At 42.3% G+C, this 57,038-nt stretch carries 59 protein-coding genes and 1 pseudogene (2 of these 60 cut by a window edge); 48 read left to right on the top strand and 12 right to left on the bottom strand.

The window, feature by feature from the left end; translation table 11 throughout:
• Window positions 1–569, bottom strand: partial view of a DUF1349 domain-containing protein gene (locus A5868_RS09865; protein ID WP_010780447.1) — the 5' portion only. The gene continues 34 nt to the left of window position 1, outside the view; the window shows 569 of its 603 coding nt (coding positions 1–569); it begins with the start codon at window positions 567–569; its stop codon lies off the left edge, out of view.
• A 180-nt stretch (window positions 570–749) separates the two neighbouring features.
• On the opposite strand from A5868_RS09865, the gene A5868_RS09860 reads away from it, so the two are divergent.
• The 14 genes from A5868_RS09860 to A5868_RS09795 all read left to right on the top strand — a co-directional run bounded on the left by A5868_RS09860 (window position 750) and on the right by A5868_RS09795 (window position 13,935).
• Entirely contained in the window at window positions 750–1,451 is a 702-nt protein-coding gene (locus tag A5868_RS09860) for a GntR family transcriptional regulator (protein ID WP_086303603.1), read from the top strand.
• A gap of 214 nt (window positions 1,452–1,665) precedes the next feature.
• Window positions 1,666–3,015 (top strand): PTS sugar transporter subunit IIC, encoded by a 1,350-nt coding sequence (locus A5868_RS09855; RefSeq protein ID WP_010780449.1) that lies wholly within the window; start codon window positions 1,666–1,668, stop codon window positions 3,013–3,015.
• Between the two features lie 65 nt (window positions 3,016–3,080).
• Window positions 3,081–3,344, top strand: coding sequence for a hypothetical protein (locus A5868_RS09850; RefSeq protein ID WP_086303604.1), 264 nt, complete (start codon window positions 3,081–3,083; stop codon window positions 3,342–3,344).
• The gene (locus A5868_RS09845) at window positions 3,341–4,429 is read left to right on the top strand and encodes a DUF871 domain-containing protein (protein WP_086303605.1); all 1,089 of its coding nucleotides are present in this window, start codon (window positions 3,341–3,343) and stop codon (window positions 4,427–4,429) included. Before A5868_RS09850 ends, A5868_RS09845 begins: the two co-directional genes overlap by 4 nt.
• A 9-nt stretch (window positions 4,430–4,438) precedes the next feature.
• The gene (locus A5868_RS09840; RefSeq protein ID WP_086303606.1) at window positions 4,439–5,545 is read left to right on the top strand and encodes an amidohydrolase/deacetylase family metallohydrolase; all 1,107 of its coding nucleotides are present in this window, start codon (window positions 4,439–4,441) and stop codon (window positions 5,543–5,545) included.
• Entirely contained in the window at window positions 5,535–6,629 is a 1,095-nt protein-coding gene (locus tag A5868_RS09835; protein WP_086303607.1) for a DgaE family pyridoxal phosphate-dependent ammonia lyase, read from the top strand. Before A5868_RS09840 ends, A5868_RS09835 begins: the two co-directional genes overlap by 11 nt.
• Window positions 6,630–6,643: 14 nt before the next feature.
• On the top strand, window positions 6,644–7,384 hold the full coding sequence (gene dagF, locus A5868_RS09830) for a 2-dehydro-3-deoxy-phosphogluconate aldolase (protein WP_086303608.1): 741 nt from the start codon (window positions 6,644–6,646) through the stop codon (window positions 7,382–7,384).
• Window positions 7,385–7,400: 16 nt separating this feature from the next.
• Complete coding sequence (locus A5868_RS09825) at window positions 7,401–8,396, top strand: sugar kinase (RefSeq protein WP_086303609.1); 996 nt, start codon at window positions 7,401–7,403, stop codon at window positions 8,394–8,396.
• A 221-nt stretch (window positions 8,397–8,617) separates the two neighbouring features.
• The gene (locus A5868_RS09820; RefSeq protein WP_010780456.1) at window positions 8,618–8,932 is read left to right on the top strand and encodes a PTS cellobiose transporter subunit IIB; all 315 of its coding nucleotides are present in this window, start codon (window positions 8,618–8,620) and stop codon (window positions 8,930–8,932) included.
• Between the two features lie 15 nt (window positions 8,933–8,947).
• Window positions 8,948–10,924: a BglG family transcription antiterminator gene (locus A5868_RS09815; RefSeq protein ID WP_086303610.1), complete on the top strand. Its 1,977-nt coding sequence runs from the start codon at window positions 8,948–8,950 to the stop codon at window positions 10,922–10,924.
• Window positions 10,925–10,939: 15 nt separating this feature from the next.
• On the top strand, window positions 10,940–11,269 hold the full coding sequence (locus tag A5868_RS09810; protein WP_010780458.1) for a PTS cellobiose transporter subunit IIA: 330 nt from the start codon (window positions 10,940–10,942) through the stop codon (window positions 11,267–11,269).
• Between the two features lie 13 nt (window positions 11,270–11,282).
• The gene (locus A5868_RS09805) at window positions 11,283–11,780 is read left to right on the top strand and encodes a hypothetical protein (RefSeq protein ID WP_086303611.1); all 498 of its coding nucleotides are present in this window, start codon (window positions 11,283–11,285) and stop codon (window positions 11,778–11,780) included.
• 17 nt (window positions 11,781–11,797) lie between these two features.
• On the top strand, window positions 11,798–13,147 hold the full coding sequence (gene celB, locus A5868_RS09800) for a PTS cellobiose transporter subunit IIC (RefSeq protein WP_010780460.1): 1,350 nt from the start codon (window positions 11,798–11,800) through the stop codon (window positions 13,145–13,147).
• A gap of 242 nt (window positions 13,148–13,389) precedes the next feature.
• Complete coding sequence (locus A5868_RS09795; RefSeq protein WP_086303612.1) at window positions 13,390–13,935, top strand: ECF transporter S component; 546 nt, start codon at window positions 13,390–13,392, stop codon at window positions 13,933–13,935.
• A 49-nt stretch (window positions 13,936–13,984) separates the two neighbouring features.
• Here A5868_RS09795 and A5868_RS09790 read toward each other — a convergent pair whose 3' ends face one another.
• The 3 genes from A5868_RS09790 to A5868_RS09780 all read right to left on the bottom strand — a co-directional run bounded on the left by A5868_RS09790 (window position 13,985) and on the right by A5868_RS09780 (window position 18,226).
• Window positions 13,985–15,733, bottom strand: a complete 1,749-nt coding sequence (locus tag A5868_RS09790) for an NADH-dependent [FeFe] hydrogenase, group A6 (RefSeq protein WP_086303613.1) — start codon at window positions 15,731–15,733, stop codon at window positions 13,985–13,987.
• A gap of 12 nt (window positions 15,734–15,745) precedes the next feature.
• Window positions 15,746–17,623 carry an NADH-quinone oxidoreductase subunit NuoF gene (locus A5868_RS09785; protein WP_303393778.1) on the bottom strand — a complete coding sequence of 626 codons (1,878 nt, stop codon included), beginning with the start codon at window positions 17,621–17,623 and terminating at the stop codon, window positions 15,746–15,748.
• Window positions 17,624–17,725: 102 nt separating this feature from the next.
• A complete protein-coding gene (locus tag A5868_RS09780; RefSeq protein WP_086303614.1) occupies window positions 17,726–18,226 on the bottom strand; it encodes an NADH-quinone oxidoreductase subunit NuoE family protein in 501 nt (166 codons plus the stop codon).
• 507 nt (window positions 18,227–18,733) lie between these two features.
• On the opposite strand from A5868_RS09780, the gene A5868_RS09775 reads away from it, so the two are divergent.
• The 3 genes from A5868_RS09775 to A5868_RS09765 all read left to right on the top strand — a co-directional run bounded on the left by A5868_RS09775 (window position 18,734) and on the right by A5868_RS09765 (window position 21,185).
• Window positions 18,734–19,681: a LacI family DNA-binding transcriptional regulator gene (locus tag A5868_RS09775; RefSeq protein ID WP_086303615.1), complete on the top strand. Its 948-nt coding sequence runs from the start codon at window positions 18,734–18,736 to the stop codon at window positions 19,679–19,681.
• Window positions 19,682–19,714: 33 nt separating this feature from the next.
• Window positions 19,715–20,095: a VOC family protein gene (locus A5868_RS09770; RefSeq protein ID WP_010780466.1), complete on the top strand. Its 381-nt coding sequence runs from the start codon at window positions 19,715–19,717 to the stop codon at window positions 20,093–20,095.
• A gap of 274 nt (window positions 20,096–20,369) precedes the next feature.
• Window positions 20,370–21,185 carry a MerR family transcriptional regulator gene (locus tag A5868_RS09765; protein WP_086303616.1) on the top strand — a complete coding sequence of 272 codons (816 nt, stop codon included), beginning with the start codon at window positions 20,370–20,372 and terminating at the stop codon, window positions 21,183–21,185.
• 95 nt (window positions 21,186–21,280) lie between these two features.
• On the opposite strand, the gene A5868_RS09760 is transcribed toward A5868_RS09765, so the two are convergent.
• Complete coding sequence (locus tag A5868_RS09760) at window positions 21,281–22,759, bottom strand: helix-turn-helix domain-containing protein (protein WP_086303617.1); 1,479 nt, start codon at window positions 22,757–22,759, stop codon at window positions 21,281–21,283.
• 196 nt (window positions 22,760–22,955) lie between these two features.
• Between A5868_RS09760 and A5868_RS09755 the strand changes: the two are divergent.
• The 3 genes and pseudogenes from A5868_RS09755 to A5868_RS09745 form a co-directional block, all read left to right on the top strand.
• Window positions 22,956–23,111: pseudogene (locus A5868_RS09755) on the top strand (TraX family protein); the annotation flags it as partial.
• A 16-nt stretch (window positions 23,112–23,127) separates the two neighbouring features.
• Entirely contained in the window at window positions 23,128–23,604 is a 477-nt protein-coding gene (locus A5868_RS09750) for a GNAT family N-acetyltransferase (protein WP_086303618.1), read from the top strand.
• Between the two features lie 66 nt (window positions 23,605–23,670).
• The gene (locus A5868_RS09745; protein ID WP_086303619.1) at window positions 23,671–24,276 is read left to right on the top strand and encodes a PepSY domain-containing protein; all 606 of its coding nucleotides are present in this window, start codon (window positions 23,671–23,673) and stop codon (window positions 24,274–24,276) included.
• 229 nt (window positions 24,277–24,505) lie between these two features.
• On the opposite strand, the gene A5868_RS09740 is transcribed toward A5868_RS09745, so the two are convergent.
• Complete coding sequence (locus A5868_RS09740; protein WP_086303620.1) at window positions 24,506–24,946, bottom strand: Lrp/AsnC family transcriptional regulator; 441 nt, start codon at window positions 24,944–24,946, stop codon at window positions 24,506–24,508.
• Between the two features lie 260 nt (window positions 24,947–25,206).
• On the opposite strand from A5868_RS09740, the gene A5868_RS09735 reads away from it, so the two are divergent.
• From A5868_RS09735 to A5868_RS09715, 5 genes are read left to right on the top strand one after another with little or no spacing between them, the layout of a single operon-like run.
• Window positions 25,207–27,525, top strand: a complete 2,319-nt coding sequence (locus A5868_RS09735; RefSeq protein ID WP_086303621.1) for an ABC transporter permease — start codon at window positions 25,207–25,209, stop codon at window positions 27,523–27,525.
• Window positions 27,526–27,543: 18 nt separating this feature from the next.
• Window positions 27,544–28,359, top strand: coding sequence for an ABC transporter ATP-binding protein (locus tag A5868_RS09730; protein WP_254908290.1), 816 nt, complete (start codon window positions 27,544–27,546; stop codon window positions 28,357–28,359).
• 17 nt (window positions 28,360–28,376) lie between these two features.
• A complete protein-coding gene (locus A5868_RS09725; RefSeq protein ID WP_086303623.1) occupies window positions 28,377–29,066 on the top strand; it encodes a response regulator transcription factor in 690 nt (229 codons plus the stop codon).
• Complete coding sequence (locus A5868_RS09720) at window positions 29,053–29,961, top strand: sensor histidine kinase (protein WP_086303624.1); 909 nt, start codon at window positions 29,053–29,055, stop codon at window positions 29,959–29,961. Before A5868_RS09725 ends, A5868_RS09720 begins: the two co-directional genes overlap by 14 nt.
• A gap of 46 nt (window positions 29,962–30,007) precedes the next feature.
• On the top strand, window positions 30,008–30,553 hold the full coding sequence (locus tag A5868_RS09715) for a DUF1697 domain-containing protein (protein WP_086303625.1): 546 nt from the start codon (window positions 30,008–30,010) through the stop codon (window positions 30,551–30,553).
• A gap of 123 nt (window positions 30,554–30,676) precedes the next feature.
• Here A5868_RS09715 and A5868_RS09710 read toward each other — a convergent pair whose 3' ends face one another.
• Window positions 30,677–31,651, bottom strand: a complete 975-nt coding sequence (locus A5868_RS09710) for a serine hydrolase domain-containing protein (RefSeq protein ID WP_086303626.1) — start codon at window positions 31,649–31,651, stop codon at window positions 30,677–30,679.
• A 256-nt stretch (window positions 31,652–31,907) separates the two neighbouring features.
• On the opposite strand from A5868_RS09710, the gene A5868_RS09705 reads away from it, so the two are divergent.
• From A5868_RS09705 to alsE, 9 genes are all read left to right on the top strand, one after another.
• Window positions 31,908–34,427: a sigma-54-dependent transcriptional regulator gene (locus A5868_RS09705; RefSeq protein ID WP_086303627.1), complete on the top strand. Its 2,520-nt coding sequence runs from the start codon at window positions 31,908–31,910 to the stop codon at window positions 34,425–34,427.
• Between the two features lie 159 nt (window positions 34,428–34,586).
• Complete coding sequence (locus A5868_RS09700) at window positions 34,587–35,003, top strand: PTS sugar transporter subunit IIA (protein ID WP_010780480.1); 417 nt, start codon at window positions 34,587–34,589, stop codon at window positions 35,001–35,003.
• A gap of 1 nt (window position 35,004) precedes the next feature.
• Window positions 35,005–35,481 (top strand): PTS system mannose/fructose/N-acetylgalactosamine-transporter subunit IIB, encoded by a 477-nt coding sequence (locus A5868_RS09695; protein WP_086303628.1) that lies wholly within the window; start codon window positions 35,005–35,007, stop codon window positions 35,479–35,481.
• A gap of 40 nt (window positions 35,482–35,521) precedes the next feature.
• Window positions 35,522–36,280 (top strand): PTS mannose/fructose/sorbose/N-acetylgalactosamine transporter subunit IIC, encoded by a 759-nt coding sequence (locus A5868_RS19470; protein WP_010780482.1) that lies wholly within the window; start codon window positions 35,522–35,524, stop codon window positions 36,278–36,280.
• Window positions 36,281–37,108, top strand: a complete 828-nt coding sequence (locus tag A5868_RS19465) for a PTS system mannose/fructose/sorbose family transporter subunit IID (RefSeq protein WP_010780483.1) — start codon at window positions 36,281–36,283, stop codon at window positions 37,106–37,108.
• Between the two features lie 18 nt (window positions 37,109–37,126).
• Window positions 37,127–38,179, top strand: a complete 1,053-nt coding sequence (locus tag A5868_RS09680) for a galactitol-1-phosphate 5-dehydrogenase (protein WP_086303629.1) — start codon at window positions 37,127–37,129, stop codon at window positions 38,177–38,179.
• Complete coding sequence (hxlB, locus tag A5868_RS09675; RefSeq protein WP_086303630.1) at window positions 38,163–38,717, top strand: 6-phospho-3-hexuloisomerase; 555 nt, start codon at window positions 38,163–38,165, stop codon at window positions 38,715–38,717. Before A5868_RS09680 ends, hxlB (A5868_RS09675) begins: the two co-directional genes overlap by 17 nt.
• 14 nt (window positions 38,718–38,731) lie before the next feature.
• Window positions 38,732–39,475: an SDR family NAD(P)-dependent oxidoreductase gene (locus A5868_RS09670; protein WP_010780486.1), complete on the top strand. Its 744-nt coding sequence runs from the start codon at window positions 38,732–38,734 to the stop codon at window positions 39,473–39,475.
• A 28-nt stretch (window positions 39,476–39,503) separates the two neighbouring features.
• Entirely contained in the window at window positions 39,504–40,181 is a 678-nt protein-coding gene (gene alsE, locus A5868_RS09665) for a D-allulose 6-phosphate 3-epimerase (protein WP_086303631.1), read from the top strand.
• Window positions 40,182–40,581: 400 nt separating this feature from the next.
• Here the strand turns inward: alsE and A5868_RS09660 are convergent, their stop codons facing one another.
• The 3 genes from A5868_RS09660 to A5868_RS09650 all read right to left on the bottom strand — a co-directional run bounded on the left by A5868_RS09660 (window position 40,582) and on the right by A5868_RS09650 (window position 42,744).
• Window positions 40,582–41,502 (bottom strand): LacI family DNA-binding transcriptional regulator, encoded by a 921-nt coding sequence (locus tag A5868_RS09660; RefSeq protein WP_010780488.1) that lies wholly within the window; start codon window positions 41,500–41,502, stop codon window positions 40,582–40,584.
• Between the two features lie 25 nt (window positions 41,503–41,527).
• Window positions 41,528–41,800 carry a hypothetical protein gene (locus A5868_RS09655; protein WP_010780489.1) on the bottom strand — a complete coding sequence of 91 codons (273 nt, stop codon included), beginning with the start codon at window positions 41,798–41,800 and terminating at the stop codon, window positions 41,528–41,530.
• Between the two features lie 80 nt (window positions 41,801–41,880).
• Window positions 41,881–42,744 carry an SPL family radical SAM protein gene (locus A5868_RS09650; protein ID WP_086303632.1) on the bottom strand — a complete coding sequence of 288 codons (864 nt, stop codon included), beginning with the start codon at window positions 42,742–42,744 and terminating at the stop codon, window positions 41,881–41,883.
• Between the two features lie 115 nt (window positions 42,745–42,859).
• Between A5868_RS09650 and A5868_RS09645 the strand changes: the two genes are divergently transcribed.
• From A5868_RS09645 to budA, 4 genes are all read left to right on the top strand, one after another.
• On the top strand, window positions 42,860–43,681 hold the full coding sequence (locus A5868_RS09645; RefSeq protein ID WP_139843590.1) for a MerR family transcriptional regulator: 822 nt from the start codon (window positions 42,860–42,862) through the stop codon (window positions 43,679–43,681).
• 55 nt (window positions 43,682–43,736) lie between these two features.
• A complete protein-coding gene (tsaA, locus tag A5868_RS09640; RefSeq protein ID WP_086303633.1) occupies window positions 43,737–44,201 on the top strand; it encodes a tRNA (N6-threonylcarbamoyladenosine(37)-N6)-methyltransferase TrmO in 465 nt (154 codons plus the stop codon).
• 141 nt (window positions 44,202–44,342) lie between these two features.
• Window positions 44,343–45,995 (top strand): acetolactate synthase AlsS, encoded by a 1,653-nt coding sequence (gene alsS, locus A5868_RS09635; RefSeq protein WP_010780493.1) that lies wholly within the window; start codon window positions 44,343–44,345, stop codon window positions 45,993–45,995.
• A gap of 50 nt (window positions 45,996–46,045) precedes the next feature.
• On the top strand, window positions 46,046–46,759 hold the full coding sequence (gene budA, locus A5868_RS09630) for an acetolactate decarboxylase (RefSeq protein WP_086303634.1): 714 nt from the start codon (window positions 46,046–46,048) through the stop codon (window positions 46,757–46,759).
• A 61-nt stretch (window positions 46,760–46,820) separates the two neighbouring features.
• On the opposite strand, the gene A5868_RS09625 is transcribed toward budA, so the two are convergent.
• The gene (locus A5868_RS09625) at window positions 46,821–48,251 is read right to left on the bottom strand and encodes a peptidoglycan DD-metalloendopeptidase family protein (protein ID WP_086303635.1); all 1,431 of its coding nucleotides are present in this window, start codon (window positions 48,249–48,251) and stop codon (window positions 46,821–46,823) included.
• Between the two features lie 306 nt (window positions 48,252–48,557).
• Here A5868_RS09625 and A5868_RS09620 point away from each other — a divergent pair, with 306 nt between their 5' ends.
• The 3 genes from A5868_RS09620 to A5868_RS09615 all read left to right on the top strand — a co-directional run bounded on the left by A5868_RS09620 (window position 48,558) and on the right by A5868_RS09615 (window position 50,672).
• Window positions 48,558–49,034, top strand: coding sequence for a GAF domain-containing protein (locus A5868_RS09620; RefSeq protein ID WP_086303636.1), 477 nt, complete (start codon window positions 48,558–48,560; stop codon window positions 49,032–49,034).
• Between the two features lie 118 nt (window positions 49,035–49,152).
• Window positions 49,153–49,329 (top strand): hypothetical protein, encoded by a 177-nt coding sequence (locus tag A5868_RS19015; RefSeq protein ID WP_176374156.1) that lies wholly within the window; start codon window positions 49,153–49,155, stop codon window positions 49,327–49,329.
• Window positions 49,326–50,672, top strand: coding sequence for a citrate/2-methylcitrate synthase (locus tag A5868_RS09615; RefSeq protein WP_086303639.1), 1,347 nt, complete (start codon window positions 49,326–49,328; stop codon window positions 50,670–50,672). The genes A5868_RS19015 and A5868_RS09615 overlap by 4 nt, the downstream gene beginning before the upstream one ends.
• A 36-nt stretch (window positions 50,673–50,708) precedes the next feature.
• Here A5868_RS09615 and A5868_RS09610 read toward each other — a convergent pair whose 3' ends face one another.
• On the bottom strand, window positions 50,709–51,497 hold the full coding sequence (locus A5868_RS09610) for a Cof-type HAD-IIB family hydrolase (protein WP_086303640.1): 789 nt from the start codon (window positions 51,495–51,497) through the stop codon (window positions 50,709–50,711).
• Between the two features lie 255 nt (window positions 51,498–51,752).
• Between A5868_RS09610 and A5868_RS09605 the strand changes: the two genes are divergently transcribed.
• From A5868_RS09605 to hxlB (A5868_RS09575), 7 genes are all read left to right on the top strand, one after another.
• Window positions 51,753–52,742, top strand: a complete 990-nt coding sequence (locus A5868_RS09605) for a LacI family DNA-binding transcriptional regulator (protein ID WP_086303641.1) — start codon at window positions 51,753–51,755, stop codon at window positions 52,740–52,742.
• Window positions 52,743–52,922: 180 nt separating this feature from the next.
• Window positions 52,923–53,660: a sugar phosphate isomerase/epimerase family protein gene (locus tag A5868_RS09600; RefSeq protein ID WP_086303642.1), complete on the top strand. Its 738-nt coding sequence runs from the start codon at window positions 52,923–52,925 to the stop codon at window positions 53,658–53,660.
• Window positions 53,660–53,905, top strand: coding sequence for a hypothetical protein (locus tag A5868_RS09595; protein WP_010780504.1), 246 nt, complete (start codon window positions 53,660–53,662; stop codon window positions 53,903–53,905). The genes A5868_RS09600 and A5868_RS09595 overlap by 1 nt, the downstream gene beginning before the upstream one ends.
• Window positions 53,906–53,918: 13 nt before the next feature.
• Window positions 53,919–55,190 (top strand): gluconate:proton symporter, encoded by a 1,272-nt coding sequence (locus A5868_RS09590; RefSeq protein WP_086303643.1) that lies wholly within the window; start codon window positions 53,919–53,921, stop codon window positions 55,188–55,190.
• Window positions 55,191–55,226: 36 nt separating this feature from the next.
• The gene (locus A5868_RS09585) at window positions 55,227–56,189 is read left to right on the top strand and encodes a sugar kinase (RefSeq protein WP_010780506.1); all 963 of its coding nucleotides are present in this window, start codon (window positions 55,227–55,229) and stop codon (window positions 56,187–56,189) included.
• A complete protein-coding gene (locus A5868_RS09580; protein ID WP_086303644.1) occupies window positions 56,186–56,812 on the top strand; it encodes an orotidine 5'-phosphate decarboxylase / HUMPS family protein in 627 nt (208 codons plus the stop codon). The genes A5868_RS09585 and A5868_RS09580 overlap by 4 nt, the downstream gene beginning before the upstream one ends.
• Window positions 56,809–57,038 carry the start of a 6-phospho-3-hexuloisomerase gene (hxlB, locus tag A5868_RS09575; RefSeq protein WP_010780508.1) on the top strand. It continues 313 nt past the right edge of the window, so only the first 230 of its 543 coding nucleotides appear in the window; the start codon lies at window positions 56,809–56,811; its stop codon lies beyond the right edge, outside the window. The genes A5868_RS09580 and hxlB (A5868_RS09575) overlap by 4 nt, the downstream gene beginning before the upstream one ends.

Raw genomic sequence — 57,038 nt, 5'->3', positions numbered from 1 at the left:
CATTGACAGTCTGTTAGCTGCATTTTTGTAAAAACCGCTTTAAATGAAGAGTCTTCGGGGGAGCAAGCATAGATGCCAAAGCGCACTTTACCATTTCCATTGATCAGATGGCAGATACGCATCTGCTGAAAGTTTTCCCCATCCACAGAGCATTCAATGCGATAATCATCTTCTCGTCGGCTCAATCGGTACCACATGGAATGGATAGAGGCCTCTATTTCTGTTGTCGCCCAATCGGAATACCCGTTATTCGTCACGACGCTTCCTAAATGCTGATAGGAGTCGTTCTCATATTCGATAGAGCCCTTTAACCAATTTTCGCTGTCTAAATACAGAACGATCCCACATTGATCAAAGCGATGATGACTTTCTGAAAACTCTGTTTTTACAATAAAACTGAAGTATTTTTCTTCGGTTTCCATTTGGAAAACAGGGGCATTGTCGTTTTGAAAATGATAATAGGTATTTTGCCAAAGGTCTGTGTGAGGCTTTGTGACGACCTCAATCCCCTCTGTTAACAAGGTGAAGCTTTCTGGGAAACGCGTCCAGTTAAAATTTTTTAAATCCATCAAATCGAAGCCCTCCTGACAGTTGTCTTATTAAAAGGGTAGCAAAAATCGACACGATTCGCTAAGAAAAAGTTTATGCAAAGTAAGAGAAATCAACCACATCGAGACAAAACTTTGCAAACAATCCGCTAAATGCTATTCTAAGTAAATGGAGAACGGTTATTGGGAAGGGTGGAATGTATGAAGAAAACACGTGTACTCTATTTAGAAGTTGCGGAGAAAATAAAAGAGGATATTTTTTCTGGAAGGTATCCAGTTGGAACGATGCTGCCGACCGAAACGGAGCTGGAGCAGCTTTTTAATGTAAGTAAGATCACCGTGAGAAAAGCGATTGAGCTACTGGCAGCAGATGAATATGTAGAGAAGAAAAGCGGAAAAGGGACGACTGTTTTGAGTGAGCGCCCTTATAATAAATTATCGAAAGCGATCAGCTTTACTCAGATTTTGGAAAATTCGAACTTAGCAGTCAAAAAGGTGATTTTGGATGTAAAGAAAGTAGCGTTGACGGATAAGGACAACGCGTTTAAGTATTTCGGCTCAGAGGCGATTTGCTTTCAACGGATGTATTCGCTAGATGGGAAACCGTACATTTATTTTACGCATTATTTGCCTACGGGATTGAAAAGGGTTACTAAAGAAGCGCTCGAGCAGGAATCACTGTATAGAATCCTCTATCAAAATGAGTTGGATATTGAACGGTTTATGGATGATTTTGTGGCGATTGCCTTGACGCCAGAAGAGCAGACGCTTCTTCAAACAGAGGAACAGCTTGCGTTGAAAAGAATTCGAAAATCCTACGATTACAATGGAAAAGTGATTGAGTATTCAGAGGGGCTTTATAATACCTCTGATCATGCATACCAAATTGAATACGAGACATAAAACTGTGATGATTGTTCATCACAGTTTTTTTAATCGGATTAAAATCGCGAATATTCTTGTTAAAATGAAGGGTTAAGCGCGGTTGTTTTAGTTATATTCATTCAATATTTATAGAAATAAAATAAAAAATAAACTGGAAAAGCGTTTACAGCAAAAACTGGATATGGTACTATTCGTTTGTAAACATTATAACGTTATAAACGGAGGTTAAAAAATGGACAGATTAGTAAATTCGATTGAACAGAAATTGATGCCCTTTGCGAACAAGATTGGAACGCAGCGACACATGATGGCGATCAGGAAAGGAATCGTCGCAACGATGCCGTTGACGATCGTCGGATCATTCTTCACGATCTTTTTAAACTTTCCAATTCCTTCAGTTGCTGCAATGATTGAACCGTATTTAGCAATTTTAGATATTCCTTTTCGTTATACAGTAGGTATTTTGGCACTTTATGCAACATTTGGGATCGCATCTCAATTGGCGAAGAGCTATAAGGTCGATTCTCTGACAGCGGGCATCTTGTCTGTGATGGCTTTTCTCGTAACAGCGGCTCCGCCGATTCGAGTATTTGACAATGTGGAGGGTGTCATTGATGCAGGACGGTACTTGAACATTGCCAATCTTGGCGCGGCTTCATTGTTTGGGGCAATTGTGACAGCACTCATTTCTGTTGAAATCTATCGTATTTTTATCGAAAAGAACATCACGATCAAAATGCCGGATGGGGTTCCGCCAGAGGTAACGAACTCATTTATGGCATTGATTCCTGGGGGCGCGATCTTAGTTCTATTTTGGGTGATTCGACACATGATCGGATTTGATATCAATGGGTTCTTGAGTAATTTATTAATGCCGTTTAAAGATGTGTTAGCTGGGAATAGTTTGTTTGGTGGTTTGTTGACTGTATTCTTGATTTGTTTCTTCTGGGTGTTAGGGATTCATGGACCAGCGATCATGGGACCGGTTATTCGTCCATTCTGGGAATTATCGATTGCTGAAAATATGGAAGCTTTTGCGGATGGTGCAAGTGCAACTGCAATGCCAAATATCTTTACGGAACAATTCTTACAATGGTTTATCTGGATTGGTGGCGCGGGGACGACCTTGGCATTAGTCGTATTCTTTATGTTCTCAAAATCGAAATACTTAAAGAGTTTAGGACGTCTATCTTTCTTGCCAGGCTTATTCAATATTAATGAACCGATGATTTTTGGGGCGCCGATCGTCATGAACCCGTTATTGGGAATTCCATTTATCGTAGCACCGTTAGTGACAACAACCCTTTCTTATTTCTTAACCATTTCAGGGGTGATTCCAATGATGGTTGCTCGTTATGGCTTCACCATTCCAGCACCGATCGCCGCTTGGATGAGTACGGATTGGAGTATTGCCGCAGCAATTCTGGTTATTGTAAACTTCCTGATCTCCATGGCTATCTATTATCCGTTCTTCAAAGTGTTTGAAAAGCAGCAATTGGCACGTGAAGCGGCAGAATTGGAAGCTGAAGAGAAAGCGAAAAAAGAAAAAGCTGCAAACTTACAAGGTGCAACTTCGAATTAGAAAAGAATTATTCTATCGTAGAAAGGAGAGAGGATGGTCAAAGGACTATCCTCTTCGGTGATACTATGAACTTTATTTATTTGATCCTTCTTTTTCTAGCGAGTCATATTTATCTGGAAAAGGGAAAACTACCAGCAAAACTTGAACAGATGAAACTTCGCTACATTTTACTTGGTTCATTGGCAACTATCCTGTTTGCTGTAGTGCTAGGTGTAGCGCTGAATATTGCGTCTTTCTTAGTAATGACAGTCACTGTTTGTACAGCGTCATTGATTGCGTACAAATACCGGTCAAAAATCGATGAGATGGAAAGAGGAAAAAGTGTATGAAACGTGTATTAGGAATTTCGGTTTATCCGGATCATAGTGATATCAACCAGGATAAAGCGTACATTGAATTGGCCCATAAGTATGGCTTTGGTCGTATTTTTATGAGTATGCTGGAAGTCACTGAAGGCAAAGAGGTCGTAAAAAAGAAATTTAAAGAACTAATTTTCTTTGCGAAGGACTTAGGCTATGAAACGATCTTAGATGTTGCACCGAATATTTTTGAAGAACTAGGAATCTCTTATGATGACATGAGTTTCTTCCATGAATTAGGAGCAGACGGGATTCGTCTAGACTTGGGATTTGATGGAAACAAAGAGGCGATGCTCACGTACAATCCCTTTGGTGTAGCCATCGAATTGAATATGAGTAATGATGTGGCCTACTTAGATAACATTCTGACCTATGAAGCCAATACGCCTTATTTGTATGGGTGCCATAATTTTTACCCTCAAGAAGGAACCGCACTGCCTTTTGATTTCTTTGTAAAATGCAGTGAGCGTTTCAAAGCTAAGGGTATACGAACGGCAGCTTTTGTGACTTCACAAGTAGGAACGATCGGCCCATGGGACATCAATGATGGGTTGCCGACTCTAGAGATGCACCGCCATTTACCAGTGGAAGCTGCGACAAAACACTTATTTGCGACAAAATTGATTGATGATGTGATCATCGGAAATGCCTATGCCTCAGAAGAAGAGTTGAAGGCAATGGGCGACGTCGATCGTTACCAAACAGAATTTTCTGTCGAATTTGTTGCAGGAATCAATGATGTAGAAAAGCAGATCGTATTAAATGAACAACATTACCGTCGTGGGGATATTACGGATCAAATGGTTCGCTCAACATTCGTTCGTAAAAAATACGGTCAAGAAGCAAATGCTCCCCATGACAATGAGATTGAATTTCAACCGGGAGACATCGTGATCGGAAACGATGACTTTGGCAAATACAAGAATGAGCTGCAAGTGGTGCTAAGCGCCCATAAAGATTCACGCAAAAATAAAGTCGGACAGATTGTTGCAGATGAGCAACTCTTATTACCGTTTATTCATCCTTGGTCAAAATTCAAATTTACAGAAAAGTAGGAACGCGAAATGTTGGATTTAGTTGTACGGAATGGCAAAACGATTGACGGAAAGAAAATGGAAATTGGTATTTCTGATGGCAAAATAGTCACAGTAACAGAAAAAATTGATCAAGAGACCCGCAAAGAAATTGTTTTGACAGACGATCAATATATTTCTGCCGGATGGATCGATGATCATGTTCATTGCTACGAAAAAATGACACTGTATTATGATTATCCAGACGAAGTTGGCGTCAAACGAGGTGTAACGACAGTGATCGACGCTGGAACGACAGGTGCTGAAAACATTGGTGACTTTTACGAGTTAGCAAAAAAATCTAAAACCAATGTTTATGCATTGCTGAATATCTCGAAATGGGGGATCGTTGAGCAGGATGAATTAGCCGACTTAACGAAAGTCCAACGGGATGCAGTAAGGACAGCGATAGAAAAATTCCCCGAATTTATCGTTGGGTTAAAAGCTCGCATGAGTAAAACGGTGATTGGTTCAAGCGGCATCGAGCCTCTTCGGTTAGCAAAGCAATTTCAACATGAATACGGCGAGTTGCCGCTGATGGTACATGTCGGTTCCGCACCACCTGAATTGTCCGAAATTCTGGATCTGATGGAAAAAGGTGATGTGCTGACCCACTGCTTTAATGGAAAAGAAAATGGTATTTTTGATCGAGAGAAACAGCAAATCAAGGATTTTGTATGGGATGCATATACGAAAGGCATTGTTTTTGATATAGGTCATGGGACAGACAGCTTTAATTTTGACGTGGCGAAACAAGCGTTGCGTGAAGGAATGAAGAGCACGTCTATTAGTTCAGATATTTATGTGCGAAATAGGGAGAATGGGCCGGTTTACGATTTAGCAACGACGATGGAAAAACTTTTCGTGGTAGGGTATTCTTGGGAAGAGATCCTTACGCAAGTGACAGAAAGACCTGCTGAAAATTTCCATTTAACTACTAAAGGGAAATTAGTTGTGGGCTATGATGCAGATATGACGATCTTTACGATCAAACATTCAGAAAAAGAACTGATCGATTCCAATGGAAACACGCGTAAGGCGAGTCAGGAGATTCTTCCTATGGAAACGATCATTGGAGGTCAGGTCTATGACAATTAATTTCGACAAACTTGGATTAAAAGAAGTCATCAATGCTTCTGGGCGCATGACGATTTTAGGCGTTTCAAAGGTATCTGAGTCCGTAATGGCTGCTCAACGGTTTGGCGGCGAGCATTTTTTTGAAATGGCGGATCTAAGCGAAAAAACCGGCGCGTATATCGCAAACCTTTTGGATGTGGAGGATGCACAGATCGTTTCTTCTGCTTCAGCGGGAATTGCTCAGAGTATTGCGGCAGTGATCGGTCAAGGAACGGTCTATCATGCCTACCATCCTTACACGAAAAAAATCACGAAGCGGGAAGTCATCTTGCCTAAAGGACACAATGTGGATTACGGGACGCCTGTTGAAGTCATGGTAGAACAAGGCGGCGGAAAAGTTGTCGAAGCTGGTTATGCCAACATGTGTTCAGCCGAGCATCTGGAAATGATGATCAGCGAAAACACCGCGGCTATTCTCTATATAAAAAGCCATCACACGGTTCAAAAAAGTATGATGAGTGTGGAAGAGGCGGCGGAAGTTGCGAAGAGAAATCACGTGCCATTGATCGTGGATGCGGCTGCTGAGGAAGATTTATTCTTCTATTATAAAGCAGGTGCTGACCTAGTTATTTATTCTGGGGCAAAAGCGATCGAAGGACCGAGTGCCGGCTTAGTGATCGGAAAAAAAGCACCGATTGAATGGGTTCGCCTTCAGGGGAAGGGAATCGGCAGAGCGATGAAGATCGGCAAGGACAATATCCTTGGTTTTACGCAGGCGATCGAAGACTATTTAACAAACGGCAGCGAATCGGGTAAATCAATGCAGGCACGATTAGAACCATTTACGAAAGCAATCAATCAAATCAATCATCTAACCGCCACGGTCGTTCAAGATAGTGCCGGACGAGATATTTATCGAGCAAGTGTTCACGTATCGGGAGAGCATTCAGCGAAGGATGTAATCGCAGCGTTGAAAAAGGAATCACCAGCGGTCTACACGAGAGAATATCAAGCCAACAATGGCATCATTGAATTTGATATTCGCTCGGTGAACGAAGAAGAAATGAATAAAATTGTGGCGCGTTTGCACGATATCATGGAATAAGAGGGGATCAGGAAATGTCAGTAGAACCAAATTATTTAGAGGATCGAATTTGTTTAAATGTTTTGGCGAATTCTGTTGAGAATGCCAAAGCTTGCTATGAAGCGGCGGAAGGACACGTGGTTTTAGGCGTACTGTCGAAAAATTACGAGAGTGATGAAGCAGCCATCAAAGATATGAAAAAATATCAGGAGGCAACGAACAATGCCCTGTCTGTTGGTCTAGGTGCTGGGGACCCGAATCAGAGTCAAATGGTCTCGCGTATTTCTGGAGAGCTTCAGCCGCAACACGTGAATCAGGTATTTACTGGCGTGGGGACCTCAAGAGCGCTGTTGGGTCAAGAAGAAACGATCATCAATGGATTGGTTTCGCCAACAGGAAAAGTCGGCTATGTCAATATCGCGACAGGACCTCTAAGTTCAAAAGGGCCAGAAGGCGTCGTGCCGATCGAAACAGCGATCACGTTGCTTCAAGATATGGGTGGTAGTTCAATCAAATACTTCCCAATGAAAGGATTGGCCCATAAAGAAGAATTTAAAGCAGTTGCGGAGGCGTGCGCCAAACATGATTTCTATTTGGAGCCTACTGGCGGTATAGACTTAGAAAATTTTGAAGAAATCCTTCAAATCGCTGTTGATGCAGGTGTTAAGAAAATTATTCCGCATGTCTACAGTTCGATCATTGATTCTGAAACAGGAGACACACGTCCTGAAGACGTAAAACGATTGCTTGAAATGTGTAAAAAAACATTGGCTTAAAGAAGGAGCAGAAACGATGAAATTTGCGGCTTTTGGTGAAGTGATGCTGCGATTGTCACCACCGGAGTATTTATTGTTAGATCAGACGAATGAATTGCGGATGGATTATACTGGGACGGGTGTCAATATTATGGCTAATTTGGCGCAATTTGGCTACGATTCTTCGTTAGTGACCGTGCTTCCTGAGAACCGTCTGGGACAGGTCGCTAAATCAGCGTTGGCAAAGTATGGAATCAAAACAGAGCTGTTGTCATTCGCCCATCATCATATCGGCAGCTACTTTGCTGAAAATGGGTATGGACAGCGGCCCACACACGTTACGTATCAAAATCGTCACCATAGTTCCTTTGGTGTCAGTGATCACACAGCCTATAACTTTGAGAAGGTGGCGGCTGAAAATGATCTGATCCATATTTGTGGAATTTCTTTGAGCTTGACCGATGCTACTCGGGATGCCGCACATACATTAGCACAAGAGGCTGCTAAGGCAGGAAAAAAAGTCTGCTTTGACTTTAATTTCCGTCCCAGTCTGAACACAGAACCGAATAAATTGGCTTTTATGAAAGAACAGTACGAGAAAATCTTGCCTTATTGCGCTATTGTTTTTGGCAGTACGAGAGATTTGCTGGACCTGTTACAAGTCCCAAAAACGGGATCAGAGGATGAGATGATTTGGCAATTTATGGAAAAATACGCGATTGACTGGTTTGCCGGGACACGAAGAACGACTGCGGACAGTCGCAAACAAATGCAAGGATTTTTATATACTCGTAAAGAGCGTGCAGTCAGTGCTGTGAGAGACCTGGTTGCTTTGGATCGGATTGGCGCTGGCGATGCTTATGCAGCAGGAATCTTAACGGGATATGCTGAAAACTGGTCCTTAGTCGAGACAGTTGAGTTTGCAACAATGAATGCGGTGTTGGCGCATACGATCCATGGTGATGTGCCGTTGACAACAAAAGAACAGGTTTTCACAGTATTAAAAAATCCTGAAATCGATTTGATCCGATAAACACGAAGTGAATCGTCGGGAAAAGAATGAGTGGCATTTTTGCCAGTCATTCTTTTTTTTTCCTATTAGAAGGATAAAGAAGAAATTTTAGGCTTTTCTAAGGATATTACAGTTTTTTTCCGTAATGATGCGGAAGTTTTAATGTTGAACCGTAACCGTTTACATTCTATTCTTGGAGTGTACTAAGAACGAGAGATAACAAAAATAGGAGCGTGTGTAAGATGAAAAAAGCATTGATTATTTGTGCAGCAGGAATGTCTTCTTCAATGATGGCAACCAAAACAACGGATTACTTTAAACAGAATGGAAAGGACATTTTTGTGGATGCCGTTTCAGCAACAGAAGGCGACAATATGATAAAAACGAGTGATTTTGATTTATTCCTGATCAGTCCTCAAACAACCATGTTTTTGGATAAATTTGTTAAGCTAGGAGATACCGTCGGTAAGCCTGTAGTAAGCATCCCATTTCAAGCGTATGTCCCGATTCCTACTGGGATACAGAAAATGGCTGAGGTTATCGAGGAAAATATTTAGCTGGGAGAGAGTAAGATGAAACAGAAGGAAAAAGCTTTGTTGAATCGTTTGATCGATCATAAGAATGAATTTGTGACCAGCAAAGACTTAGCTTCTGAATTGTCGCTATCCGATCGTACGGTTAGAAATTATTTGCAAGATTTAAAAGTGCTGGTGGAAAAAAATGGAGGAGAAATTCTAGCAAAGCAGGGGCAAGGCTATCAATTGAGAATTGTTCATAAAATGGTTTTCGATTTATTTTTGAGTCACGAGAACTTAGTAGATCCCTTTTATAGAAATGCGAGTGAATTTTCCGAAGTGGAGGATCGGCAAAAATATATTTTGAATAAGCTATTACTTGAGGATCGAGTAATTGTTATAGATGATCTAGCGGAAGAACTTTTTATTAGTCGGTCGAGTTTAGCGAAAGATATCCAAGAAATAAAAGAGAAATTACAGGAATATTCTCTCGTGATCGTGTCAAAACACGGCAAAGGTTTCTGGGTAGAAGGTGAAGAAAGAAACAAACGACACTTTATCATGGATACACTTTTTGGCAAAACGTATGCCAACTCAATGAAGGAATATTTAGGAAACAGTCATTTTTTTAATGAAATCACGTTTGAAGAATTGACGATCATTATTTTAGATGAGACGCGAGAGGCCAAGCTAAAAGTTTCTGATGTGGTGATCCAAAATTTGGTCTTGCATCTTTCTTTAGGAATCAAACGTATGCGTGAAGGCTTTGAGATCAAAGATTTAGGACTGCAGCAAGATTTATTAGGACGAATAGAGTACCAAGTGGCGGAAAAAATCGTTGAACGAATTGAAACGGTCACCAATGTGGTGTTTCCGATCGAAGAGGTGTCTTATCTAACGATCCATCTGATGGCGAAATCCAACCACGAGGCAACAACAGAGAACCAAGAGCTTTCTTATGAATTAGACAACGTCATCCAAAGCATTTCTCAAGTGATCGGCTATCCGCTAATGGAAGACTATCAGTTAAAAAGCGGGTTGCTGGGGCATTTAGGTCCTTTGCTGATTCGATTAAATCGCGGAATCACCTTAGACAATCCTTTAACGACAGAAATCAAAGAAGGCAATCCAGAAGCATTTGAATTAACGAAGCATTATTTTGCTGAAATGCCGATGCTGAAAAAGTTTGTTATTAGTGAGGACGAATGGGCCTATCTTGCGCTCCATTTGCTGGCAGCTTTAGAAAAGGTCAAAGATACACATAAAGTGCGGGCGTTGATCATCTGTGCAACAGGGTATGGCAGCGCACAATTGTTGAAGAACCGAGTCTCGAACGAGTTTGGCAAACATATAACGGTCGTCAATGTGAAAGGCTACTATGAAATCAACGAAGCGACGTTGAAGGGCATTGATTTGATCATCTCTTCTGTGGATCTATCAACCATGGTCTTTAAAGTTCCTGTGTTGCATGTCAGTGTCTTTCTAAATGATGAAGATGTCCATAAAATACGTAAATTATTGGATCGTCTGATTTCACGCCCTACAAGGATCGAAGAAACCCATCGCTTGCCGCTTAATGAGCGGAAACGCTATTTTGAAACGCAATTATCAGAACAATTTTTCAAAAGATACGAAACAGCACCCACGAAGGAAAGTGTCGTGGATGATTTATTAAATGTGTTAAGTGTGAATGAAGAAGCAAACTATCCAATAAAAATGAAGCAGCAGATTTCGCAACGGGAGATGATGGGACAGATCGTGTTTAGTGACACCGTGGTCGTTCCCCATCCAGCGATTCCAGTAGGAGTGTCGACGAAGATTGCTGTTGCCTTGATTCCTGACGGGATGACGTGGGATGAGAAGGAAACGGTGAATTTTGTTTTTCTGATCTCGCCTTCATATATTGAAAATGAGGGGATCACGGTTGTGACAAAAGCAATTGTTCAGTTGGTCGATCGGCTGGATATCCAGCAGGCAATTTTAGCTGAACCAACATTTGAAAATTTTAGTAATGAACTTATAAAGATTATTTGATAAGGAGGGAGCCATGTGGCTGAACAAATGAATAGTGAAGAATTACAGGTAGCCGCTTTTGAAATTATTCTTCACAGCGGAAATGCACGAACGGTCATTCATGACGCATTCGCTTCGATGCGCAAAAAAGAAGATGAGAAAGCGAAGGAACAATTGGAGGAAGCCAACGAGCAGCTTTTGAAGGCGCATAAAGCTCAGACACAGCTTCTGAAAGAGTATGCCGGCGGGAAAAAAATTGAAATGGAAATAATCATGGTCCATGCACAAGATCACCTGATGACGACAATGACGTTGTTGGAAGTCGCCAATGAGATGCGCTATTTGTATCAGCAGCGCACGGAATGAACGGAGGGACACTATGAATGAGGATAAGAAAAAATTGCACATGGAAAAGCAGCAATTTAGTTTAAAAAATATGTACTTTAACCGTTATTTGATCGTGCGGTATTTGACAGCACTGTTCTTTTTTATCAATCTTTACTGGCTGATCTGTCTGTCATTGTCAAAAAGTATCTGGCTCTGGCTCCCGTTAGCGTTGATCGTCGGAGTGATCCCAGTAGCTGCGGAACAGTTTCAATTGTATCGCAAGCATCAAAATAATGTGCCGAATACAGACCGCTACTTCCTCATTCAAGGAATACTCAACCTCGTTTTGATGTTTGTAACCGTAACGCCGTTGTTTTCTGGATTCTTTCCTTTTATGAATGATGATGGGCAAGGACGTATGTTTATTTCTGTATTAATGGCTAGCGGATTACTCCTGTGTGTGTTCGTTCGGAGACGCTTAAAAAGAATTCGTACCAATCGTGACAAGCATTATGATCGCATTCAGCAATACGAAAAAGCAGTACAATAAAGAGAGGAGCACAATGAATGTTTAATTTCTTGCAGAAGTATTTAATGGGACCGATGGGTAAAATTGCCCAGTTAAAAATTGTCCGTGCCGTTATGGCGGCTGGGATGGCATCGATTCCCTTCACGATCGTAGGGTCCATGTTTTTAGTTTTAAATGTTTTGCCCGTATCTTTTCCATTTTTAGAGGGATTTTTTAACGCGACATTTTTTAAAATAAGTGATCTCTATATGATCGCCAACACAATGACTATGGGAATTCTTTCCGTTTATTTTGCAATCGTTTTCGCGTATGAGTTAACCTCTATTGAAAGAGATGAACAAAACATCAATGTCAATCCATTGATGGGCGCGTTATTATCAGTATTTGCCTTCTTTATGTGTATACCAGAATTAATTCTCGACGGCGGGAAAATTAGCTTAGTTTCTTCAATGACGGATACAGAAACAATCGTCAGCGGGATTCGTATGGGAGCCTTTGTGGATAGACTGGGGACTTCCGGTATCTTTACGGGAATCATCATGTCGATCATCGCTGTTGAATTGTACTGTATGTGTGTAAAGAGAAATTGGATCATTAAAATGCCGGACGTAGTGCCGCCAGGTGTGTCACGTTCCTTTACAGCATTGATCCCAACATTCGTCATTGCGTTTGTCGTAATGATCATCAATGGCGGTTTAGTTGCTCTTGGAACAGATATCTTCAAAATGATCGCGATCCCATTCAGCTTCGTAACCAATTTGACAAATACATGGCTTGGAATCATGGTCATTTATTTCTTGATCCATGCACTTTGGATCGTTGGGATTCACGGGGCAAACATCATTACGTCTTTCTTAACACCGATCGTGCTGGCAAATATGGCAGCAAATGCAAACGGTGCCAACTTCCCGCTCGCTGGTGAATTTAACAATTCGTATGTTACTGTTGGGGGATCTGGGGCAACACTAGGGTTGATTATCTTTATCGCCTTTATGGCTAAATCGGACCAATTGAAAGTTTTAGGAAAAGCATCGTTGGTTCCAGGGATTTTCAACATCAATGAACCAATCATTTTCGGGATGCCGATCGTCTACAATCCTTATCTCGCGATCCCATTCTTTTTAGCACCTATGGCCTCAGCGTCACTTGCGTATTTCGCAATCAAATTAGAGATCGTTCGACCAATGCTGGCTCAAATGCCATGGCCGTCACCAGTAGGACTCGGTGCCTTTGTTGGTAGCGGGGGCGACTGGAAAGCAGCGGTATTGGCAGTGCTATGTGCGGTATTGGCCTTTGCGATCTGGTTCCCATTCATCAAGTTTTATGACAACAAATTACTTGAAGAAGAAAAAGTAAAAGCAGCAGAACTTGCCGCAAATCAAGCATAATCACTTGTTGCAGAAGCAGCGTGTAAAGATCCTTGGTGAACCAGGGGTCTTTTTTTATTTCAATTTTTAGTACAGAATTTTTAAAACTGGTGCGCGTCTGCCCCATACTTCTGATACAATAATTATAGACAGACGAAAGCGCTATTTTTAGTGAGAGTTAAATTAGGAGATTGACTATAAAAAGGAAGGAAGTGAAAGGATAACTATTTGTGAAATAAACTACAAATAGAATTTCCGAAAGTATGAATCGTAAAGCATTATGGGTTTCGCAAACGGGGGTATTATTAGCATTATTGATCGTTGTCCAGGCGGTGACATCGGGATTAGGCAACACGTTGGTAACAGGTTCTCTCGTAAATTTGATTTTGATTGTTTCTGTCACAACAGGAGGCTTGGCGAGCGGCTTGACCATCGCTTTATTGTCACCGATCTTCGCGTTTATCTTTGGCATCGGTCCAGCATTTCCACAAATCGTTTTCTGTATCGCTATTGGGAATGCGGTCTTAGTGACGATCTGGCATGTCCTCGCAGGCTTCAATACGAAGCAGACAATCACGAATTTTGTCCTGGCGACGGTTGTCGGCGCGGTCGCAAAGTTTGGTGTATTGTATCTGACGATCGTGCAATTTGTCGTTCCTGTTTTGCTTAAAATGCCGGCTCCTAAAGCCGCAATGGTATCTGGGGCATTTTCAGTGCCGCAATTGATCACAGCGTTGATTGGCGGCGGGTTGTCCATTTTAGTCGTTCCAGTCCTTTCGAAGGCGTTGCATCGTCAAAGAGTTCGGTAGAAGAAAAGAAGCCTTGATCGATAACTTATCGATCAAAGCTTCTTTTTTTTTATGCATTCACGTCCATGCGGTCGCGATAGCTAGTGTGGAGAATGTGGTGTGCTTTTAAGCTGCCCGGCTTTTCTAAAAACTCCTGATAGATTTTTTGGACGATCGGGCTTTCGTTTGATTTGCGTAAGCCTTTGTCTTTGTCTTCTGAGTATAACGCAGCGGCACGTTTTGTTTTTAAATCAACAAAGTTGCGTACAGAGGCTGGCTGGACAGGTTGACCACCGCCATTGATACAGCCGCCAGGACAACCCATGATCTCGACAAAGTGATAGAATTTTTCGCCAGATTCGATTCGTTCTAACAATTTCTTCGCGTTCCCAATGCCAGAGGCGACTGCAACATTGATGGTTGCGCCGCTCATTTCATAAGTCGCTTCTTTGATCCCCTTCATGCCGCGCACTTCTGTGAATTCTACTTGTTCCAAGGAATGACCGGCCAATGTTTCAGCGGCTGTTCTTAATGCCGCCTCCATCACTCCGCCTGTGGCGCCGAAGATATAGCCTGCACCGGTCGCTTCACCTAATGGATTGTCAAAAGCTTCGTCTTCTAATTCTACGAAACGGACACCGGCTTTATCGATCATACGTGCCAGTTCACGGGTCGTTAATGCGACATCACAATCCGAGTAACCAGCGGCATCTTCGTCCTCCCGTGTGACTTCAAATTTCTTCGCGGTACAAGGCATGATTCCTACCACAAAGATATCCTTTGGATCAATGCCTTCTTTTTCGGCGTACCAAGTTTTCGCCAACGCGCCAAACATCTGCTGCGGCGATTTACAGGTCGACAGGTTCGGGATCAATTCTGGATGATACGATTCACAGTATTTGACCCAACCTGGTGAACAAGAGGTAAACATTGGGAAGGGGCCATTGTTTCCGACACGTTCTAGGAACTCATTGGCTTCCTCCATGATCGTAAAGTCCGCTGCGACGTTGGTATCAAAGACGCGATCAAACCCGATTCGCCGCAAGGCTGCCACCATTTTGCCTTCGACATTCGTACCGATCGGCATGTTGAAGGCTTCGCCTAATGTGACTCGAATCGAAGGAGCAGTCTGTACGATCACGTGTTTAGTAGGATCTTCTAACGCATCCCAAACTTCTTGGGTCTGATCTTTTTCGTGGATCGCACCTGTTGGACAAACGACGATGCACTGACCACAGGAAATACAAGGAACGTCCCCTAGATTTTGCTCGTAGGCACTTCCAATGTGGGTGCTGAAGCCGCGATCATTTGGCCCGATCACACCGACAGCCTGCCATTTTGAGCATGCGGCGACGCAGCGGCGGCAAAGAATACATTTATTGTTGTTTCGGACCATATGCACGGCACTGTCATCAAATTCGTATTCGCAGTTTTCACCGTTGAAGTAATCTTCATCCGCGACGTTGAATTCTTTACATAGCTTTTGCAGCTCACAATTGCCGCTGCGGATACAGGAAAGGCATTTCCGTTCGTGGGTCGATAAAATCAATTCCAAGGTAACTCTGCGAGAATCAAAGACTTTCTTGGAATTGGTCGTGATTTCCATCCCTTCAGTGACTGGGTACACACAAGCCGTTACAAGACTGCGGGCACCTTTCACTTCAACGACGCACATACGACAGGCGCCGATTTCGTTGATTTCTTTTAGAAAGCAGAGGGTAGGGATCTCAATATTGTTGATTCGTGCTGCTTCGAGAATGGTCGATCCTTCTGGAGCAGTACAGATTTTTCCGTTAATAGTAATCATAACTTCTTTCACTTGCTCCACCTCCTATATGACTGTGATTGCATCATAGCGACAAGTATCAATACACAAGCCGCATTTCGTACAGATCGACTGATCAATTTCATGCACTTGTTTCACTTCGCCGCTGATGGCACTGACTGGGCATCCTTTGGCACAGGCACGGCAGCCGGTACATTTATCCGGTACGATCCGGTACTGAATCAAGTTTTTACAGACACCAGAAGGACAGCGTCGTTCTTCGACATGTGCTAAGTATTCCTCTTTGAAATAGCGGAAGGTGGAGAGTACAGGATTCGGAGCTGTTTGCCCAAGCCCGCAGAGTGAGTTTTCTTGAATATGGTGGCAAAGCTCTTCCATTCGATCTAAATCATCCAGCGTTGCTTTTCCCATCGTGATTTTATCAAGGATCTCCAATAGCCGTTTTGTTCCGACGCGACAAGGCACGCATTTTCCGCAGCTTTCTTCTACTGTAAATTCTAAGAAGAACTTTGCGATGTCCACCATGCAGTTGTCTTCGTCCATCACGATCAAGCCGCCAGAACCCATCATTGAACCGATCTTTTTCAGATTTTCATAATCGATCGGCACATCATAATGCTCTTGTGGAATACAGCCGCCAGAAGGGCCGCCTGTCTGAGCAGCTTTGAATTTCTTCCCGTTAGGAATACCACCGCCGATGTCTTCTACGATCTCTTTAAGTGTGGTTCCCATCGGAATCTCAACAAGACCGGTGTTTTGGATTTTGCCGCCAAGGGCAAAGACCTTGGTTCCTCTTGATTGTTCTGTTCCGAAACCGGCAAACCATTCTGGTCCTTTAAGGATGATTTGAGGAATGTTCGCCAATGTCTCCACATTATTAACGATCGTTGGTTTTCCGAATAAGCCTTTGACTGCTGGAAATGGCGGTCGTGGACGCGGCTCTCCACGGTGGCCTTCGATACTTTCTAATAAGGCCGTTTCTTCGCCGCAAACGAAAGCACCCGCACCTAAACGCAGATCCAAATCAAATGAAAAATCACTGCCGAAGATGTGCTGCCCTAGAACGCCTTCCTTTCGAGCTTGATCGATCGCGATTCGTAAACGATTCACAGCGATCGGATATTCTGCGCGCACGTAGATATAGCCTTGGTTGGCGCCAATCGTGTAGCCTGCGATCGCCATCGCTTCAATGACCGCATGAGGATCTCCCTCTAAGACGGATCGGTCCATGAATGCTCCCGGGTCGCCTTCATCGGCATTACAAATCACATATTTTTGATCCGATTGACTGGCCTTGGCAAAAGACCATTTCATGAATGTTGGGAAGCCGGCACCGCCGCGTCCCCGCAGTCCAGAGGTTTCCAATGTTTGCAGCACCTCGTCACGAGAATACGTATTTACCACGGCAGCCAAGGCTTGGTACCCGTCAAATGCAATGTATTCTTCAATTTTCTCTGGATCGATCCGACCGCAATTTCTCAAAGCAACACGCTTTTGCTTGTGGTAGAAGGGCGTATCCATTAGTTTATTGATGATTTCCTTAGTATCTGCATCATGATAAAGCAATTTCTCGACCAAGTTGCCTTTAATCAAATGTTCCGAAACGATTTTCTTCGCGTGCTTTGGCTGAACTTGATGGTAGAAGACCGCTTCTGGATAGATGATCACGATCGGTCCTTGGGCGCATAAGCCGAAGCAGCCGGTTTTTACGATATTTACTTTCTCCGTTAATTGGTTTTTCGCCAATTCTTCTTTTAGTGCATCGACAAAATCGCCGCTTTTAGAGGAGATACAGCCGGTACCCGCGCAGACGAGGATTTCTTTCTCATACTCATTTTCTGAGACCGCATCTTCATCTAACCGCATCATGACCGCGTGACGATACGTGTCTCGAAGTTCTTTTAACGCATTCCAATCTCTCATATTTTTACTCCTGACTCTTGAGGCTTCGTCTGACAACAACAAAATTCCAAAATTCTTTTTAACAACAATAGAAAGGGAATCTTTGGAAAAGGCAGTTCATGATCATTCTTTCTTTTGATACGTAACCAAGACTTTATCGGCTTTTTTCTTTGTCAAACGACCATAGACTTCTTCATTCACCGTCAATACAGGTGCGAGTCCGCAGGCGCCGATACACCGGCAAGATTCTAAAGTAAACTTGCGATCGGCAGTTGTTTCCCCGGGATCAATAGCCAGATCCGTCGCATAAGAATCTAAAATGTCGCCGGCACCTTTAACGTAGCAGGCGGTTCCCATACAGACACTGATGGTATAGTCGCCTTTAGGCACAAAGGTAAACTGTGCGTAGAAGGTCGCTGTGCTATAAAGTTCTTCCATAGGAATAGCTAATTCTGTAGAAAGCCTTTTCATTATTTCGATAGGCAAGTACCCATAAATTCGTTGTGCCTCTTGCAGGGCGGGCATCTGGGCACCGCGTTGTCCTTTTAAGTTCTCGATGCTGGATTGAAATTCTTGGTGTTGACTTTCTGTTTCAATAAATTCAAACACTGCTTCAGTATTCATCTGTTTTTATGTCCTCCTTTCTTGCCTCAATTATTCTAAATAATTACAAAGTAACTCCAAAAAAATTATTCTATTTAAAATAAGTATATCAAAAAAAGGTACAAGTTTGTGATTAATTATACAAATGAGAATGAGAACTGTTCTCGAAGTAGAATAGTTAGATGGAAAATAATGAGAAGCGTGTCCCATTCGATTTCTGGCGTCGAATAGTCATTTTCAAAACGTTATAAAAAAAGAAAAGGATATGCTAGAACGTTCATTTTAAGCTATTCGTTAAAGATGATGGGTGTTTAGTTAGTTATTTTAATTTTTATGAGCAGAAGGTTCTAATCAAAGAACGTGCAATGAATGCTTTAGGACACACATTCTAAGATAAGAATGGCTGTTGCTATGGCGAGAAAATAGAGGATGCCCGTCGGTCTTCGTAAAAAAGCGGCAAAAAATAGTTGACATGGGACGCGTCCCATCGTTTATAGTGAATACAGGATCTATAAGGAGGGGAGTTCATTGGTAACTATCCGAGATATCGCTAAGATGGCAGACGTTTCGAAGACCACCGTCTCACGAGTGATCAATAACCATCAATATGTTTCAGAAGAGATTCGGGAAAAGGTCCAACGTGTGATTGAAGAGACAGGGTATGTGGTCAACGGCAATGCGATCAAGCTAAGCAATGGCAAAAATTATACCTTGGGTGTGACGCTGCCCTATAATAGCTCCTGTTATGATTGTCTCGTGAACAGCTTGTTGTTTCATGCTAGAGAAAAAGGCTACCAGGTGCTTCTATTGCCCACCTACTATGATGAGCAAACAGAGAATGATTACTATGCTTTACTGGAAAAGCGAATGATCGACGGCTTGATTTTGGTTTCGCGGGCGAAAGATCTAGGAAACTGGAAAAAGCTCAAGTCTAGAGGCAGGATCATTTCTACAGAAAAAGTAGCTGAACCAAAAATACCGATGATCTATCCCAATCGAAAAAGTGCCTATGAACAGGTGTTTAAGGAACTTTCGCAAGAAGGCGTCTCTAAAGTCACCTTCACGAATAAACGGCCTTTATCGCAAAGTACCAGTGATCGCGACAAGGCGGAATGTTATGAACGCTACTTTGGCGAGGTCAGTGAAGGAACCAATTTTTTTACTGGCATAGAGGGCTATGAGGAAGGGTATCATTGGGCGAAAGAAACGTATAAAAAGTTGCCGCTTCCTGAAGTGATCTATGCGAACGCCGATGATACCGCGGCTGGGATCATTCATGGGCTGCAAGAGTTAGGCTTCACTCACAAAAAGGAGTTCCGGCTTATTGGGGGAGGAAATTTACCCTATAGTCAGCTTCTGGAATTCACAACGATTGATTTTTTACCTGATGAGATTGGCCCGAAAGTCATTGATTACCTCTTATCGGATCAAGAAACAATAGATCTAGCGCTGGAACCGCGGGTCATAAGAAGATAGACGAAGGTTTGAAAAAGAAAGGATTGTTTAAATATGCATATTGAACATGTAGCAATTTGGACCAAGGATTTAGAAAAAATGAAAACATTTTACGAAACGTATTTTCAAGTCAGCAGTACAGAACGTTATCATAATAAGAAGACCGGGTTTATGTCGTATTTTCTCAGCTTCGATTCTGGCAGCCGGTTGGAATTAACCTCCAAGCAGCATCTATCGAATCGTGTGGCTGATAGCTTGGGCTATACTCATTTGGCGATCTCTGTTGGAGGAAAAGAAGATGTCGACCGGTTTGTTGAACAATTTCTTGCGGACGGCTTTCCATTATTGAACGGCCCAAGAACTACAGGCGATGGGTATTATGAAGCGGTCATTCAAGATCCAGAAGGAAATTTGATTGAATTAACAACGGATTAAAGGATAGGGGAGTGTCTCGTATTTTTCGAGAGACTTTCTGTTTGGAAAGTAAATGCCGTTTTTTCTTTTGATTTGAAAAGAAAATCCTTTAAAAACTTTACAAATGAAACGTTTGAATAGATCTTAGACAGAGAAGGCAGCGTCCAATAGGCACGCTATCTTTTTTTTTGCTTGCGTAGATTTTCTAAAAAATAAGTCATTTAGGATTGACTCACACGCTACGTGGGACTCTATACTATAGGTAAGCTAGCAAAACAAGAAGGAGAGCAGACAGATGTTTAAAATTGGAGAATTCTCAAAACTATCAAATACGACCGTTCGGACACTGGATCATTATGCCGCGTTGGGCTTACTGACGCCGAAAAAAATTGACGAGCAAACCAACTATCGCTATTATTCCGCAGGTCAGTTGTCCCGCTTGAATCAAATCAAACTGCTGCAGCAAACAGGATTGCCTTTAAAAACGATTAAAGAGATTATTGAAATGAATGATTTAGAGTTTTTAGAACAACATTACAAGCTACAGGAAGTGCGGGTGCAGGAAGAGTTATCAGAGCTTGTGAAGAAACAGCGCATGATCGCACTTCTCCAGCAGCAAATGAAAGAAGGAAAAAAAATGTTAAACTACCCTGTCGTAGTAAAAGAAATCCCAGAACGAACGATCTTAAGTGTGCGGGAAGTCATCGCTGATTATTCGCTGGAGGGTGACCTGTGGCAAAAGCTGCAGCACAAGATGGAAGCCGCCAAAGCAAAAATGACGCAGCCGCCAATGAATATGACTGTCTTTCATGATGTGGAATACGTTGAGAAAAATGCGGATGTAGAGGTTCAAACAACGGTCGTAGATGAAGCTGGAAACGCTGGGCGTGTTGACTATAGGAAGGAGCCAGCTTTTACGCTGGCATCTGTAACTTTCAGCGGCAGCTTTGATCAAATGCCAAAGGTCACACAAACCATTGGGGAATGGCTAGAGGCGAATGGGTATTCGATCGTCGGACCAATGATCAATATCAGCCATGTCTCTCCGGCAGAAGATCCAAATCCAGACAATTGGGTCACCGAATCTGGCTTTGTCGTAGCTAAGGATTAAACAGGCGCGCATGGCGGATTTAAGCAACGCTCAAAAGAACAAGTAAGTCAAAAAAAGGAAGTTCGGAATGGTCCATTATCCGCTCTTCCTTTTACTTATTCATTTAAGTAAGCCAATTGCTTGATCAAGGTATTCATCCGGTATTCTTCGATCTTCTTGCCTAACGCAGTTAAATTTTTAACAGAAGGAACATCCTCCACAACAAATAGCCGTTCCTTGGGTATCGCTGGGGTTGAAAAATTCGTGACGTAAAGATCGGAGCGTAGCGATTCCGGTGACTCATTGGAATAAATTTTTTCAGGACGAATATCCAGAGCGACTTTCTCTTGGTAATGCTTCTTTAAATAGTAGGCCAAGAGCTGGGCATGCTTTGCGCCCAAATCGCTGCAGATCTCTGTCGTGACGGGTTTTCTAATGGCGTCTAATTGTTCGGGCAAATCTTCCCAGTAAATGAATAACTTGAATAAGATCAGATGATAAAACATAGAGTACCAAGGAAACTGAGTCTTTGCTTCTTGATCGCGCAGTGTTTTTTCGAGGACTCTGCTAAAAACAGAGAAATCTCTTTGAACATTCAAACTATTGTAAAGGTCTCGGTTGTAGGCAATGTATTTCTCATAAGAATAAGCTTTGTAAGACGCGTAGACAGATTTTAGCAATTGCAGGCAGTTCTCTCGACTCGTGTCAGATATGCCTACGTTTAACGCGTCGATAATAAGATCGAGAATATGGTTGCACAGCCGTTCGATGCGCAGCGTCTCCTCAGCATTGTCCCAAGCGAAATCATACCAAAAAATGGTTTGGCACAGATCATCCCGTTCCTTTTCTGTCAACGGTTCTCGAAATTGAGCGACTAATTCATTTAGCGGTTGTTCAAACGCTTCGAAGTGGGCGATCGAGAGTTCGTTTTGTCTAAGATGATTGAAAAATCCTTGTTCTTGCCGAATCAGTGAAACCGCCAATAAAAAGGCGCATTCAGTCTTTTGATAAAAATTCAAACTTAAACCAAATTGGTCGTCCAGTTGATCAACGGCTTTAAGAATCCTCTGCTGATCCATTTCAAACGGCCATTCATAGCAATCATAGACTTCCATAAAATAACCCGCCATGAAAAAGCGAACTTGTCCCTCATCCTCTCCAACAAGCTCCAAGTGGTTTCGATCGATCTCCAATCCGCGCATTTGCAGCCCTTCATTTAATTTCACGATCCGTCTGTATAAACTTGAAGAACTAAGAAATAATTCTTTTTCAAGATCGGTACGCAATTTCCCCGGTTGAAAAAAAAGCACTTCTAAAAGTTGAAAGGAGGGGGATTCCTTTAGAATATCTGAAAAAATCTCGTGTACAGTGTGGTTGTCTTTTTCGGTGAGATGGAACTCACCAGAACTGTTTTTTTCGATTTGAACAATGTCGCTCCATTGGTCTTCAATTTCTTGACAATCATTGATGATCGTTTTAGGAACGGCGTCTACTCGTGCAGCCAATTTTTTCACGGATACATAATTATTTGCAATTCGCAGCAGTTCAATTAATTCAATTTGACGATTTTTAGTAGAAGATAATGCATGTCTCATGGGAAACCTTCTTTCAATCAATTGATAATATTAGTATAAATCAAAAAAAGTTCACTGAAAATAATAAACATAAAATTATAAGCAAACTATTTTTTAATAAATAGAGATAGTATTGTGAAATCATCTGTGTCATGCTTGTAGTATCAAGGAATGAACGAGGAGAAAGCTATGACTAAAACAGTTGATACCTTTTTAGCAACTAGCTACCGCTTTAGGAGTGCTTTTGGTGATCCCTCTGCTTGTCGGTTATAATGGAAAAAGAGGCTACTCCCCCAATTGGGTCAAGTGGGGATTCTATTTGTTTTATCCCAGCCATTTACTGATTTTTTCCTTGATCAAAATTTGGAGCTAGAAAGTAGGAGGGAAAAATGGATTTTTCGATTCGTGAAATGCGCGCAGAGGAATATCCTCTATTGAAGGAATTCTTGTATCAAGCAATTTTCCAACGGGATGAGAATGCGTTGATTCCCAGATCCGTACTCAATGACCCTTCGATTGCTGTTTATATCCGCGATTTTGGTAAGGAAGAGGACGACCTGTGCTTATGTGCGGAGGTTGAGATGAATGTTATCGGTGCTGTTTGGGTAAGAAACATCGAAGGCTTTGGTTCGATCGATGCCGGTACGCCTGAATTTGCGATTTCTCTTTATCCGACATATCGAGGATATGGTATCGGAACAGAATTGATGCGGAGAATGCTGGAAAAATTAGAAAAAGCGGGATATAAACAAGCATCATTGGCTGTTCAAAAAGAGAACGCCGCGAAGAATATGTATTTGCGTCTCGGGTTTGAAATTTGTGATGAGAATGAAGAAGAATTCATTATGGTCTATAGGTTTGGGTGATTGACTTTCTGAAGCGATTCAGAACGTGTAAAAAGAGGATGCCAGTCAAAAAGGGAGAGAATAACAATGACAAAAAAGCTTATGTTAAGTGTGTTTTTAACGATGGTCGTCGGGTTAGCAGGGTGTTCTGCCCAGCCAAATGAGACTAGTGAGTCGACCACAACCTCACAGGAAACGAAGCAAACGAAAGATCACCAATCAAATAGTGAAGCGAGTGGCGATCCCAATGTAAAGGTGAGCGTCGAGGAGGCGATCGGTGCTTATCAGGAGACGTATCCAGACAGTGACATCACATCGATCGAATTGGACACGTCTTTTGGAACGTATCTCTATAAGATCGAAGGCGTCGGCGATAAAAAAGAGTATGAGCTGCACGTAGACGCGGAGACCAAAAAAGTTTCCAAGGAACACGAAGAAACGCTGGATAGAGACGAGCAAGAGGGCGTAAAAAGAAACGAAGACAAAGTAGATGTAACGAATCTCTTGAGCATTAAAAAAGTTTCTGAAATTGCCGCTGATCATGTGGGAAAAGGGAAGGCGGCTGAGTGGACGTTAGAGCAGGAACTTGGCACGACGTATTGGGAAGTCAAGATAGTGGATGGACAGGCTGAGACAGAGGTCAAGGTAGATGCGCACTCTGGCAAAATTTTAGAGACAGAATCAGGCGATTAAGTAGAAGAAGGGCACTTTAAAAGATCCGAAGAACGGCAGTATCGTTCTTCGGATCTTTTTTGGTTTGGAGGACACCTGCTAAGGAATACGCTCTCTTAAAAAGCAATAGTAAAGCAAATAGAAAGCAAATAGTAAAAATACATTTCAAATGTAAAGTATTTTTCGCATTTACTTTCTATATGAAAAGTTTTTTGCTCATTTACTTTCCATTCACAGGAGAACTTTGAAGTTATCCGTTGGCTTCTTCCTTCAGGCTATCTAGGGTGATTAAGGTGTGTGTTTCACCAACACCTCGAACCTGCTTTACTTTCGTCGATAAAAAAGTTTCCAATCCAGGAATATCCGCCGCCTCGATCTTCAGTAAATAATCATAGGCACCTGTTACTTTATGGCATTCCAAAACAGAAGGATATTTAGTGAGGGCATTCTTGAAATTACTGGTGTTTCCTGTACGGTCTATTTTCACTAAGGTAAAAGCAAGGATCGAGCGTCCGCAGCTTCTTCGGTCCTTTTTGATCGTGTATTGCTGGATCGTCCCGTTGCTTTCCAATTTCCGTATTCGCTCCGTTACGGCGGGTGCGGTCAAGCCCGCCAATTCACTGATCTGTCGGGCAGACATCCGACTATCTTTTTTTAAAATATCAAGTATTTCCAAATCATGCTTATCCATCTGATTGCTCCTTTTTGTTCGTTTTGTTCACTTACTATGCTATCAAACAAAGGGGCAAAGTACGAATTCAATTTAATAGAGATATTTAAAAAATAAGCGAACCTTTTTTAGAAAAAATACAAATGGACAGTCGTCTTCGCTGCGGAAAAATAGGATGGGCAGAAACTTTAATAGTAGGTTAATGTTTCTTATACATTCGGGAAACCCTCCTTCTTTATAGTTGAGATAGAAAGAATGGAAGCGGGTAGGAGTGAGCGGAGATGTTTGGAAAAATCATAAAAAATGATGTACGGGAAAGTAAGCTGATCACGGCTGTGCTGACGATTTTCATTACGGCAGCCGCACTGTTTGTTGCGTTAGCGTCGATATTAAGTGTGAATTTGGCCGGGTCGATTGATACATTGATGGAAAAATCGCAATCTCCTCATTATATGCAGATGCATACAGGAGAGATAGATAGCGAGCGCTTGGCAAGCTTTGTAAAAACACAGGGGAATGTAGAAAACTATGAGGTCACTGAATTTCTAAATCTCAACGGTTCGGACATTGAACTGGGCGGGCACAGTTTCGCGGACAGTGTGGAAGACAATGGACTCGCTGTCCAAAGTACAAAGCTCGATTATTTATTGGATATGAACAATCAGCCAATTCAGCCAAAGCCCGGAGAATTGTATGTTCCGGTAGCCTTCAAAAAGCAAGGAATCGTCAAACTCGGAGATTCTGCGACGATTGCCGGAGAAGCCTTTACCGTCAGTGGTTTTCTTCGGGATGGGATCATGAATTCTCAAATGGCTGGGTCGAAGCGTCTGCTGGTTCATCAAAAGGAATACGACGCGCTGTTTTCTAAAGGAAAGCTAGAGTACATCCTCCAATTCCGTTTAAAGGACCCTAGTAAGCTGAATCAGTTTGAGGCGGATTATAAAAAAGCGGGACTAGAGGTCAATGGGCCAAGCGGCAGCCATCGCTTATTTAAATTAGGCAACGCGATGTCTGATGGCGTGATGATCGGCATCCTTTTAGTGATCAGCTTATTGATTGTTTTGATGACGTTTATGTGTATGCGATTCACACTATTAGCAAAGATCGAAGAGGATTACAGGGAAATTGGTGTAATGAAAGCCATCGGATTGACCGTCACAGATATCAAGAGAATCTATTTAGCGAAATATGCAGCAATCTCAGTGAGCGGCAGCGTATTTGGTTACCTGCTTTCCATTCCGGCCAGCTATCTTCTATTGAAAAATATCAAACTTTTTATGGGAGAGAGCAGCAACGAAGGGTTGAGTTGGATAATGGCGGTCGTTGGAGCAGGTGTGGTGATGGCATCAATGATTCTTTATGTATCTGTTCTCTTGAATCGCTTTAAAAAAGTGTCCGCAGTAGAGGCACTGCGCTTCAGCGGGGAAAATGAGAAGATCCATACCAAAACACGGGGAAGCCTGCAAAAATTTTTATTTTTATCTCCCAATGTTCGAATCGGACTTATTGACAGTTTGAATCGAAAAGCGCTCTATGGCACGATGCTGCTTGTTTTTATCCTAGCGACCTTCATAATGATCGTTCCGGCGTTGGTGTATCATACGACGGCTTCTGAAGCATTCATTGAAAGTATCGGTTTTGGGCGAGGTATTGATATCAGTACCAGCTTGTATCAATCAACGAATACAGACGGAAATCAGAAAAAAATCGAGACCTATCTGGCGCAGGATACCGATGTAGCAGGCTTCAGTAAACTTGTTACGAAAAACATTCAGGTCAAAGAAAAAAATAAAGCAGACAGTGTTCTCGCTGTTGAGTTAGGCGAACATCAAAAATTTCCAGTGAACTATCTGAAGGGAAGAGCACCTAGAACGAAAAAGGAGATTGCCTTATCGACCATCAATGCCGACGAGTACAACAAGAAAACAGGAGATTCGATGGTTTTGGTGGTCGATGGGAAAGAAGAGACGGTCACCGTGTGCGGCATCTACGCCAATCTTTTCAATGGAGGAAAGACGGCGAAGGCTACGTTTGACGATACGACAGCACCTACTATTTGGACGGACATCTCCATCAAATTGAAACACCCAGAAACAGTCCCCAAAAAGCTGGAGCAATACAAACGAGACCTGCCTTTCGCTAAAATGAACAATGCAGAAAAATTTCGTGACCAAACCTTCGGCGCGACGATCCAATCGCTTTTTTTCGTTTCGATCGGGGCCTTGGCTGTCGCACTACTCGTCACCTCATTGATTACAGCGCTATTCATAAAGCTTTTATTAGCGAAAGACAAAAGGGAGATCGCGATTTTGAAGGCCACGGGTTTCACCAACCAAGCGATCGGAAAACAATACCTTTCCCGCAGTCTGATCACACTTTTTTGCGGAGTAGGACTTGGCACGCTCTTCGCGATGACGGCAGGCACGGCGATGTCCGGTTTTGTTTCCGCCTTGCTAGGAGGTGTCACTATCCAACTTACGGGGAGCGGATTGATCTACCTAGGTTGTCCGTTACTGATGCTGATGGTCACAACGGTCACAACAAAAATAGTCACGGCACACGCAGGAAAAATCAGCCTTGCTGAGAATCTTAAAAACTAAAAAAGGATGTGGAGAAGCATGGCTATGCTTATTGAAGGAACAGCGATCACGAAACATTTTGGCGGTGAGGATCAAGCCGCTGTCTTGAATAGACTTACGATCAACATACCTAAAGGACAATTTATTTCGATCATGGGTCCTTCCGGTTCTGGAAAATCCACGCTGCTGTATGCACTCAGTGGGATGGATACGATTGATTCAGGTACGGTGCGTTTTGAGCAGCAGCGACTCGATCAATTAAAAGAGGAACAGCTTGCGGAGGTGCGCAGAAAACAAATGGGGTTTGTCTTTCAGCAGCCAACGTTCCTGAAGCATCTTTCGTTGATCGACAACATTATTTTACCTAGCCTCAGTAAAAAGAAGCCGATGAAGGTGCTAGTCGATCAAGCAGAACAGTTAATGGAACGTGTGGGAATTCTTGAATTGAAGGATCGAAAAATCACACAAGTGTCTGGTGGACAACTGCAACGAGCGGGAATTTGTCGTGCCTTGATGCATGCCCCCAGCGTTGTCTTTGGCGATGAACCGACGGGCGCGCTGAATTCAACAGCCGCACAGGAAATCATGGATATTTTGCTTCACATCAACGAACAAGGCACGACCGTCGTGCTCGTTACTCATGATGTGAAGGTCGCGGCTCAGAGCGAGCAAGTGTTCTTCATGGAAGATGGTCAGATCAATGAGGAAGTGTATTTAGGGAAATACATTGGACAAAACCTAGAGAAACGAATGGAAATAATCAATTCGTATATGTTGGCAGCCGAGGGGGGAGAATCGCCGACTGTTCTTCAGAAGGGGTATGGTAAAATTAATAGAAAGGATGAAGAAGTCTAAGGGGGCGCATTCGACAGATGGCATACAATATTTTACATGTGGATGATGAAAAGGAAATCATCAAATTACTGAAAATGTACTTAAAAAGTGAAGACATGGTTCATTTTGAGGCAGACAATGGACGTGAAGCGCTGGCTATTTTAGCTACGACTGACATGGATTTGGTGATTGTGGATATCATGATGCCGGAAATAGATGGGTTTGAATTGATTCGCACACTTAGAAAGAGCAGCAATATCCCTATCCTAGTCCTTTCCGCACGAATCGAGGCTTCCGATCGCATCTTTGGTTTGGAGCTCGGTGCCGATGATTATTTGACCAAACCCTTTGATCCTCACGAAGCGATTGCTCGAGTGAAGGCGCTTTTAAGAAGATACCATGACTTAGGTGTTTCAAGCCACGCTCAAAATATGCGTTTAACAGTGGGCACTCTCGAATTGGACACAAATGCTTGTATTGGGTACGCCGAAGGACAACGCATCGAGCTGACAGCCGTAGAATTCCGCGTGCTGAAACTGTTGATGGAACAGCCTGGGCGCGTATTCACCAAGGAACAGCTTTATGAACAAGGGTGGCAAGACCCTTTGACCGGGGACAATAATGTTCGCGTAATGATGAGTAAGCTTCGAGATAAAATCGGCACTGAGCGCATCAAAACGATACGAGGATTGGGGTATCGATTGGAGGCCGTTCATGAAACAACTTAGAAATGCTATCATGCGTGCCTTCATTTTGTACTTTTTAGGACTGTCGATCGTCGGAGATATAACGAACGAGTTGATCACAGAACTGGATAGCTGGGTCTTTGGTGCCGAGTATCAAGTGATTACACCAATGATCGCTGCAATGCTGCAAATCCTGATGGTGCTCTTGTTTTCTTTTTTATTTTACCGCAGCTTGAACAAGAAAATCGAGAAAGAGAGTCAACGGCTGGCAAAAAAGCAAAGCACCTTATTTGCCAATATTGCCCACGATTTGAAGACGCCCTTGACTAGCATCACAGGGTTTTCCAAAGCGCTGAATGAGGATATCGTAGAACCAGAGGAAATCAAAGAGGTCACAAGCATTATTCATCAAAAATCGGTCACGGCGAATGAACTCTTAGACCTGATGTTTCAATACACCAAATTAAACTCGGCTGACTTTCATTTAAACAAGCAAACCTACGCAGTGAATTTGTTATTGAAAGAAACCGTAGCCGCGTATTATGATGTGATCGAAAAGCACCAGATCGACTTCACCTTTGACATTCCTGAGGAGCCGGTCATACGAGAAATAGATCAGCTTGAGATGCGAAGGGTGTTCTCCAATCTTTTGATCAACGCCTGCAAGCACAACCCAATAAAAACAACGTTAGCGATAACGATGGTAAATAAAGGAAACAAAGCGGAGATCATCTTTGCGGACAACGGAACTGAGATCCCTCAAAAGGATCGAGCGCAGCTCTTTCACCCATTCGTCAGCGAAAATGAAGCGGAACGATCGTTTCAAGGCAGCGGATTGGGGCTGGCAATTGTCAAAACGATCATTGACAAGCATGGATTTACGATCGACCTGCTTGATGACGATGAATACACCAAGAAATTTGTGCTTACGGTCTGATTAAATAAGAATAAGCTGAAACTTAAAAATGAGATAGGAGATCAAGATGAAACAGTACATTGCCTTATTGCGAGGAATCAATATCAGCGGCAAAAATAAAATTTCTATGGCGTTGTTAAAGGAAGCTTTTGAAAAGAAGGGCTTCTCCGAGGTAAAGACATACATCAATAGCGGAAACGTTCTTTTTTCAAGTGACGATCGGGATCAAGAACGATTGATCCGTGCCTGTGAAGCCTTGATTGTCGAGGAGTTCGATTTAACTATTCCAGTTGTAGTAGTCGAGGTCGAGGAGTTGCGCCGTTTGCTGGAAGAAGCGCCTGAATGGTGGAATCAAGAGAAGGAAACGATCTACTATGTTATTTTTATGATCCCTCCCATGACGGTATCGCAGGTTTTTGAAGCAGTAGGAGAAATAAAGCCTGAGTATGAAAAAATCGCTCATTCTGACAACGTGATTTTCTGGTCGGCACCGCGGAAAACATTTAATAAAGCACGCTGGTCAAAAATCGCGAGTTCCTCAGTGAATCCCCACGTGACGATCCGCAATGCAAATACGGTCAATAAGCTGCTGCATCTAAGTACAATAAAATAGCCTTTTCGCGCAATCAACTAAAAAGCCAAACGCTCGTATACTTTTCATTTGTAAAGTATAAAGACGTTTGGCTTTTCGTTTGTAAAGTATTTAGTGGAAATGCTTTACATTTAGTCGATGGGGTTAAATGAGGGGAAGAAGCTCATTTTGGATAAAATCAATTCGATCAAAGACGTTTTCTTTGAAGAGTGCGGTGATCGCAACGACAAGCTGCTTCTCATGATCGATGTACAACACGTTTCCGCCATCTCCCATAGCTGCCACAATTGGTTTAGAGGAATCCAAGACCCACCATAGATAACCGTAATCCAACTGTTCTTGCTCCCAATGGCTGTGAGGCTGCTGCATCTGCTTTAACCAATGGTGAGGAACGATCTGCTGCTTGTTCCAGCTTCCTTTGTTTAAAATCAATTGCCCAAGGGTAATCAAATCTCGCGTGGATAATGTTAGCCCCCAGCCTGCGGCATTGAGCCCCGTGTGGTCAGCGACCCAACCGTTTGATGTCAGTGATTGATTAAAGAGCGTTTGTTCCTTCGCGGTTTTTAACTGAATCGAAGGGCCAACAGTTATTCCTATTGGGTCGAACAATTCTTTCTGCGCAAACGCTAAGACACTTTGATGTGTCCTGCGAGTCAGCAGGGCCGACAAGAGATCAGGACCAATCAACGGTGTATAGTAAAACTGGCCCAAAGGCTGTTTGCCGCCTAGTTGTTTTAGGGTGAATGTGGTCCAATCCTTGCTCATAAAATACTTGATATAGGCAAGAGGACCAGGACGGTACGCATAAGGGACCGTCATCGTCAGTAAATTTTCCAGTGTGATTTTTTTGATAGACTCATTTTTCGTTGTGAATTCTGGAAAATAATCCAAGAGCGGTTCTTCAAGCGTATCGATAAATCCCTGTTCCTGAGCGATACCCAGCAGCAAAGAAAGAATACTCTTCGTTATGGAATAAATATGGATCTTGCTGGTTTCTGTGCAGCCGTTGAAATAGTCCTCGTATAGCCGCTGTTTATTTTTTTGCACAATGATCCCTGTGATGTTGGTATGATCCTGGTTTATTTTTTGCTGGATTTCTTCAAATTTTTCTTCGTTCATTGGTTTCCTCCATTTCCGAAGGCGCCTTCTATCTCTAGAGTAAGGGGATTTAAAATCATAATCAAGTGTTATTTTAAAAATAATGAAACTGCTCATTTTTTATTTTTAATATACTAGATGAAGAAGGGAAGATATTCTCTTTTTTTTCAGGAAAATTGTCTGTTTTAATCGGGAATTTTTAAAATGAAAAAGAAAGCTCGTGTTGAAAGCGCTTATCAAACTGTGTACAATGTCACTAACGAAGGGGGTTGGGGTAATGGGTAGAAAGGACAGTGTGTATACTTTTTTATGTGAACAAACAGAAATTTTTCTTCAAGATACAGGCATACCAAAATTAGAGTCCACCAGCATTTCAGAGGCAACAGGAATCGCTCGCTATAACGTAAGTCGTGATTTAAATCGATTAGCAGAGGAAGGAAAAGTCCTCAAGCTTTCTGGCAGGCCCGTTCGATTTTTGACGAAGGAGCTGATCGAAGCAGCGATCGGTAAAGGAAGTTCCTTGAAGGCATCTTTGACAGTGGAAGAAGTTCGAGAATTACTGGAAAATAAAGATTCCTGTCCTGGGGACTACCCTTTTACGGAGCTGATTGGGTATGACGGCTCGTTGGAAAATGCGGTGCGACAGGCGAAGGCAGCACTGCTTTATCCACCCTTTGGACTGCATTCGTTGCTGACGGGACCCTCTGGCTCAGGAAAGACGACATTTGCACGATTTATGTACCAATACGCAAAACATGCCGGAAAGCTGCAGGATGATTCTCCTTATATCGTATTCAACTGTGCGGATTATTCCAATAACCAGCATCTGCTATTGGATCATCTTTTTGGTCATGTTAAGCATGCCTTTACTGGAGCAGAGACCGATAAGGATGGACTGATCGCCGCAGCGAACAATGGCATTCTTTTCTTGGATGAGATTCATCGGTTGCCGCCAGAAGGACAAGAGATGCTGTTTTCGATCATGGACCGCGGGGAATATTATCGCCTGGGGGAATCCTCCAACCCTCGAAAGGTTCGTGTGCTGATTATTGGCGCTACGACTGAGGCGATCGAAGGGAATATCCTGTCTACTTTTTTACGTCGTATTCCATTGAAAATTTTTATGCCAAGTGTAAAGGAACGAGGATTGGCTGAAAAAATCAAACTGATTTATTTTTGTTTTAAGCAAGAAGCTAAAAAGACCGAGCGCAAACTGCAAGTAAACGAAGATGTGATCCGCTTCTTTTTACAATACGATCCAGTCGGAAATATCGGACAAATGAAGAATGATATTCAATTGTTGTGTGCCAATGCGTTAGTCGACAGTATCTCCAATCACTCCCAGGTCATTCAAGTAAAACTGTCCCATCTATCGACCTATTTGATCGACCAGTTCTATTATGCCCATTCTTCTGAGATCAATGCTGAGATGCGAGAAAAACTGAAACTGCTGCAAATTGACGAATTTGTTTTCACACCTGAAGAGGAGCGAGATTCGGACCCGTTTCTCTTAGTAGATGAGGAAGAAAGTGTGTCCCACGATGTTTTGGAGACGTACCACAAGTATCTGGAAGGGAAAGGCTCGCTTTCTCCCCTCAAGTCGATCATACAGGGCAAAGCACAGCAGTTAGCAGAAAAGCAAGGCAATCAGCAGCAGGCCATTTTCAAAATCGTTTCTCGTAAAAATTATGAAATCACCGTCAATATTTTAAAACGTGTGGCGCAGAAGAAGCATTATCACTTAGACGACAGCAACATCAAAAGCTTGGCTTTGCATCTGGATACCTTGATCGAAAAAATCACGGAGGGCTATTCCTTTAGAGACAATTCTTTTTTAGAACATAAAAAACCGAACGAATTGGCTATGGAAAAAGAAATCGAAATGGCTGAGCAGATTTGTCGAGAAATCTCTGATCAATTAGAAGTTCAATTGCCTGAGAGTGAAAAATATTTTATTTCTTTGTATTTAAAGGCAATGAATGAAAAGTATACAGAGAAGAAAATTGGTGTTTTGATCTTGATGCACGGGACCACCGCGGCGACAGATCTGGCGAACACGGCCAATCAATTGTTAAATGTCGAGCACGCAGTCGGATTGAATATGCCGCTGTCGCAATCCGTTGGCGATACCTTGGAAAAGGCCACTTCTTTGGTACAAAAGATCGATCAAGGCAAAGGTGTCGTGATTCTTAGCGATATGGGGTCGCTCAATATGTTCGGCGATATTATCACGAAGAAAACAGGCATCCCCACACAAACGATCAAGATGGTGACGACACCAATGGTCATTGAAGCGACGCGTAAATCCCTGCTGCCAAAAATGTCCATCATCAAGCTGTCTGAAGACATCGTCGAACAAAGCGCATATATTGGGAACAGCGTAGAAGACTTTCAAGACAAAGCGATGCAAGACGATCCCAATCCCTTCACTGATGATCGACGAAGCAAGATCATCTGTATTTTAGAGGAGAGCTTGATATTTTTAGATGGGGCGACGATCTATGATTTGTTAGAGATCGAAGCGAAGAAAATCGCAGATAGCTATAGCATTGAAAACTTCGAGGATTTTTGGATCAAGTTTCTTTTCCATACAAGCAACATGATCGAACGGTCGATTCGCAAGGAGCAATTTTTACGGGAGGATGCGGAGGAAATCATCCAAAGCGATCCGGCGTTGTACAGCTACTTAAAGGAACTTCTTATCCCTTTAGAAAATCGGTACGCGATCGTGATTGAAGACAGCGAGATCAGTTATATGATGGAACTGATCGAAGTCAACACAAGCTTGATGTATTGACAGCACACTAAATTTTAATTGACAGCACACTAACTAAATAAGTTGTTCATTCAAAAGCATCAAATCATTTCCGTCTGTTTAACGTTGATTTGATGCTTTTTTTCTATTGTTCAGTAAATTGGCACGCTTATTGCTATATAAAAGCGAGGAGGTGGAAGAATGATCGGTGTATTACTATTGACCCACGGAGAGCTTGCCGCCGGATATCTCTCCGCATTGAGACTAATTACAGGAGAGGCGGAGAATATCGACACATTGGGTCTTTATCATGAGACGAGTATCGAAGCATACAAAGAAGAGGTTGCAGAGAAAATGCTGGAGTTGGAGCAGGGGCAAGGGGTTTTGGTCTTTTGTGACATTTTTGGTGCTAGTCCTTACAATGTGACTGCTCAAAACTACCAGACGCTGAAAGGCAAAGTAGACTATCGTTCTGTAACAGGGGTGAATCTGCCGATGGTGATCGAAGCTGTATGCAGCAGAGAGACGATGGATTTAGACGAATTAACAACCTATATCCAGACAGTCGGAAAAGACGGCATCAAAGAACTTTTTGAAAATTATGGGAAGGATGAATAACATGAGCGAAATCGTATTAACACGAATTGACGATCGATTGATACACGGACAGGTAATGACAGCGTGGGTGAAGAAAACACGAGCAAATCAAATTTTGATTATTGACGAAGAAGTCGCAAAAGATGATTTTATGAGTGAGATATTGAAAATGTCTGCTCCTTCAGGCATCGACATCATCGTAAAAGGATTGGAGGATGCGGTTACCTTTTTGAAAGCACAGGAGTCAGAAAATAAACGCCTGATTATTTTAGTGAAAGCACCAGTCACCATTGATGCGCTGGTCAAAAACGACATCGCGATCGATAAGCTGGTTGTCGGCGGTATGGGGGCGAAAGCCAATCGACGCGTCCTTTATAAAAACATTTCGGCATCGGATGAGGAACGTACAACCTTCAAACAACTGATCGATCAAGGGATTCCAGTCGTGATTCACATTATTCCCGATCAAAAAGAAACTGATTTGTCGAAATATTTATAAGCAAGCATTCGTTCATTACTAGGAAAAAGGAGGAAAAAAAATGCTTTTATCCGCAATTTTAGTTGCTATTATTTCAACGGTTTGTAATTGGTGGCCGAGTCATTTGATTACGCGCTCGTGGTTGTATCCGATCTGGTCGGGATTCTTGGTTGCTTTGGCTATGGGTGAGCCATTGATAGGGATGCAGGCAGCAGCGTATATCAACTTGGCGTATCTCGGTTGGATCACTGCGGGAGGAACGATGCCGGGGAACTTGCCGGTGGCCGCTGTTTTTGGAACAGCGATGACGATTTTATCAGGGGCAGACCCAAGTTTGGCAGTCACTTTTGCTGTACCGTTTAGTCTATTCGGTATTCTGACCTTCCAGTTGACGATGTCGATCAATGCGTTATGGGTCCATCGTGCAGAGAAATTTTTGGATAACGGAAATATTCGCGCGATGCGCATGATGAATTATGTACCTTCGGGAATTTTGAATTTTATCATTACGGGAGTGCCTGCGTTTATCTTGGTTTACTTTGGTGCAGAGCCGATGAAAAATCTTTTGAACATGATTCCTGATTCCTTTGTAGATGCGATGCAAGTCGTCGGGGCAATCATGCCTGCATTAGGGATCGCCATGCTGATCAGCTTTATGGGAAATAAAAAGATCATGCCCTTCTTCTTCTTCGGCTTCATATTGGCAGTTTATTTGAAATTGGACGTTATGGCAGTAACAGCGATCGCTGCCATCATGGGCTTTGTGTTCTACAATACTGGATTTCTTGACATGAAACCTGCTGGAAGGGAGCAATCATAAATGGAAGCAAAATTAACGAGAAAAGAATTACTAAAAAACTGGGCGCTGACCTATTCGAGTGAAACGGCTTATAACTATGAACGATTGCAGGCGTTAGGCCAAGCAAATGCGATGGTGCCAGTCATTCGGAAGCTGTATCCGGAAGACAAAGAACGGCAAGTGAAAGAATTGAAGAAATATTTTGTGTTCTATAATACGGAACCGTCCTTTATTGGAACGATGATTCCAGGTGTTGCGGCCGCAATGGAGGAGCAGCGTGCCAATGGCGCGGAAGACATCACAGATGAAACGATCAATTCGCTTCGGACAGGGCTGATGGGGCCTATCGCAGGGATCGGCGATACAGTCAGTCAAGGGATCGTTTATCCGATTTTAGCTGGTATTGCTTGTTCACTGGCAATTGACGGCAGTTATGTCGGGCCGATCTTCTTTGAGATTGCCTACAAGATTTGTTTGATCGGCTTTGGCTGGAACATGTACCGCTTAGGTTATCAAAAAGGGAAATCCTTCATCTTAACAATGCTGCGTGAAGGCACGATCGCTCGTTTGACGGAGATTTTCAGTATGGTGGGATTGATGGTGGTGGGATGTATGACTGCCTCCCGAGTGAATATTGAGATTCCGTTGATTTTGAATATCAAGGGCGTCAAATTAGGGATTCAAGAGCAGGTCATCAATGCCTTGATGCCAGGGCTCGTTCCATTGGGGATCACCATGCTGGTCTACTGGCTGGTACGGAAAAAAGTAAATATCAATTTGATTATTTTGATCATTTTTGTTCTGGGAATCTCCCTATCGTATCTAGGCGTTTTAGGGATTCCAAAATAAGTGGGAGTGAAGGAAAACATGAAGGCAGTTGAGTTAAAAGCAATCGATCAGTTGGAACTCGTTGAAAAAGAAAAGCCCGTGCCGAAAAAGGGCGAAGTGTTGGTCCAGGTCATGGCTTGCGGGATTTGCGGTTCTGACATCCCGCGGGTATACGTGACGGGTTCGTATCATTTCCCAACAGTATTGGGGCACGAATTTGCCGGAAAAATTGTTGCTGTCGGAGAAGAAGTCAGTCAAGAATATTTAGGAAAAAAGGCAGCAGTATTTCCACTGCTGCCCTGCAACGAATGTGAATTCTGCCAATCGGGCTATTACGCACAATGTAAAAAGTACAATTACTTTGGCTCAAGAACAGATGGCGGGTTTGAAGAATACTTAGCTGTTCCATTATTTAATCTAGTTCTTTTAGAAGATCACGTGAGCTATGAAGAAGGGGCAATGGTAGAGCCTGCGACGGTTGCCCAGCACGTGATTAATAAGGCCGAGCTGAATGTTGGCGACACTATTGTTATATACGGAGCAGGGCCGATTGGTGTAATGGTCGCTCAGTGGGCACAAATCAATGGTGCTGGGAAGGTATTGCTGGTGGATATTGATCCGACTAAAGTCGCTTTTGCTCGTGAATTAGGTTTTACGGATGTCTGTAATAGTCAAGAGCAGGATGCGGAAGCTTTTATTTTAGAAACTTTAGCTGGCAAACTAGCCGATGTCGCAATCGAAGCAACGGGTTCCAGTGCAGCTTTTGATCAATGCGCAAAATCGATTCGGACATTTGGTCGGGTGGTCTTATTGGGTAATCCTCATTCAGACATGGTGATGAAACAGAAAACCTACGATCAGTTTATGCGTAAGGAAGGCACGATCGTTGGGATGTTCAATAGTATCTATGAACATTTTCCCAAAAATGAATGGCAGGTTACAGCTCAAGCGATAGCGAACAAACAATTGAATTTGAAGCCATTGGTCACTCATAAAGTTCTGATTGAGGATTTGATTTCAGCGTTCGATATGATTCATGAGAAAAAAGAATTTTACAATAAGGTGTTGATGGTGAATGAGAAGTTATGGTGAGTCAAGTAAAGCTGTAATGGACGAATTGAGCCTGCTGCTAGGAAAAGTTTCTAATGAGGAAATCGAGGCCTATGTAGAGGCATTGCTCGGTGCGCGAGAGGTGTTCTTTGTTGGTGTTGGAAGAGTTCGATTGTCTTTAGAGGCTGCGGTGAAGCGTCTGACTCATTTAGGAATTTCCTGTCATATGGTAGGTGATCTGAATGAGCCGCCGATTACGAGTGACGATCTTTTGGTTGTCGGCAGCGGCTCAGGAGAGTCAGTCATTCCGCTGGAAATAGCGAAAAAGGCTAAAAGCTATCAGGCAACGATCGTCCACCTGACTTCTAGTCCAGAGAGTTCGATTGCGCAGTTGGCCGATTCAGTGGTTACATTTGAAAGTCCATCTAAAAGCAATCAAACCTTTATGTCGATTCAGCCAATGACGACGGTCTTTGAACAAGGACTTTTGATATTTCACGATGTATTGGCATTACGATTGATGGAAGAAAAACAGATGACGATGGAGGCATTAAAGAGCCGCCATGCAAATCTAGAATAGAGGGAAGCTGAAAAATGAGTGAAGAAAAGAAGGTTGCATTTATCACGGGGGCCGCTGGCGGGTTGGGTACAGCAGTCGTCACGAAATTACTTGCTAAAGGATTCACAGTGTTAGTAAATGACAATAATAGCGAGAATGTCCAAGCTTTGCTAGACCAGTTTAAAAACAAAGAGATCCATGCCTACTGCTTCGATGCAACAGACGAAGACGCGTGGCTGCGTACGGTCGCTGACATCAGCGAAAAATATGGCAAGGTAGATGTGCTGTTCAATAACGCAGGCATCTTTAAAATCGAGACGATCGAGGAGACAAGCGTAGAGCTTTGGAAGAAGACGATGGATGTGAACGCATTAAGTATTTTCTTAGGTGTAAAAACAATGTCGCCACTGTTGGGTGAAGGCAGTAGTGTCATCAATACGAGTTCCATCGCGTCCTTTTTAGGATCGAAAAATCGAATTGCCTATGCTGCGTCAAAAGGTGCGGTATCCGCATTGACAAAAGCAGCAGCAATTGAGTTTGCGCCGCGGGGCATTCGGGTAAATTCAGTACATCCCGCCTACATCAAAACACAGATGGCGGCACATGCAGCAGAGGCTACTGAACGGACGATGGAAGAGATGGGCAGCCGAATTCCTTTGTATCAACGCATCAGTACAGCAGATGAGGTGGCAGATGTCGTAGTTTTCCTAGCTTCAGAAGCATCCCGGTTCATGACGGGGTCAGAAGTGGTAGTGGATGGCGGACAATCTGTAAACTAAAGAATTTACGAGGAAAGAGGAACCGAAAATGGTAAAAATTGCCCCATCATTAATGTGTATGAACATTAGTAAATTTGCAGAACAAATTAATTGCTTAAATCAAACGGTGGATTATTACCATATCGATATTATGGATGGGCATTATGTCAGTAATATGACATTGTCCCCTTGGTTTATTGAACAATTAAACAACCACACGACGATTCCGATGGACGCGCATTTAATGGTCACCAATCCAATCGATTACGTAGAACCATTGCTTGATCTTGGTGTGGAAGTGATCAGTATTCATGCCGAATTTTTGAATGGTCATGCGTTTCGATTGAGTGAAACAATCAAAAAACGAGGGAAAAAACTAGGCGTTGTTCTAAATCCAGAAACCCCCTTGAATCTGATTTTTGATTACATCCATTTGATTGATATCGTGACCGTAATGACTGTTGATCCAGGCTTTGCTGGACAAACATTTATATCGGAGAGTTTGGAGAAAGTCAAAAAATTAACGGTCTATCGAAAAGAAAATAATCTTAGGTTTGACATTCAAATCGATGGTTCGTGCAATGAAAAAACCTATCAAACAATGATTGAAGCCGGAGCAGATATGTTGATCGTAGGAACAAGCGGTCTATTCAATCTGAACGAATCCATTGAAAAATCAGTGGAGATTATGCAAGGACACCTTGATGTAGCCGTAAGCAAAACGTAAGATGAACACTAGAAATTTGTGAGAATATCCTAAAAAAGACCTCGTAATGCTCCATCATTGACGAAACAGAAAATCACGTTTCTGATATATCCCATAAAGGGAGGTACAGCAACGTTTGAAGCATTAGTCAATGGGGAACGGAGATCTTTTTTAGCGGTGAAGTGTTGATCAAAAAGCGTATTCGCAGAACCTAATCTAGTACAATCAACTGTTAAGCCTTTTAATAAAAAACCGTGCATTTGAAAAGTAAAAAAAGAATTTACTTTACAAATGGAAAGTTATTTGTTGTTTGACTTTTCATTTGTAAAGTATCTTTTTGAACACGAATCTGTAGATCAGTCAAAAAACACACTAATCTGCACAAAAAACCAGCCAACGGAATCGTTGGCTGGTTTAGTGATTAACGTTTTATGAAATGATGCGGGATGCAGCGTTTCTCATGCTTGTTGAAATAGAAAGCTTCAAAGGCCTTCTTTCCACATTCCGCTAAATGATGATCAATGGTGGAAAAGCCCATCACTTCACTAATCAATTGTTTTTCTCGCCCAATGACCAACGGCTTTTTCCCGTCATAATTCTGCAAGATCGTGGCTGCGATATCGTCGCCAAAGGTCAAGATCCCGTCTACCTTTTGTTTCTCAAAAAAGCGCGCACCTTGAACCCCATCCTCCGCCATGATGCAATCCCAAAAAATATTGGCTTCGTCAAAATCAGGGTAACTCTCCTTCGCTATCCGAATAGAGAGCTTTGAGTTGTGGCTGATATTTTTACTGCGCCCCAAAGTCATTCCTGGTCGTTTGATCCCCTGTTCCTTCATATAAGAAAAAGCTTCCTTCAATGAATTTTTCAGGTTGATATAGACAGTGCTGACATCCGCATCTGGAACCTCTTCACAGAAAATAATCGGACCGTATTGAAAATAGTCAAAAAAGGCCTCGATCGGGTTTGACTTGGTCGTGACGATCAAGCCATCGAATGAACGCGTGGCAAACTCAGCCAAATAAGTCTTCTCCAACTCTTGATTGTAATTTGTGGGCAGCAAACTGATCTGATAGCCATGATCAAAAGCGGCCTGCATGATGCCGCTAAGCATCTGATCGTAGTATTCATGATTGACAAAGGGCAAGATCACGCCAATATTTTTGGTTTTTCCATAACTTAAATTTTGAGCAGAGCGGTTAGGGACATAGTTCAACTCCTGCATGACCGCCAATACGCGAGCACGCTTTTCGTCATCGACGTAGGGATGATTATTGATGACGCGTGAGATCGTAGAGACGGAGTAACCAGTGATTTTTGCGATATCGCGGATATTTGCCATGGGGGACACACCTCTTCACGTTTGATTAAGCGACTAAATGCTCTTTTAAATATTCAATAACGGCAGGGCCAAATTGATAAAATGTATAGCGGCGATCCCGATAAAAGAAGCTGACGATCGGGCTGCCCATTAATTCGTTGATATATAAATGCTTGATTTCTGTTAGTTGAAGGTTTTGGATCGTCGGACGTCTAAACCCTCGGCTTCTGAAAAGTCTTAGCTGGTCTTCAGAAAAATGCAGGGAAACTTGAAAATGTTCTTGTGTATTTTCTTGCTGAACGGTCACATACGTATTCATAAAAAATTCCTCCTTTTTCTTTACAAGGGAAGTATAAGTTATGAAACGAGTTTCAGAGCAAGCGTTTTAGTTCATTTTTTTTAAAATAGTGACAGCTGCTCTCGTTTGTCTTCAAATTCGTGTAAATACTGAAACACGTCATCTGTCCTCCAAAGGATAGCATGTTTTTCGCATGTTTCAATAAAAAGTTTCATGAGCTGTTCATGATTCGGACTATTACAGACATAGCTATCACCAAAAGCATACTGGTATTTTTTCTTCATTCCGGGAAAATGCTTGTCTAATTGCTGATAGAAATAGTCACGATTCCCCGCCCGCAACGTCACGCCAAATCCGAAACACAGAATCCCTTTGACGCCTGCTTGGATACAATAGTCTAGTAGTCCACGCAAATTCTCCTCGGTATCATTGATGAAGGGTAAGATAGGGGATAACCAGACGACTGTGGGGACACCGACTTCTTTAAAGGCCATCAATGTTTCAAAACGTTCTTTCGTTGTAGAAACATATGGCTCCAAAATTTTACAAACTGTCTCATCGTAAGTCGTCAAAGTCATTTCGACTACCGCTTTCGTTTTTTTATTGATGGAAGACAATAAGTCCAGATCACGTAAAATTCGATTGGACTTCGTCTGGATGGCCACACCGAATTCATAGGTATCGATCAATTCTAATGCGCCACGAGTGATGTTTAGTCGGGATTCCAACTGGATATACGGGTCTGTCATCGCGCCAGTTCCGATCATGCACGGTTTTCGGCGCCGTTGCAGCTCCTGTTCTAAAATTTCTAAAGCATGGGCCTTTACTTCGATATCCTCAAAAGGATGATTGATCTGATAGCAATCGCTGCGACTGTCGCAATAGATACAGCCATGCGTGCACCCGCGAAAAAGGTTCAAGCCGTTCTTCGCGGACAAGATCGATTTATATTCTTTATAATGCATCGTGGACCTCCCGAAAACCAGAATTAAGAACAAATGTTCGTATATCTATTATCCCATATTTTTTAGCTGTTAACAATCAAAAGTATCGGTATAATAAGGAATGGAGGTGTTTTTATTGCTGAAAATCGGTGAGTTTTCTCGCTTAGGACAAGTATCGATTCGCACGCTGCGTCATTATGATGAAATCGGATTGCTCCACCCCCAGTTAGTCGAAGAGGACTCTGGGTATCGTTATTATTCAGTAAAGCAGCTAGAGCGGCTCGCACAGATCGTTTTATTACGAGAATTGACCTTCTCATTAAAAGAAATCCAGCAGCTGCTTCAGGAGGACGCGACGAAATTTACTGCGGCGCTGGAAAAAAAGGAGCAGGAAATCGAACAGGAGATTCGACGGGATCGTTTTCGCCAGCAGCAGATCCATCAAATGATGCAGCGGATGCAGCATACCGAGGAATACCCAGTAACACTTAAAAAAATTCCTGCCTGTTCTATCGTCAGCCTAAGAAGGACAGTCAAAAGTTTCTACCATGAAGGATTGCTTTGGGAAGAGTTTCTGACGTTGTTAATTAGTCAAAGCGTTACTTTACCGACAGCAGCGGATCAGTTTTTGACGATTTTCCATGACGAGGAATATTTGGAAGAGTGGGTAGAAATAGAAGTCGCCATTGTTTCCGATCACCCTGTTCAGCCGCCATTGCAAAAAAGACAGCTTTCCGAATTAAATCCTGCCGCGATCATAATGGTTGAGGGAAACTATCATCAATTACCAGAGGCGTATCGCTCCTTTGCTGGATGGCTAGAGGAGCATCCTGAATATGAACTGCTGAAAGCACCTCGGCAAATTTGTCATGTGGGTCCTGAACACACGGCTAATCCTGAAGACTATCTAACAGAACTACAATTGCCATTGATTCCTCTTGACTCTCACCTAACGTGAGGCTGTATCTTCATATCAGAGGTCGCGACTCTAAAAAAGTCTAGGAGGAGTCATCATGAAAATTAACGAGATCGGTAAAGTAAAACAAACAGAATCAGGTGTCTATTTGGAGCTGTCTCCTGAATATCAGGAAGGGCTGATCGGATTGTCTGACTTTAGTCATTTGTATGTTCTGTATTGGTTTCATCACCTCGATATTCCTGAATTAAGGGGAACGACGGTTGGCAAGCCGTATGTTCACGGACCAGAAAAATTAGGAACCTTTGCGACTAGGGGACCAGTCAGACCGAACCCTATCGCTTTATCAGCCGCGAAAATCATTAAAATAGAAGAAAACCTTGTTTATCTTGAGTATCTTGATGCGGAAAATGATAGTCCGATTCTGGATATCAAGCCTTATACGGCCAGTTCAGATGTAATTGAAAATTTTGAAGGGCCTGCTTGGTGCAGTCATTGGCCGCAAAGCTATGAACGTTCAGGTGAGTTTGATTGGTCAGCGGAATTCAATTTTACAGAATAATGCGAGAAGTCTCAGAAATGAGGCTTCTTTTTTTGGATTTTGATAAAACAATTATTCGTGATGTTTCATCGTTGATAAATTAATAAATTGATGCTATATTAACGAATGTAAGTGATACAGATTTTAAGGAGATGTAATACAGTGAGTAAAAAAGGTGCAGAAATCATTGTTAATAGTTTAGAAAACCATAACGTGCCATTTATCTTCGGAATTCCCGGTGCCAAGATCGACGGCGTATTTGATACATTAGAGGATCATGGGCCACAATTGATCCTAGCTCGTCATGAACAAAATGCGGCGTTTATGGCACAAGCCATTGGGCGTTTGACGGGAGAACCGGGTGTAGTGATCGCCACGAGCGGTCCCGGTGCAAGCAATTTAGCGACTGGACTAGTGACGGCTACAGCAGAAGGAGACCCTGTTCTTGCATTAGCAGGACAAGTAAAACGTTCAGATCTTTCTAAGCTGACTCATCAAAGCATGAAAAATACAGAATTATTCGCACCTATTACAAAATATAGTTCAGAGATTCAAGATCCTGAAATGCTATCGGAAAATATCGCGAACGCCTACCGTATCGCTAAGACCGCCAAAAAAGGTGCAAGCTTCTTATCCATTCCTCAAGATGTGACGGATGGCGAAGTGAAGGGTGAAGCAATCAAACCAATGTCAGCCCCAATTTTAGGGTCTGCCTCTGATGAGGATATCGATGATTTGGTGAAACGAATCCATGAGGCAAAGCTGCCCGCTTTGTTAGTCGGAATGCGCGCTTCAGGTGAAAAGGAAACAGCAGCGATTCGCAAACTTGTTGAAAAAACAGGGCTGCCAGTTGTTGAAACCTTCCAAGGAGCGGGAATTATTTCTCGGGAACTAGAAGATCATTTCTTCGGCCGTGTCGGACTTTTCCGCAATCAGCCGGGAGACATGCTGTTAAAACGCAGCGACTTAGTTTTAGCAATCGGCTATGACCCAATCGAGTACGAAGCGCGAAACTGGAATGCTGAAAAAGATGCGCGTATTGTGGTAATAGATGAAGTACCGATGGAAATTGACCAATACATGCAGCCAGAAGTAGAATTGGTCGGCAGTATCGCCAAAACGATCGATCGATTAGGAGATGCCATTTCAACGTATCAATTATCAGACGATGCACAACACTATCTTTCAACGCTGCAAGAAAAATTAACGAATGGCAGACAAAAGAGTGAAACGACGGAGGGGCGTGTGCATCCACTAGAAGTCATTGATACGCTGCAAAAAAATGTCACCGATGAGATGACGGTCACGGTGGATGTCGGTAGTCATTACATTTGGATGGCTCGTCATTTCCGCAGCTATGAACCACGCCACTTGTTATTCAGTAACGGGATGCAAACACTGGGTGTAGCCTTACCATGGGCGATTTCCTCCGCATTGGTTCGTCCGAATACACAAATTTTCTCTGTTTCTGGAGACGGCGGATTCTTATTCTCCGCTCAAGAGCTTGAAACAGCGGTGCGTTTAAAACAAAAAATCATCCACTTGATCTGGAACGATGGCAGCTACAATATGGTAGAGTTCCAAGAAGAAATGAAATACGATCGTTCTGCGGGTGTCCACTTTGGACCCGTTGATTTTGTAAAATATGCCGAAGCCTTTGGCGCAAAAGGATTACGGGCGACATCACAAGCCGAATTAGAAGCCGCGATCCAAGAAGGCTTGGCAACAGACGGTCCTGTGATCATCGACATCCCGATTGATTATTCAGATAATAAGGAATTAGGAAAAACCATTTTACCCGATCAATTTTATTAAGAAATCCGTAGATACGCGACAGTCAGAAGAGAGATAGAAGGGGATTGTACATGACAGTGAAGACAAAAAGTTATATCTACCAACACGGTACACTCGGTGGATTGATGCAAGATTTGATGGATGGTACTGAAAAAATCGGCGCCTTGTCCAACTATGGCGATTTTGGCTTGGGCACACTTGAAGGATCAAATGGAGAAGTGCTTTTTCTAGACGGAGTGATTTATCATACAGATGAAACAGGGAAGGTAAGACGACTGACCGGCGACGAATGGACACCTTATGCAGCAGTGACTCGTTTTGATTCAGATCAAGAATTTTCACTTGAAGCAGTGTCTGATGAGCAAGTGAAAGCAGAAGTCCTAAAAAAAATCAGCCACAATTTATTTGCGGCTGTTAAGATAGAGGGAACGTTCAAGCACATGCATGTGCGAGTTGCCCCAAAACAGGAGAAACCGTATCCGAGATTCGTAGAGATCGCTCGCAACCAGCCTGAATTTGAAGCAGATAACCTGCGGGGTACCATTGTCGGGTTCTTTACACCAGAGCTGTTCCACGGTGCGGCCTCTGGGGGGTTCCATTTACATTTTATTAGTGACGATGAAACCTTCGGCGGCCATGTATTGGATTTTGAATTAGCCGATGGACGCATTGAATTAATGGAATTAGCGGAATTCCGTCAACATTTCCCAACAGAAAATGCAGATTACTTAAACAATGAAATCAAACTAGATGAAATCGCAAAAGACATTTCAGAAGCAGAATAAAAAAAGTACAGAACAAGAATCAGAATTTCTCTGACCATTGTTCTGTACTTTTTTGTTTTGTTTAAACGCCTAATAGTGGAGCAGGATTAACAAATCCAGACCACAATGCAGTGGAGACACCAAAGTGTAAATGCACACCCGTAGAATTACCAGTTGTTCCCATGCCGCCTAATACTTGTCCAGCGTTAACCTCTGAGCCTACGCCGACACTTGGGGCTGAAACCATATGCATATAGTATGAATAGTACCCATCCGCATGCTGGATCACTACGTGGTTCCCAGCGGACCAATGAAATCCTGACTCAACCACTTTTCCACCTTTAGAAGCCATGATCGGTGTTCCCGCGGCACCGGCAAAATCGACGCCATCATGTTGAGAACCAGATGCACCTGTTGGATCTTGGCGCTGACCAAATGGGCTTGTTACTACTAAGCCGATGGATAGAGGAGAAGCCCAGCCGCTGCTTGTTGCAGCAGGAGCTGCTGGTTTTTCTTCACTAGCGCTTGGTGTTGCTGCTGGTTCTACCGGGTTTGTAGTAACCCGAGTGGCACTCGTATCCGTAACAGTCTGAGCTTGTTCTTCTTGTTGTTTTGCTTGTTCTTCTTGCTTCTGTGCTTCCAATTGCGCGATCTCAGCTTCTTGCTTTTGTTTAGCCGTCTCTGCAGCAGCCGCTTGCTTTTCAGCTTCTTCCGCCGCTTTTTGCGCTTCTTCTGCCGCTTTTTGCGCTTGTTTTTCAGCTTCCGCTTGCGCTTTTTCACGGGCTTCCGCTTCTTTTTTACGTTGTTCTTCTAATGCTTTCAACGCTGCTTGTCGTTTCTTTTCAGCGTCTTCTTTTTGCTTTTCAAATTTCTCTTTTTCGCTCTTTTCTGTAGCGATACTTGCTTGGATATCATTGATTTTTACTTGCTGATCTAACTTGGCTTTTACAAGCTGTTCTTGCTTGCCTTTTAGTTCAGCAGTTTTTTTATTGATTACTTGCAGGCGCTGCTCGGCTTCTTTTTCAAGCTTTTGAAGCTCTGCCTTGTCTTTAGTCTGCTGTTCCATGATATTTTTACTAGCTGTTAAAATGGTTGAAACAGCCATAGTTTTCTTCACAGCATCGCCAACAGATTTCGCATTGATCACGACGTCAACGATTGATGCAGAATCGTGTTTTGTCTGCACGTCACGCGCTTGGTTTCTGATTTGTTCGTCACGTTTTTGGATTTTTTCTTGAAGAATAGCGATTTTAGCAGTTAAGTCGCTTAATTTCTTTTCTTCAGTCGTCTTTTCTTTTAAGACTGCGTTGACTTCTTTTTCTATTGCGGCAACTTCTTGCTCTAACGCCGCTTTTTGATCCTCTACAGATTGTTCAGTTTGTTGCAGTTCAGAGATTTTTTTATCCTGATCAGCAATTTTTTGATCGTATTCATCTGCTAAGACGCTTATTGGAGCAGTAGTCAATGTCAAGGCACACAAAGTCAGTGCCGTATATTTTTTCAACTTAATCAATGGTTTCCCTCACTTTTTTCATCTTTCGGATTCAATTATATAAGAAGATATGAGTAAAAAGTTTAAAGTAGTTGATTCTTCATGCAACCGTATATTTTGTAATACGAATGAAATATTAATTAGAAGAATTAAGGCTTTATACTCTTGACAAATCGTAAATAAGACGAATGAAATCGTTCTAATGGCTTAAATAAAGGCTATTTTTAAAAATAGCGTTCTTCCTGTGGTTAGGGTAGAATAAACCAAAAGTTCCTTATTTTCTAATGTTACTCGATGAATGAGGAATTATTATTGGAGGAAAAGACTATGAGTTGGAAAAATCAAGAAGCAAAAGAAGAGGCGTATAAATTATTATTGATGCAGCAAAAAGCATTACTGGAAGGGGAAACAGATCTGATTGCGAATCTGGCAAACTCATCAGCTTTATTGAACCAGACATTGCAAGAAACAGTTTTCGTTGGATATTATTTGTTCAAAGAAGGCGAACTGATTCTGGGACCTTTTCAAGGAAATGTCTCATGTGTGCATATTGCAATGGGAAAAGGGGTTTGCGGAGAGTCTGCTGAGAAGAATCAAACACTGATCGTCGAAAATGTAATGACGCATAAAAACTACATTGCTTGTGATTCTGCGGCGCAATCAGAAATTGTTGTTCCTATGAAGAAAGGGGATCAGTTGATTGGAGTGCTGGATTTGGATAGCTCTGAAGTAGGAATGTATGATCAAATCGATCAATTTTATTTAGAACAATATGTGGCGTTATTGTTAGAAAATGTGGAATAAAATTACGTTCGTTGCTTTAAAAAGAGGCTTATTTAATAAATAACACCTTTAAAATGGTTTTTTACTCCACTTAATGCTACTATATAAGTGTAGTATAAAACATGAATGAGGTGGTTGAATGAATAAAGAAGCGATTATTGTTGGAGAAAGCTATGAATCTGTCTCTTATACACATCTAGATGTGTATAAGAGACAGGTAAATGAAATTATTAAAAGTATTTCATTTTACGCCAATGGTGTTATAATGTTTCTTGACTCGATTGTTAAACAAATGATGGTTAGGAGGACACAATGATGTTAGATTTGAACCAAATGGCTGAGATATGCCGAAAAGAGGACTATTTAGACGCTTCTTTATATAGGAAACATAATGTAAAAAAAGGACTGCGGGATCTTGATGGTAAAGGCGTTTTAGCTGGTTTGACCAATATCTCCACGATTCATCCGCAAATTATGGATGGAGACAAAGTCATCTCTAAATATGGAGAATTGCGCTATCGCGGTATTGATATCAATGAGCTGGTGAACGGGTTTGTATCCGAAGGGCGTTTAGGGTTCGAAGAAATCAGTTATTTGTTATTATTTGGCTCGCTTCCGACCCAAGAGGAGTTAGTGGAATTCAATACTTTAGTAGGTAAAAGACGAACACTCCCAACCAACTTTGTACGTGATGTTATCATGAAAGCACCTTCGCATAATATTATGAATATGATGTCTCGAAGCGTTCTGACATTAGGATGTTATGATCAGAAAACGGATGACGTCAGCATTGAGAACGTATTAGATCAATCATTGTCGTTGATCGCTACATTTCCGATGATCGCGGTCTATTCCTATCATGCTTATAATCATTACACTAAAGGGGAGAGCATGTACATTCATCGTCCAGATGAGAGCTTGAGTACAGCAGAAGCCATTCTAACTATGCTGCGTCCTGATAAAAAATACACATTTCAAGAAGCACAAACGCTGGATATGGCATTGGTTTTACATATGGAACATGGCGGGGGAAATAATTCGACGTTTACGACTCGTGTAGTTACTTCTAGTGGTACAGATACCTATTCAACCATCGCAGCGGCATTAGGGTCTTTAAAAGGACCAAAGCACGGTGGCGCAAACATCAAAGTGACCCGTATGATGGAAGATTTAAAAGCGACTATCAATGATTGTGAAGACGAGAACGAGATACGCGACTACTTAGAAAGAATCTTAAATAAAGAAGCCTTTGACAAACAAGGATTGATTTACGGAATGGGCCATGCTATTTACGCGGAATCCGATCCGCGGGCAGAAATATTCAAACGCTATGTGGAAAAATTAGCAGCTGAGAAAGGATCAGAAGCTTCAGCTGAGTTTAATTTGTACCGCAAAGTAGAGCGGTTAGCTCCTGAGATCATTTCTGAAAAGCGTAAAGTTTATAAAGGCGTTAGTGCCAATATCGATTTCTTCAGCGGGTTTGTTTATCATATGTTAGATTTGCCGCCAGAATTGTATACCCCTATGTTTGCGATTGCTCGAATCGTAGGGTGGTCGGCGCACCGCATTGAAGAATTGGTCAACGTTCAGAAAATTATACGTCCGGCATATATGGAAGTCTCTACAGATCAAAACTATCAGACAATCAACGAACGTTAAAAAAATTCCGCCAAGAGTTATTTTGGCGGAATTTTTTTATTCGGTGATCAATCCTAACTCAACACAGGCATTCCAGATGCCATTGTCTGATACGGAAGAGGTGATATGGGCAGCTTTTTCCTTTAGTGCTGGCGCTGCGTTTCCCATAGCAACAGGAAACCCGACTGCTTCAAACATAGTGAAGTCATTTTCTTCGTCTCCAAATGCTAAAGCTTGTTCAGCTGTGATCCGCATGGACGCGCATATTTTATGGATACCTTCTGCCTTTGTGCCGGTTTTTAGATGAATATTGGCTGCGACAGGCGCTACCTTTTCAGCAATTAACGGGGAATGTGGATCTAGTTTAAAGTCTATTTCTTCTGTCCAAGGAACAATCAATTGAAGAACGTTCTCAGGTAAAGGATCATTTTCCTTTAGAAAAGTTTTTTCTGCGGGATGGTCTCCATGATATTTATTACTTTCATAGCAATAGATGCCACCAGAAGTCTCAATTAAAAATTCGATGTCTTGCTCTCGAAGATGGTCGACGAGCTGGGTCAGTAACGTTGGCGGGATACTATTTTCATGGATCATTTGGCCACGATAATGGACGCAATTGCCGTTCGAGGAAATAATGCTGTCTACACCAAGTGTTTCGGCTAATTGAGTGATCGTCTGATAATGACGGCCGGAAGCGATGACCGGTTCAATATTCTTTTCTTTTAATTTTTTCAAAGCAAGTTTTGCTGAATCGGGGACGCGCTCAGCGAAAGGCAAGTGATGGGGCAGATGATTATCTGCTAAAGTACCATCAATATCAAAAAAAGCAACACGATAAGTTTCCATTTCAACACTCCTAAATGAATTCGATTACACTAAGTATAAAAGAAAACGTTGAAAACATCATTACAATTTTGAAGGAAAGTGCATTTGGTTTCATTGTAAGATAAACTCTCAAGACCAAAACGAACGATCAAGAATGCGCTTTTATTTTCTATTATATGAAAGAATAACTGCCAGCGGCGGTGTTTTTAGAGTAGTTCCTTTCCATTCGGTACGAAATTCGCTAAAATGAGTAAAAAGACAGTTGGAGAAGCACGGATGAAAAAAATCACGATTAAAGAGGTTGCCGAAGAAGCTGGTGTCTCAAAAACAACAATCTCTCGATATTTAAATAATAACTTTGGAAATATGTCAAAAGAGACAAAAGAAAAAATCGCTGAGGTCATTCAACGGCTGAATTATCGGCCCAGTCGACAAGCACAGGCGTTGAAATCAAAGCACAGCTATTTAATTGGTGTAGTCGTAGCCGATATTTCTAATATGTATTCGTCATTGCTCCTAAAAGGCATCGGTGAAGTATTGGAACGAAGTGGCTACCAAATGATCATTATGGATGCCGCAAATTCAGTGGAACAGGAAAAGCATCTTTTAGAAAAACTAGTGGATCAGAGTGTTGAAGGGATTATTTTGCAGCCGTCCTCTCGCCAGTCAGCCAACTATGCGTATATCTCAGAGCGGAACATTCCTCTTTTATTAGTCGATCGGCAAACAGAGCCGGAACAATGGTCATCCGTTTTAACGAACAATAGCGCTGCGACCAAAGAGATTTTAGAAAGAGCATTGGCGCAGGGCTACGAAAAAGTGGTCGTTGTGAGTGAGCCGATCAAAGATGTCAGCACGCGGGAATTGCGTTACGAGACAGTAAACAAGGTCGTAAAAGCTGCTGGAAAAGAGTGCCGATTGCTAGAAATCCAGCATGAAGATCAATTAAGCCGCGACTTAGCAGAGATTCTGAGCAATGATCAGACACGAACACTGCTCTTTGCATCAAACGGACGTACACTAATGGATGTCCTATCTTGGTTGATCCATCAAGGAATAAACATTCCTGAACAAGTAGGCGTGACAGGATTCGATGACTGGAATTTGACTGAACTTGTTGGGCCGGGGATCACGAGTGTTGAGCAGCCATCCAGAAAAATCGGAGAAGCGGCAGCGGAACACCTGCTTGAAAAACTTGCACAACCTTCAATGGAAACGGAAGAGGTCATCGTTCCGTCAACTATACGTTGGAGAAAATCTGTTTAGAACGTTATTAAATGAAATAAACAAAACAAAAATAAGCGCCACATGGAAACCGGTTTCCGTGTGGCGCTTATTTTTTTATAGCTCGGCAATGTTTTTTAATTATGAAACCGTTGACAATTCATGGAAACCGGTTTACTATTTTTTATAGAAACCGGTTAACTAACTGAAGGGAAGGGTATTATGAGTGATAATAAATTAGTGCTTAATTTTTTAGTTTTTTCCGATAAAGTAGAAAGCGGAGTTCTTCAAAGCGACTTGTTGCAGGAATCAGCAGATTTAGGATTTCAACAAGTAGAAGTTCGACGTGAGTATTTTAAGGATCTTGAAAATGAGATTCATGTTATTCAATCTGAAGCACAGCGATTAGGGCTGACGTTGTTTTACAGTGTCCCTGATGACATTTATGTAAATGGAGCCCTGAATCCTAAATTAATGGCTTATTTAAAAGAAGCAAAACAAATGGGAGTGAAGCATATTAAATGGAACATCGGAGACTTTGATGGAGAGCTTCATGAACAAGAATTGAAAGCGCTTGTTGACGAGGGAATAGAAATATCTATCGAAAATGATCAAACGCAGACCTCCGGCACGATAAAGGCAATCGATGCTTACATGAAGGCTGTGACAAATGCTGGAATAGCGATCGGTTATGTGTACGACTTAGGGAACTGGCGCTTTGTCGGTGAGAATGAAGTACGAGCTGCCGAAACATTGAGAAACTATGTTCATTATATTCATGTAAAGGATGTTCGATACAAGGGGCATCAGCCGCAAGCTGCTGGTCTAGATCATGGTGAAATTGACTGGCGAAATGTGCTAAAACAACTGCCGCAGAATGTTCCAGTTGCCATTGAATATCCAACGACCGAAAATGCGGAAATAGTAGAAGCAAAAGAATTATTGGAGGGTGAATTTTAATGACAGATCAACAAACAAAAATCGATCCTGAAACATTTGCGTATCATTTTATGGAAACGATTCATCGACCTGAGATCGATAAGGAAAATATGGAAACTGCTGCGAAGGAAGCATTAGCAGCGTATTTAACTGGATATTACCTCATTCAAAAATTTAACCACATGGAAAATGATTTCTTTGTGGAGGACCATGCAAAACCAGTGTCAAAATATCAACGTATTTTAAGCGAGTTGAATAAATACTAGGAGGTGAACAAGCATGGGGAGTGCGATAACTGGGATTTTACTAGCAGTAACCTTTATCATTTTTGTTTTATACGCGATGAAAGGTGGAAACTTAACCGTTGGCTTCTTCGTAATGGCAATTTTGTGGACGATCATCGGAATGGTACCCTTTAACACCGCTGTAAAGGAAATATTTACTGAACCGGTTCTGAATTATGGGAAGACAGCAGCCTATATTATCTTTGGTTCTTGGTTTGGCCGAGTCTTAGTAGATACTGGAATTGCAGGAAGTATCAGTCGGAGAACAGAAAAGGTTGGGAAAAAGAGTCCCGTATTGGCAACAATTCTGATCGCTCTTGTAATCGCTTTAATTTTTACGAGTTCTTACGGTGTTGGGTCAGCCATCGCTGTGGGGGTCATCTTATTTCCGATCATGTTCTCGATCGGCGTACCAAAGAATATTGCCGTTTCGATTTTTACGCTTGCCATTGGTGCTGCAATGTACGTAAACAATGTACTGTTTGTCCAATTTCAGGTGTTCTTTCCTAAAGTAGAATGGGGACCTCATTATCAGCGCTTCGGCTTCGTTGCAATGGGTGTCCAGATGATCATCTTGATCTTGTTCATTTTATTTAATGCGAAGAAAATTCGTAACGGGAAACCTGAGATCGTAGAAAGTGATACGGAAGAAGAAATTGTAGATGTTCCAATGTGGACCTACATTTTGCCAGTAATGCCTGTAGCACTAAGTATCTTTGCCAAATGGGATGCCGTACCGGCCCTTCTTCTTTCAACGATTATCGCATTTGCGGCGACTGGAAATATGAAACGCTACAGCAAATTTGTCACGATGATGAATGAAACCGCTAAACATGCGATTAGTGATATTGCAGGATTATTGATTATGTTGTTCGTCTTAACGATGTTCCAATCTGCAGCGGTACATGCGATGTCTGGATTTACCAGTGTTTTCCAAGCAATCATACCTGATAGCAAACTTGTGATGATCATTATTATCGCCATCATCGCCCCGCTATCTTACTTCCGTGGTCCGTTGATGCTTTATGGAGCAGGGGCTGCCACCGCAGCGATCTTAGTTGGAACAGGGATGTTTGACCAATATTTCTTGTATGGGTTATTAGTTGTTCCATCCATGATGGGTGTGTCTGCGTGTATCACGCAATCTTGGAATTTATGGTCTGTACAATACGCGGGATTGGATACAAAAACATTTTTACTCACTGGCTTGCCATGGGCGTGGGCCGCAACGGTATTGAATTTGATTGCTGCGTATATCTTACTTTAACGAAAAATACATTAAATTGAAAAAGGAGTAGTGAACATGAGTGAATTTTTAACGATTGGTGAACCGATTGCTTTGTTTGGATCAGAGGAAGTAGACAAGTCTTTGAAGGATGCGTGTCATTTTCAAAAATTTTTAGCTGGAGCGGAGGTTAATGTGGCTGTTGGGGTTTCTCGTTTAGGACATAGCAGTGAATACATTACACAAGTGGGAAAAGATCCCTTTGGTGAATTTATCATTGACCGTTTGCACGAAAATGAGATCGGTACTGATTATATCTCAGAAAGTGCTGATTTTTGGACAGCTTTCCAATTGAAGGATCGTGTCAGCGAAGGCGATCCAAGTATTTTCTATTTCCGCAAGGGTTCAGCAGCGGCACATTTCGACCAATCCGTATTAGATACGATTGATTTTTCGGATGTTAAGATGGCCCACTTGTCGGGGATTTTCCCGGCGATCTCGAAGGAAGCGCGTGAAGCTTTCCGTTATTTGATCCGTTTATTGGAAAAAAATCACATCCGTACAACTTTTGATCCGAACTTACGCCCTCAACTGTGGGTAAGTACAGAGGAAATGGTAGAAACAATCAATGAACTGGCTGCTCATGCGGAAATTGTTTTGCCTGGCATCAATGAAGGTGAAATTCTGATGGGCAGTCGTGATCCAGAAGCCATTGCAGATTTTTATTTAAACAATGGCGAAGCGACACAAACTGTGATTGTTAAATTAGGAACGGAAGGCGCCTATGTTAAGCAAAAAGACGGCACACAATTCACAGTTCCAGGTTTTAAGGTTGCTAAGGTAGTAGACACAGTCGGTGCAGGAGATGGGTTCGCTGTCGGATTGATTACTGCTTTAATAGAAGAAAAAACGTTGAAGGAAGCAGTAGTGCGAGCAAACGCGATCGGAGCGATGGCAGTCCAATCACCCGGCGATAACGATGGCTACCCAACACAGCAAGAGCTGGAAGCTTTTTTACAACAACAGGAAGTGAACGCATGAAATTACAAGCAGCAATCGACCGTGTTCCGCTAGATGACGCAATTGCATTAGCGAAACAATTAAATGGAAAGACAGATATTTTAGAGATGGGAACATCACTCGTCAAAGATTATGGGAATTTGGCGATTGAGAAATTGAGTGCGGTCTTAACAGAATCGCTTCTACTGGTAGATAGCAAAACTATTGATGAAGGTGCTTATGAGTTTCGTCAGGCTTTTCGTTATGGTGGAGAGATCGTCACTGTGATGGGGGCAGCATCTGTAGATACCTTAAAGGCCTGTTATGACGTAACTCAAAAAGAAAACAAAACAATGATGATCGATTTACTTGAAGTGACCGATGAGAAAATTGAACAGATCAAAGACTTTCCAGAAGCGATCTATGCATTGCATCATTCGGTTGACCGAAAAGATCAGTTTGATGCGGCGGCAAGCGTAGGAGCCTTTCGCCAAAAGTATCCGAGTATCAAGCGATTGGCGATCGCTGGCGGAATTGACTTGAAACAGGCTGAAACTTTGGCTGAGCAAGGGATTATAGAAGTCATTATCGTAGGATCAAAAATAACAAAAGCGGAAGATCCGCTCAAAGCAGTAAATGAATTTATGGGAGCTGTTCACAAATGAAAACAATCAAAACGATTATGGAAGAAATCAACCAAGTAATGGCGTTAGTAGATGAAACGGAATTGGAGGAAGCATTACCGCTGTTTCAGAAAGACAAACGAATCTTCGTCATAGGTGCTGGTCGCAGCGGATTTCAAGCGAAGGGATTTGCGATGCGCTTGATGCATATTGGCTATACGGATTACGTAATGGGGGAAACCATCACTCCTTCTATTCAAAAAGGGGA

The sequence above is a fragment of the Enterococcus sp. 12F9_DIV0723 genome (genome assembly GCF_002174375.1).
In the GTDB taxonomy this organism is placed as follows: Bacteria; Bacillota; Bacilli; order Lactobacillales; family Enterococcaceae; genus Enterococcus_A; species Enterococcus_A gilvus.
Note: the sequence above shows the minus strand (reverse complement) of the source record. Positions and strands in the feature narration are given on the sequence as shown.

Coding starts and splice junctions, on each gene's coding strand:
- A5868_RS09795 (WP_086303612.1), top strand. CDS start 13,390: ATGAATCGTAAAGCATTATGGGTTTCGCAAACGGGGGTATTATTAGCA.
- A5868_RS09590 (WP_086303643.1), top strand. CDS start 53,919: ATGGGGAGTGCGATAACTGGGATTTTACTAGCAGTAACCTTTATCATT.
- A5868_RS09705 (WP_086303627.1), top strand. CDS start 31,908: ATGGGTAGAAAGGACAGTGTGTATACTTTTTTATGTGAACAAACAGAA.
- A5868_RS09750 (WP_086303618.1), top strand. CDS start 23,128: ATGGATTTTTCGATTCGTGAAATGCGCGCAGAGGAATATCCTCTATTG.
- A5868_RS09695 (WP_086303628.1), top strand. CDS start 35,005: ATGAGCGAAATCGTATTAACACGAATTGACGATCGATTGATACACGGA.
- A5868_RS09780 (WP_086303614.1), bottom strand. CDS start 18,226: ATGAATACTGAAGCAGTGTTTGAATTTATTGAAACAGAAAGTCAACAC.
- A5868_RS19470 (WP_010780482.1), top strand. CDS start 35,522: ATGCTTTTATCCGCAATTTTAGTTGCTATTATTTCAACGGTTTGTAAT.
- A5868_RS09760 (WP_086303617.1), bottom strand. CDS start 22,759: ATGAGACATGCATTATCTTCTACTAAAAATCGTCAAATTGAATTAATT.
- A5868_RS09620 (WP_086303636.1), top strand. CDS start 48,558: ATGAGTTGGAAAAATCAAGAAGCAAAAGAAGAGGCGTATAAATTATTA.
- A5868_RS09725 (WP_086303623.1), top strand. CDS start 28,377: ATGGCATACAATATTTTACATGTGGATGATGAAAAGGAAATCATCAAA.
- budA (WP_086303634.1), top strand. CDS start 46,046: ATGACAGTGAAGACAAAAAGTTATATCTACCAACACGGTACACTCGGT.
- tsaA (WP_086303633.1), top strand. CDS start 43,737: ATGAAAATTAACGAGATCGGTAAAGTAAAACAAACAGAATCAGGTGTC.
- celB (WP_010780460.1), top strand. CDS start 11,798: ATGTTTAATTTCTTGCAGAAGTATTTAATGGGACCGATGGGTAAAATT.
- hxlB (WP_086303630.1), top strand. CDS start 38,163: ATGAGAAGTTATGGTGAGTCAAGTAAAGCTGTAATGGACGAATTGAGC.
- A5868_RS09655 (WP_010780489.1), bottom strand. CDS start 41,800: ATGAATACGTATGTGACCGTTCAGCAAGAAAATACACAAGAACATTTT.
- A5868_RS09785 (WP_303393778.1), bottom strand. CDS start 17,623: ATGAGAGATTGGAATGCGTTAAAAGAACTTCGAGACACGTATCGTCAC.
- A5868_RS09820 (WP_010780456.1), top strand. CDS start 8,618: ATGAAAAAAGCATTGATTATTTGTGCAGCAGGAATGTCTTCTTCAATG.
- A5868_RS09740 (WP_086303620.1), bottom strand. CDS start 24,946: ATGGATAAGCATGATTTGGAAATACTTGATATTTTAAAAAAAGATAGT.
- A5868_RS09595 (WP_010780504.1), top strand. CDS start 53,660: ATGACAGATCAACAAACAAAAATCGATCCTGAAACATTTGCGTATCAT.
- A5868_RS09730 (WP_254908290.1), top strand. CDS start 27,544: ATGGCTATGCTTATTGAAGGAACAGCGATCACGAAACATTTTGGCGGT.
- A5868_RS09605 (WP_086303641.1), top strand. CDS start 51,753: ATGAAAAAAATCACGATTAAAGAGGTTGCCGAAGAAGCTGGTGTCTCA.
- A5868_RS09805 (WP_086303611.1), top strand. CDS start 11,283: ATGAATGAGGATAAGAAAAAATTGCACATGGAAAAGCAGCAATTTAGT.
- A5868_RS09735 (WP_086303621.1), top strand. CDS start 25,207: ATGTTTGGAAAAATCATAAAAAATGATGTACGGGAAAGTAAGCTGATC.
- A5868_RS09585 (WP_010780506.1), top strand. CDS start 55,227: ATGAGTGAATTTTTAACGATTGGTGAACCGATTGCTTTGTTTGGATCA.
- dagF (WP_086303608.1), top strand. CDS start 6,644: ATGTCAGTAGAACCAAATTATTTAGAGGATCGAATTTGTTTAAATGTT.
- A5868_RS09840 (WP_086303606.1), top strand. CDS start 4,439: ATGTTGGATTTAGTTGTACGGAATGGCAAAACGATTGACGGAAAGAAA.
- A5868_RS09610 (WP_086303640.1), bottom strand. CDS start 51,497: ATGGAAACTTATCGTGTTGCTTTTTTTGATATTGATGGTACTTTAGCA.
- A5868_RS09825 (WP_086303609.1), top strand. CDS start 7,401: ATGAAATTTGCGGCTTTTGGTGAAGTGATGCTGCGATTGTCACCACCG.
- A5868_RS09835 (WP_086303607.1), top strand. CDS start 5,535: ATGACAATTAATTTCGACAAACTTGGATTAAAAGAAGTCATCAATGCT.
- A5868_RS19015 (WP_176374156.1), top strand. CDS start 49,153: ATGAATAAAGAAGCGATTATTGTTGGAGAAAGCTATGAATCTGTCTCT.
- A5868_RS09600 (WP_086303642.1), top strand. CDS start 52,923: ATGAGTGATAATAAATTAGTGCTTAATTTTTTAGTTTTTTCCGATAAA.
- A5868_RS09765 (WP_086303616.1), top strand. CDS start 20,370: ATGTTTAAAATTGGAGAATTCTCAAAACTATCAAATACGACCGTTCGG.
- A5868_RS09720 (WP_086303624.1), top strand. CDS start 29,053: ATGAAACAACTTAGAAATGCTATCATGCGTGCCTTCATTTTGTACTTT.
- A5868_RS09855 (WP_010780449.1), top strand. CDS start 1,666: ATGGACAGATTAGTAAATTCGATTGAACAGAAATTGATGCCCTTTGCG.
- A5868_RS09580 (WP_086303644.1), top strand. CDS start 56,186: ATGAAATTACAAGCAGCAATCGACCGTGTTCCGCTAGATGACGCAATT.
- A5868_RS09845 (WP_086303605.1), top strand. CDS start 3,341: ATGAAACGTGTATTAGGAATTTCGGTTTATCCGGATCATAGTGATATC.
- A5868_RS09680 (WP_086303629.1), top strand. CDS start 37,127: ATGAAGGCAGTTGAGTTAAAAGCAATCGATCAGTTGGAACTCGTTGAA.
- A5868_RS09715 (WP_086303625.1), top strand. CDS start 30,008: ATGAAACAGTACATTGCCTTATTGCGAGGAATCAATATCAGCGGCAAA.
- A5868_RS09660 (WP_010780488.1), bottom strand. CDS start 41,502: ATGGCAAATATCCGCGATATCGCAAAAATCACTGGTTACTCCGTCTCT.
- A5868_RS09860 (WP_086303603.1), top strand. CDS start 750: ATGAAGAAAACACGTGTACTCTATTTAGAAGTTGCGGAGAAAATAAAA.
- A5868_RS09650 (WP_086303632.1), bottom strand. CDS start 42,744: ATGCATTATAAAGAATATAAATCGATCTTGTCCGCGAAGAACGGCTTG.
- A5868_RS09770 (WP_010780466.1), top strand. CDS start 19,715: ATGCATATTGAACATGTAGCAATTTGGACCAAGGATTTAGAAAAAATG.
- A5868_RS09615 (WP_086303639.1), top strand. CDS start 49,326: ATGATGTTAGATTTGAACCAAATGGCTGAGATATGCCGAAAAGAGGAC.
- A5868_RS09815 (WP_086303610.1), top strand. CDS start 8,948: ATGAAACAGAAGGAAAAAGCTTTGTTGAATCGTTTGATCGATCATAAG.
- A5868_RS09670 (WP_010780486.1), top strand. CDS start 38,732: ATGAGTGAAGAAAAGAAGGTTGCATTTATCACGGGGGCCGCTGGCGGG.
- A5868_RS09745 (WP_086303619.1), top strand. CDS start 23,671: ATGACAAAAAAGCTTATGTTAAGTGTGTTTTTAACGATGGTCGTCGGG.
- A5868_RS19465 (WP_010780483.1), top strand. CDS start 36,281: ATGGAAGCAAAATTAACGAGAAAAGAATTACTAAAAAACTGGGCGCTG.
- A5868_RS09710 (WP_086303626.1), bottom strand. CDS start 31,651: ATGAACGAAGAAAAATTTGAAGAAATCCAGCAAAAAATAAACCAGGAT.
- alsE (WP_086303631.1), top strand. CDS start 39,504: ATGGTAAAAATTGCCCCATCATTAATGTGTATGAACATTAGTAAATTT.
- A5868_RS09850 (WP_086303604.1), top strand. CDS start 3,081: ATGAACTTTATTTATTTGATCCTTCTTTTTCTAGCGAGTCATATTTAT.
- A5868_RS09700 (WP_010780480.1), top strand. CDS start 34,587: ATGATCGGTGTATTACTATTGACCCACGGAGAGCTTGCCGCCGGATAT.